General features: G+C 72.2%; 48 protein-coding genes (1 of these 48 only partly in view). 25 read left to right on the top strand and 23 right to left on the bottom strand.

Annotated features, from left to right (window positions below; genetic code table 11):
* Positions 1 to 788 carry the beginning of an ABC transporter ATP-binding protein gene (locus tag ACZ4XX_RS00380; RefSeq protein ID WP_468505764.1) on the bottom strand. 910 nt of this gene lie to the left of the window's left edge, so 788 of the gene's 1698 nt are visible here — the first part of the coding sequence; it begins with the start codon at positions 786 to 788; the stop codon falls past the left edge of the window.
* 228 nt (positions 789 to 1016) lie between these two features.
* Between ACZ4XX_RS00380 and ACZ4XX_RS00375 the strand changes: the two genes are divergently transcribed.
* The 4 genes from ACZ4XX_RS00375 to ACZ4XX_RS00360 are packed head-to-tail and all read left to right on the top strand — an operon-like array spanning position 1017 to position 5783.
* Positions 1017 to 2114, top strand: a complete 1098-nt coding sequence (locus ACZ4XX_RS00375) for a FecCD family ABC transporter permease (protein WP_468505763.1) — start codon at positions 1017 to 1019, stop codon at positions 2112 to 2114.
* The gene (locus ACZ4XX_RS00370) at positions 2111 to 3238 is read left to right on the top strand and encodes a FecCD family ABC transporter permease (RefSeq protein ID WP_468505762.1); all 1128 of its coding nucleotides are present in this window, start codon (positions 2111 to 2113) and stop codon (positions 3236 to 3238) included. Before ACZ4XX_RS00375 ends, ACZ4XX_RS00370 begins: the two co-directional genes overlap by 4 nt.
* On the top strand, positions 3235 to 4158 hold the full coding sequence (locus ACZ4XX_RS00365; protein ID WP_468505761.1) for an ABC transporter ATP-binding protein: 924 nt from the start codon (positions 3235 to 3237) through the stop codon (positions 4156 to 4158). Before ACZ4XX_RS00370 ends, ACZ4XX_RS00365 begins: the two co-directional genes overlap by 4 nt.
* A 50-nt stretch (positions 4159 to 4208) precedes the next feature.
* Complete coding sequence (locus ACZ4XX_RS00360; RefSeq protein WP_468505760.1) at positions 4209 to 5783, top strand: amidohydrolase; 1575 nt, start codon at positions 4209 to 4211, stop codon at positions 5781 to 5783.
* Between the two features lie 89 nt (positions 5784 to 5872).
* Here the strand turns inward: ACZ4XX_RS00360 and ACZ4XX_RS00355 are convergent, their stop codons facing one another.
* The 6 genes from ACZ4XX_RS00355 to ACZ4XX_RS00330 form a co-directional block, all read right to left on the bottom strand.
* A complete protein-coding gene (locus ACZ4XX_RS00355; protein ID WP_468505759.1) occupies positions 5873 to 7060 on the bottom strand; it encodes an acetylornithine transaminase in 1188 nt (395 codons plus the stop codon).
* Positions 7057 to 8082, bottom strand: a complete 1026-nt coding sequence (gene argB, locus ACZ4XX_RS00350) for an acetylglutamate kinase (RefSeq protein ID WP_468505758.1) — start codon at positions 8080 to 8082, stop codon at positions 7057 to 7059. The genes ACZ4XX_RS00355 and argB overlap by 4 nt, the downstream gene beginning before the upstream one ends.
* Positions 8083 to 8099: 17 nt before the next feature.
* A complete protein-coding gene (gene argJ, locus ACZ4XX_RS00345) occupies positions 8100 to 9251 on the bottom strand; it encodes a bifunctional glutamate N-acetyltransferase/amino-acid acetyltransferase ArgJ (protein ID WP_468505757.1) in 1152 nt (383 codons plus the stop codon).
* Positions 9248 to 10288 carry an N-acetyl-gamma-glutamyl-phosphate reductase gene (argC, locus tag ACZ4XX_RS00340; RefSeq protein ID WP_468505756.1) on the bottom strand — a complete coding sequence of 347 codons (1041 nt, stop codon included), beginning with the start codon at positions 10286 to 10288 and terminating at the stop codon, positions 9248 to 9250. Before argC ends, argJ begins: the two co-directional genes overlap by 4 nt.
* A 310-nt stretch (positions 10289 to 10598) precedes the next feature.
* Entirely contained in the window at positions 10599 to 11333 is a 735-nt protein-coding gene (locus tag ACZ4XX_RS00335; protein ID WP_468505755.1) for a hypothetical protein, read from the bottom strand.
* Positions 11334 to 11511: 178 nt separating this feature from the next.
* Positions 11512 to 12150 carry a beta-glucanase gene (locus ACZ4XX_RS00330; RefSeq protein WP_468505925.1) on the bottom strand — a complete coding sequence of 213 codons (639 nt, stop codon included), beginning with the start codon at positions 12148 to 12150 and terminating at the stop codon, positions 11512 to 11514.
* Between the two features lie 275 nt (positions 12151 to 12425).
* On the opposite strand from ACZ4XX_RS00330, the gene ACZ4XX_RS00325 reads away from it, so the two are divergent.
* The 6 genes from ACZ4XX_RS00325 (at position 12426) to ACZ4XX_RS00300 (ending at position 18736) form a co-directional block, all read left to right on the top strand.
* Positions 12426 to 13163: a TetR/AcrR family transcriptional regulator gene (locus ACZ4XX_RS00325; protein WP_468505754.1), complete on the top strand. Its 738-nt coding sequence runs from the start codon at positions 12426 to 12428 to the stop codon at positions 13161 to 13163.
* Between the two features lie 111 nt (positions 13164 to 13274).
* Positions 13275 to 14051: an SDR family NAD(P)-dependent oxidoreductase gene (locus ACZ4XX_RS00320; RefSeq protein ID WP_468505753.1), complete on the top strand. Its 777-nt coding sequence runs from the start codon at positions 13275 to 13277 to the stop codon at positions 14049 to 14051.
* Between the two features lie 60 nt (positions 14052 to 14111).
* Entirely contained in the window at positions 14112 to 15152 is a 1041-nt protein-coding gene (locus ACZ4XX_RS00315; RefSeq protein ID WP_468505752.1) for an NAD(P)-dependent alcohol dehydrogenase, read from the top strand.
* 259 nt (positions 15153 to 15411) lie between these two features.
* Positions 15412 to 17001 carry an FAD-dependent monooxygenase gene (locus ACZ4XX_RS00310; RefSeq protein ID WP_468505751.1) on the top strand — a complete coding sequence of 530 codons (1590 nt, stop codon included), beginning with the start codon at positions 15412 to 15414 and terminating at the stop codon, positions 16999 to 17001.
* A gap of 179 nt (positions 17002 to 17180) precedes the next feature.
* Positions 17181 to 17906, top strand: a complete 726-nt coding sequence (locus ACZ4XX_RS00305) for a TetR/AcrR family transcriptional regulator (RefSeq protein ID WP_468505750.1) — start codon at positions 17181 to 17183, stop codon at positions 17904 to 17906.
* Between the two features lie 425 nt (positions 17907 to 18331).
* Positions 18332 to 18736, top strand: coding sequence for a hypothetical protein (locus tag ACZ4XX_RS00300; protein WP_468505749.1), 405 nt, complete (start codon positions 18332 to 18334; stop codon positions 18734 to 18736).
* Positions 18737 to 18879: 143 nt separating this feature from the next.
* On the opposite strand, the gene ACZ4XX_RS00295 is transcribed toward ACZ4XX_RS00300, so the two are convergent.
* Positions 18880 to 20445: a pectate lyase family protein gene (locus tag ACZ4XX_RS00295; protein WP_468505748.1), complete on the bottom strand. Its 1566-nt coding sequence runs from the start codon at positions 20443 to 20445 to the stop codon at positions 18880 to 18882.
* A 443-nt stretch (positions 20446 to 20888) separates the two neighbouring features.
* Positions 20889 to 21365: a DUF6924 domain-containing protein gene (locus ACZ4XX_RS00290; RefSeq protein ID WP_468505747.1), complete on the bottom strand. Its 477-nt coding sequence runs from the start codon at positions 21363 to 21365 to the stop codon at positions 20889 to 20891.
* A 305-nt stretch (positions 21366 to 21670) separates the two neighbouring features.
* On the opposite strand from ACZ4XX_RS00290, the gene ACZ4XX_RS00285 reads away from it, so the two are divergent.
* Entirely contained in the window at positions 21671 to 22045 is a 375-nt protein-coding gene (locus ACZ4XX_RS00285) for a VOC family protein (protein WP_468505746.1), read from the top strand.
* Between the two features lie 92 nt (positions 22046 to 22137).
* On the opposite strand, the gene ACZ4XX_RS00280 is transcribed toward ACZ4XX_RS00285, so the two are convergent.
* From ACZ4XX_RS00280 to ACZ4XX_RS00270, 3 genes are all read right to left on the bottom strand, one after another.
* Entirely contained in the window at positions 22138 to 23511 is a 1374-nt protein-coding gene (locus tag ACZ4XX_RS00280; protein ID WP_468505745.1) for an amidohydrolase family protein, read from the bottom strand.
* Positions 23512 to 23734: 223 nt separating this feature from the next.
* Positions 23735 to 25027: an amidohydrolase family protein gene (locus tag ACZ4XX_RS00275; protein WP_468505744.1), complete on the bottom strand. Its 1293-nt coding sequence runs from the start codon at positions 25025 to 25027 to the stop codon at positions 23735 to 23737.
* A gap of 243 nt (positions 25028 to 25270) precedes the next feature.
* Positions 25271 to 25960: a GntR family transcriptional regulator gene (locus ACZ4XX_RS00270; protein WP_468505924.1), complete on the bottom strand. Its 690-nt coding sequence runs from the start codon at positions 25958 to 25960 to the stop codon at positions 25271 to 25273.
* Positions 25961 to 26269: 309 nt separating this feature from the next.
* Here ACZ4XX_RS00270 and ACZ4XX_RS00265 point away from each other — a divergent pair, with 309 nt between their 5' ends.
* Positions 26270 to 28003: a BCCT family transporter gene (locus ACZ4XX_RS00265; protein ID WP_468505743.1), complete on the top strand. Its 1734-nt coding sequence runs from the start codon at positions 26270 to 26272 to the stop codon at positions 28001 to 28003.
* A 58-nt stretch (positions 28004 to 28061) separates the two neighbouring features.
* On the opposite strand, the gene ACZ4XX_RS00260 is transcribed toward ACZ4XX_RS00265, so the two are convergent.
* The 3 genes from ACZ4XX_RS00260 to ACZ4XX_RS00250 form a co-directional block, all read right to left on the bottom strand.
* Positions 28062 to 29348, bottom strand: coding sequence for a sugar ABC transporter permease (locus ACZ4XX_RS00260; protein WP_468505742.1), 1287 nt, complete (start codon positions 29346 to 29348; stop codon positions 28062 to 28064).
* A complete protein-coding gene (locus ACZ4XX_RS00255; RefSeq protein WP_468505741.1) occupies positions 29345 to 30130 on the bottom strand; it encodes an ATP-binding cassette domain-containing protein in 786 nt (261 codons plus the stop codon). Before ACZ4XX_RS00255 ends, ACZ4XX_RS00260 begins: the two co-directional genes overlap by 4 nt.
* Positions 30131 to 30241: 111 nt before the next feature.
* On the bottom strand, positions 30242 to 31330 hold the full coding sequence (locus tag ACZ4XX_RS00250; protein ID WP_468505740.1) for a substrate-binding domain-containing protein: 1089 nt from the start codon (positions 31328 to 31330) through the stop codon (positions 30242 to 30244).
* Between the two features lie 276 nt (positions 31331 to 31606).
* Between ACZ4XX_RS00250 and ACZ4XX_RS00245 the strand changes: the two genes are divergently transcribed.
* A complete protein-coding gene (locus ACZ4XX_RS00245; RefSeq protein ID WP_468505739.1) occupies positions 31607 to 32371 on the top strand; it encodes an ankyrin repeat domain-containing protein in 765 nt (254 codons plus the stop codon).
* 158 nt (positions 32372 to 32529) lie between these two features.
* Here ACZ4XX_RS00245 and ACZ4XX_RS00240 read toward each other — a convergent pair whose 3' ends face one another.
* Positions 32530 to 36594 carry a molybdopterin-dependent oxidoreductase gene (locus ACZ4XX_RS00240; RefSeq protein WP_468505923.1) on the bottom strand — a complete coding sequence of 1355 codons (4065 nt, stop codon included), beginning with the start codon at positions 36592 to 36594 and terminating at the stop codon, positions 32530 to 32532.
* Between the two features lie 357 nt (positions 36595 to 36951).
* A complete protein-coding gene (locus ACZ4XX_RS00235; protein ID WP_468505738.1) occupies positions 36952 to 37716 on the bottom strand; it encodes a hypothetical protein in 765 nt (254 codons plus the stop codon).
* Between the two features lie 181 nt (positions 37717 to 37897).
* Here ACZ4XX_RS00235 and ACZ4XX_RS00230 point away from each other — a divergent pair, with 181 nt between their 5' ends.
* Positions 37898 to 38350, top strand: a complete 453-nt coding sequence (locus ACZ4XX_RS00230) for an SRPBCC family protein (RefSeq protein WP_468505737.1) — start codon at positions 37898 to 37900, stop codon at positions 38348 to 38350.
* A 94-nt stretch (positions 38351 to 38444) separates the two neighbouring features.
* Here ACZ4XX_RS00230 and ACZ4XX_RS00225 read toward each other — a convergent pair whose 3' ends face one another.
* The 3 genes from ACZ4XX_RS00225 to ACZ4XX_RS00215 all read right to left on the bottom strand — a co-directional run bounded on the left by ACZ4XX_RS00225 (position 38445) and on the right by ACZ4XX_RS00215 (position 42061).
* Positions 38445 to 39695, bottom strand: a complete 1251-nt coding sequence (locus ACZ4XX_RS00225; RefSeq protein ID WP_468505736.1) for a serine hydrolase domain-containing protein — start codon at positions 39693 to 39695, stop codon at positions 38445 to 38447.
* A gap of 220 nt (positions 39696 to 39915) precedes the next feature.
* Positions 39916 to 40797 carry a DUF4436 domain-containing protein gene (locus ACZ4XX_RS00220; RefSeq protein ID WP_468505735.1) on the bottom strand — a complete coding sequence of 294 codons (882 nt, stop codon included), beginning with the start codon at positions 40795 to 40797 and terminating at the stop codon, positions 39916 to 39918.
* Positions 40798 to 40876: 79 nt separating this feature from the next.
* On the bottom strand, positions 40877 to 42061 hold the full coding sequence (locus ACZ4XX_RS00215) for an agmatine deiminase family protein (RefSeq protein ID WP_468505734.1): 1185 nt from the start codon (positions 42059 to 42061) through the stop codon (positions 40877 to 40879).
* Between the two features lie 382 nt (positions 42062 to 42443).
* Between ACZ4XX_RS00215 and ACZ4XX_RS00210 the strand changes: the two genes are divergently transcribed.
* The 5 genes from ACZ4XX_RS00210 to ACZ4XX_RS00190 all read left to right on the top strand — a co-directional run bounded on the left by ACZ4XX_RS00210 (position 42444) and on the right by ACZ4XX_RS00190 (position 46098).
* On the top strand, positions 42444 to 43022 hold the full coding sequence (locus tag ACZ4XX_RS00210; protein ID WP_468505733.1) for a TetR/AcrR family transcriptional regulator: 579 nt from the start codon (positions 42444 to 42446) through the stop codon (positions 43020 to 43022).
* A gap of 171 nt (positions 43023 to 43193) precedes the next feature.
* Positions 43194 to 43682: a DUF1269 domain-containing protein gene (locus ACZ4XX_RS00205; protein WP_468505732.1), complete on the top strand. Its 489-nt coding sequence runs from the start codon at positions 43194 to 43196 to the stop codon at positions 43680 to 43682.
* Positions 43683 to 43734: 52 nt separating this feature from the next.
* On the top strand, positions 43735 to 44829 hold the full coding sequence (locus tag ACZ4XX_RS00200) for a baeRF3 domain-containing protein (RefSeq protein WP_468505731.1): 1095 nt from the start codon (positions 43735 to 43737) through the stop codon (positions 44827 to 44829).
* A gap of 91 nt (positions 44830 to 44920) precedes the next feature.
* Positions 44921 to 45565, top strand: a complete 645-nt coding sequence (locus tag ACZ4XX_RS00195) for an FxLYD domain-containing protein (protein ID WP_468505730.1) — start codon at positions 44921 to 44923, stop codon at positions 45563 to 45565.
* Positions 45566 to 45594: 29 nt separating this feature from the next.
* On the top strand, positions 45595 to 46098 hold the full coding sequence (locus ACZ4XX_RS00190; RefSeq protein ID WP_468505729.1) for a DUF1269 domain-containing protein: 504 nt from the start codon (positions 45595 to 45597) through the stop codon (positions 46096 to 46098).
* Positions 46099 to 46184: 86 nt separating this feature from the next.
* Here ACZ4XX_RS00190 and ACZ4XX_RS00185 read toward each other — a convergent pair whose 3' ends face one another.
* Together ACZ4XX_RS00185 and ACZ4XX_RS00180 are read right to left on the bottom strand one after the other, a co-directional pair.
* Positions 46185 to 47447 (bottom strand): arginine deiminase, encoded by a 1263-nt coding sequence (locus ACZ4XX_RS00185; protein ID WP_468505728.1) that lies wholly within the window; start codon positions 47445 to 47447, stop codon positions 46185 to 46187.
* Positions 47448 to 47506: 59 nt separating this feature from the next.
* Positions 47507 to 48967 (bottom strand): basic amino acid/polyamine antiporter, encoded by a 1461-nt coding sequence (locus ACZ4XX_RS00180; RefSeq protein WP_468505727.1) that lies wholly within the window; start codon positions 48965 to 48967, stop codon positions 47507 to 47509.
* On the opposite strand from ACZ4XX_RS00180, the gene ACZ4XX_RS00175 reads away from it, so the two are divergent.
* The 4 genes from ACZ4XX_RS00175 to ACZ4XX_RS00160 all read left to right on the top strand — a co-directional run bounded on the left by ACZ4XX_RS00175 (position 48966) and on the right by ACZ4XX_RS00160 (position 53554).
* Positions 48966 to 49094 carry a hypothetical protein gene (locus ACZ4XX_RS00175; RefSeq protein ID WP_468505726.1) on the top strand — a complete coding sequence of 43 codons (129 nt, stop codon included), beginning with the start codon at positions 48966 to 48968 and terminating at the stop codon, positions 49092 to 49094. The two genes, ACZ4XX_RS00180 and ACZ4XX_RS00175, sit on opposite strands and share 2 nt — an antisense overlap.
* A gap of 637 nt (positions 49095 to 49731) precedes the next feature.
* Positions 49732 to 51141: a family 2B encapsulin nanocompartment shell protein gene (locus ACZ4XX_RS00170; protein WP_468505725.1), complete on the top strand. Its 1410-nt coding sequence runs from the start codon at positions 49732 to 49734 to the stop codon at positions 51139 to 51141.
* Positions 51142 to 51308: 167 nt separating this feature from the next.
* A complete protein-coding gene (locus ACZ4XX_RS00165; protein ID WP_468505724.1) occupies positions 51309 to 52655 on the top strand; it encodes a family 2 encapsulin nanocompartment cargo protein terpene cyclase in 1347 nt (448 codons plus the stop codon).
* Between the two features lie 14 nt (positions 52656 to 52669).
* Positions 52670 to 53554: a geranyl diphosphate 2-C-methyltransferase gene (locus ACZ4XX_RS00160; RefSeq protein WP_468505723.1), complete on the top strand. Its 885-nt coding sequence runs from the start codon at positions 52670 to 52672 to the stop codon at positions 53552 to 53554.
* 73 nt (positions 53555 to 53627) lie between these two features.
* Here ACZ4XX_RS00160 and ACZ4XX_RS00155 read toward each other — a convergent pair whose 3' ends face one another.
* Positions 53628 to 54536 (bottom strand): adenosine kinase, encoded by a 909-nt coding sequence (locus ACZ4XX_RS00155; RefSeq protein ID WP_468505722.1) that lies wholly within the window; start codon positions 54534 to 54536, stop codon positions 53628 to 53630.
* Positions 54537 to 54804: 268 nt separating this feature from the next.
* Here ACZ4XX_RS00155 and ACZ4XX_RS00150 point away from each other — a divergent pair, with 268 nt between their 5' ends.
* On the top strand, positions 54805 to 55947 hold the full coding sequence (locus tag ACZ4XX_RS00150) for a S1 family peptidase (protein ID WP_468505721.1): 1143 nt from the start codon (positions 54805 to 54807) through the stop codon (positions 55945 to 55947).
* A gap of 128 nt (positions 55948 to 56075) precedes the next feature.
* Positions 56076 to 57143: a chitinase gene (locus tag ACZ4XX_RS00145; RefSeq protein WP_468505720.1), complete on the top strand. Its 1068-nt coding sequence runs from the start codon at positions 56076 to 56078 to the stop codon at positions 57141 to 57143.
* The last annotated feature ends 181 nt before the right edge of the window (positions 57144 to 57324 follow it).

Below are 57324 nucleotides of genomic sequence, written 5' to 3'. Positions count from 1 at the left end.
ACGCCGATGACGGCGATGAAGACGCCGGTCAGGGCGAGGACGGCGCCCTCGTGTCCGGCCCGGCTGCGCGCGGCGCGCAGGGCGGCGGACAACGAGTCCTGGCTCGTGGTGCGGTAGCGGGCCACGGCCGCCGACTCGGCGCCCATGCCCTTGAGGACGCGGAGTCCGGAGACGAGGTCGGCGGCGACGCCCGAGGCGTGGGCGGCCCGCTCCTGCTCGGCCTCGCTGCGCTGTTCGAGCGGCCGGCTGATGCGGTGCCCGAGCCACAGCAGGGGCGGGATGCCGAGGAGGACGAGCAGGCCGAGGGGGACGGAGATCCTGAGGAGTGCGACGGCGCTGATCACGAGGGCGGCGACCGCCGACACCCCGTACGCGATGACGGTCGCCACCGAGCCCACACGGCGGGCGTCGTTGGTGGCGATGCTGGTCAGCGCGCCGGGGAGGCGGTTCGCGTCGGCGCCGCCCCGGGGGTCGAGCACCCGGGCGGCCAGGTCGAGCCGGAGCCGGTGCGCGGCGAGTTCGCCGCTGCCCTCGGTGATCCGGGCGCTGGTGCGGTAGCAGGTCGACAGGACCAGGAAGAGCACGGCGAGGACGATGAGCAGGCGCAGCAGCGCCGAGGAGGAGCCGGTGGCGACTGCCGTGTCGATGGTGGCGCCGATGACCACCGGCACCAGGGCCTCGCAGCCCTGGTGGGTCATACCGAGCAGAGACGCCGTGATCACTCGGCGGCGTTGTCCTCTGATCGCCTGGCGGAGGACAAGTCCCCCCGTCGGTCCGCCCGTTGGCATGAGACTCCTTCACGGAGGTAGATGGTTGGTTAGGTAAGCCTACTCTGAGTTCGGTAGGGGTCGGGGCGGGTCGTGGGGAGGCCGGGGGGCCCTCGGGCGGGGTGTCGGACGGGTCCTGTCCGGCGCGTTGACCTCAAGTCGCGGTTCGGTTAGCCTCACCTAAGTCGTGATCCTTCGGTCTCGCGCCGCCAGGTTCCCGCCGTACATCTGTACCGCCGCCAGGGGGAGTTGTCGTTGTCCGTCGAATCCCGGGTGGTGCAGGGACAGCAGCCCCAGGAGCGACCCGCGGAGAGGCCCCCGGGCCCCGGCGCCCGCGGTTCGGGCCGTACCGGGGCCGCGTTCCGGGGACTGGGACTGGTCGTCGGCCTCGCCGCCCTCGTCCTGGTCGGACTGCTCAGCGTATGGGTGGGCACCCGGGGCATCCCCTTCACCGCCACGTGGGACGCGCTGTGGAACCCCGACGGGTCGGAGACGTCGGTCATCATCCATGACTACCGCATCCCCCGTACCCTCCTCGGCATCCTCGTCGGCCTCGCCCTCGGTCTGGCCGGCGCCCTGATGCAGGCCCTGACCCGCAATCCGCTCGCCGACCCCGGCATGCTCGGCGTCAACCTCGGCGCTTCCGCCGGCGTCGTCGTGGCCATCGCCTTCTTCGGCGTCGTGGCCCCGCTCGGCTACGTGTGGTTCGCCCTCGCCGGCGCCGCCGCCGCGTCCGTCGGCGTCTACCTGCTCGGCTCCTCCGGCCGGAAGCTCGCCTCGCCCGAGCGGCTCGTCGTCGCCGGCGCCGCCGTCACCGCCGTGCTGTACGCCTTCAACTGGGCGATCCTGCTGCTCAACCCACGGGCCTTCGACCAGTTCCGCTTCTGGACCGTCGGCTCCCTCGCCGGCCGCTACTACGACATCGTCGTGATGGCCCTGCCCTTCATCGGCATCGGCCTCGTCGTCGCCCTCGTCCTCGCCCCCTCGCTCAACGCCCTGGCCATGGGCGACCAGATGGGCCGGGCCCTCGGCGTCAACGTCGGCCGGACCCGTGCCCTGGGAGCCGTCGCCGTGATGCTCCTGTGCGGGGCCGCCACCGCCGCCGCCGGACCGATCGGCTTCGTGGGCCTCGCCGTACCGCACATCGCCCGGTTCGTCGTCGGACCCGACCAGCGGTGGGTGTTCGCGTACTCGATGCTGATCGCCCCCGTCCTGCTCCTGGGCTCGGACGTCCTCGGCCGGGTGCTCGGCGCCCCCGGCGAGCTCCAGGTCGGCATCGTCACCGCGTTCGTCGGCGCCCCCCTGTTCATCGCCCTGTGCCGCCGCCGAAAGCTGGTCATGCTGTGACTGCCGTACCGGAGGCGAAGGCCTCCGCGCCCGACCCGACGCCCCGCGAGGGGCCCGGCGTGGCGACCGTGCCGGACCTGCCCCGAGTCATCACCGGCCGGGTCGTCCGCACCCGCTCCGGGCGCGTCTCCCTGCGCGTCCAGGGCCGCACCGCCGCCACCGCGGCCCTCCTCGTCGCCCTCCTCCTCGTCGCCGGCATCACCCTGACCACCGGCGACTTCGACCTCTCCGTCAGCGAGGTCGTCCAGGCGCTGACCGGGAACGGGACCGGGATCGCCGACTTCGTCGTCAACACCCTCCGCATGCCACGCCTGGTGACCGCGCTGTGCGTCGGCGCGGCCCTCGCCGTCAGCGGCGCCATCCTGCAGAGCATCACGGGCAACCCCCTGGGCAGCCCCGACATCATCGGCTTCACCAACGGCTCCGCCGTCGGCGCCCTCGTCGTCATCGTCATGCTGCACGGCAGCATGACCGAGATCGCGCTCGGCGCCCTCGTCGGCGGCCTCGGCACCGCCCTCGCCGTCCACCTCCTGATGATCGGCCGGGGCATCCAGGGCTTCCGCCTCGTCGTCGTCGGCATCGGCGTCAGCGCCCTGCTCCTCGCCGTCAACTCGTACCTGATCACCCGCGCCACCTTCCAGGAGGCCCTGGAGGCGCAGTCCTGGCTGATCGGCAGCCTGGGCAACCGGCTCTGGACGCACGCCCAGGCCATCGGCATCGCCGTCGCCGTCCTGCTGCCCCTCGCCTTCTTCCTCTCCCGCCGCCTCTCCATGGTCGAGATGGGCGACACCACCGCCATGGCCCTCGGCGTCGATGTCACCCGCACCCGCACCCTGCTGCTCGTGATCAGCGTCGCCCTGGCCGCGTTCGCCACCGCCGTGACCGGACCCATCTGGTTCGTCGCCCTGGCCGCCCCCCAGGTGGCCCGCAAGATCACCGGCTCGTCCGGGCCCGCCCTGCTGCCGTCCGCCCTCATGGGCGCCGTCATGCTCGCCCTGAGCGACCTCGCCGTGCAGCGCGTCTTCGCCCCCGCGCTCCTCCCGGTGGGCACGGCGACCGGCTGCGTCGGCGGCCTCTACCTCATCTGGCTACTGGTCACCGAGTCGCGAAAGAGCCGCGCATGATAGCAACGAACCGTCCGGCCTCCCGCCTCCGCGCCGAGAACCTGACCCTCTCCTACGACCAGCGGACGGTGGCGACCGACCTCGACGTCGAGATCCCCGACCGCTCCTTCACGGTCATCATCGGGCCCAACGCCTGCGGCAAGTCCACCCTGCTCACCGCCCTCGCCCGGATGCTGAAGCCGCGCGCCGGGCAGGTCTACCTGGACGGCGCCGCCATCGCCTCGTACCGCTCCCGCGAGGTCGCCCGCCGGCTCGGCCTGCTCCCGCAGTCCTCCACCGCGCCCGGCGGCATCACGGTGGGCGACCTCGTGGCCCGAGGCCGCTACCCCCACCAGGGCCTCCTGAGGCAGTGGTCCGCCGACGACGAGACGGCCGTGGTCGAGGCGATGCGGCAGACCGGCGTGCTCGAACTCGCCGACCGCCCCGTCGACGACCTGTCCGGCGGCCAGCGCCAGCGCGTCTGGCTCTCCATGGTCCTGGCCCAGCAGACCGAGATCCTGCTGCTCGACGAGCCGACCACCTTCCTCGACATCGCCCACCAGGTCGAGGTCCTCGACCTGTGCGCCGAACTCCACGCCCGCCGCGGCCACACGATCGTGGCCGTCCTGCACGACCTCAACCAGGCCTGCCGGTACGCCACCCACCTCATCGTGATGCGCCCCGGCGGCATCGTCGCGGCCGAGGGCGACCCGTCGACCGTCATGACCGCCGAGCTGGTCGAGGACGTCTTCGGCCTGCCCTGCCGGATCATCCCCGACCCCGAGACCGGCACACCGCTCATGGTGCCCGCCGCGCCGAAGGGGTACGCCCCGGCCGGGGGGACGGGCACGACCGACGCCGACGCCGACACGGACGCCGAGGGGAAGGCGAACGGGAACGGGCCGGCCACGGCCGGCACCGTGATGGCCAAGACCTCCTGACGACAGCGACAGCGACAGCCACAGCGACCGGAAACGGGAACGGACTGCCCATGCTCTGTACGAGGCTGACGAACGCGCGCATTCTCACCATGGACCCGGACCACCCCGTCGCCCACGACCTCGGCATCTGGCGGGGACGCATCGTGGGCCTGGACGAGGCCGTGACCTCCCTCCCCGCCCGCGAGGTCGTCGACCTCCAGGGCGCCACCGTGCTGCCCGGCTTCATCGACAGCCACGTCCACCTGGCATGGGCGGGGCTGAGGGCGGACACCCCGAGCATCGCTCCCTGCGAGCGGATCGAGGACGTCCTCGCCGTCATCGGGGAGGCCGCCTCCCGGAAGGCCGAGCCGGGCGCCTGGGTCGACGTCGCCGGCTACGACCAGCGGGCTCTGGGACGCCACCTCACCGCCGCCGAGATCGACCGGGTCAGCCAGGGCCGCAAGATCTTCCTCATGCACGACTCCGGTCACGCCTGCGTCGTCAACAGCGTCGTCCTCGACCTCCTTCCGGCCGACGTGCCGCACCAGGACGGCTTCCTCGCCGAGAGCGCCATGACCGCCGTACGGCGACTCCGGCTGCCGTACTCCCAGGAGGAACTCGCCGACGCGATCGAGCGCGCCGGCCGCACCTGCCTCGCCGAGGGAGTCACCGCCTGCGCCGAAGCCGGCATCGGCGGCGGCCTCCTCGGACACAGCCCCGTCGAACTCGGCGCGTACCAACTCCTCAGGGACCAGGGGCGACTGCCCCTCCGCGTCCAGCTCATGGCCGCGGGCGACACCCTCCGCCCGCGCGCCGCGCACCGGGACGACGGCATCCCGCGCGCCCTCGACCTCGGCCTGCGCACCGGCTTCGGCGACGACTGGCTCTCCCTCGGAGCCCTCAAGATCTACACCGACGGCGGCATGATGGCCCGTACGGCGGCCCTCACCGACCCGTACGAGGGCATGTCCCACACGGGACAGTTCCAGGACGAGCCCGAACGCATCGCGGACCTCATCGTGGACGGCCACCTCGCCGGATGGCAGCTCGCCGTCCACGCCATCGGCGATCGCGCCGCCGACCTCGCCCTGGACGCCCTGGAACGCGCGCAGCGGCTCCGGCCCCGCCCGGCCGCCCGGCACCGCGTGGAGCACGCCGGTCTGATCCGCCCGGACCAGCTGCCACGCTTCGCCCGGCTCGGCGTCAGCGCCGTGGTCCAGCCCAACTTCCTCCGCTACTTCGGCGACGACTACGCGGACGTCATGGGGGAGCAGCGGGCGCCCTGGATGTACCGCGGCCGCGGCTTCCTCGACCACGGCGTCACCCTCGTCGGCAGCTCCGACCGGCCGGTCACCGACGGCTCGCCGCTCCGCGCGATCCAGTTCATGGTCGAACGCGCCTCCACCACCGGCCGTGCGATCGGCCCGGACGAGGGCATCACCGTCGACGAGGCCCTGCACGCCTACACGGTGGCCGGCGCGTACGCCTGCCACTGGGACGACAGCGCGGGCAGCCTCACGCCCGGCAAGCGCGCCGACCTGGTGGTCCTCGGAGACGACCCCCGGGCCGTCGGGACCTCGCGGATCGGGGACATCGAGGTCGTGGCGACGTACGTGGACGGGCGGACCGAGCCGGGGAAGGGCTGACTCCCGCACCGACGGCGGTCGGGTGACCTCGTCGGCCGGTCGGGCAGGGGCGGGAAGCCCCCCGGCCGACCGGCCGGGGGGGCAGGGAATCAGCGGACCTGGTGCGCGTCCAGGATCTCCGGCAACGCCGCCACCAGCGACTCGACCTGACGCGCCGACACGGTCAGCGCCGGAGCCAGGCGTACGGTCCCGGGGCCGGCGGCGTTGACGAGGAACCCGGCCTCCTGCGCCGCCTCCTGGACCCGGACGGCGACCGGCTCGGTCAGGACGACGCCGAGCAGCAGCCCCGCGCCCCGGACCCCGGCCACCAGGGGATGCTTCAGCGCCTCCACCCCCGTCCGCAGCAGCTCACCCATCCGTACGGTGTGTTCCAGGAGGCCCTCCGCCGCGATGGTCTCGAGCACCGCCGAACCCGCCGCGCAGGCCACCGGATTGCCGCCGAAGGTCGACCCGTGCTGGCCGGGTCCCAGCAGCTCACCGGCCGCCCCGAACGCCACCGTGGCACCGATCGGAAGACCGCCACCCAGCCCCTTGGCCAGCGTCACCACGTCCGGGTCCACGCCACGCTCGGCCTGGTGCGCGAACCAGTGACCCGTCCTGCCGATCCCGGTCTGCACCTCGTCCAGGACGAGCAGACTGCCCGCGGCGCGGGTGATCGCCCGCGCGGCCCGCAGATACCCGTCGGGCGCGGGGATCACGCCCGCCTCGCCCTGCACGGGTTCGACGAAGACCGCCGCCGTGTCCTCCGAGACCGCCGCACGCAGGGCCTCGACGTCGCCGAACGGCACGTGCGTCACGTCCCCCGGCAGCGGCAGGAACGGCTCGCGCTTCGCCTGCTGGCCCGTGACCGCCAGGGCGCCCATGGTGCGGCCGTGGAAGCCGCGCTCCATCGCGACGAACCGCGGCCGCCCGGTCCGCCGGGCGGCCTTGAAGGCCGCTTCGACGGCCTCCGCGCCGGAGTTGGAGAAGAAGACCCGGCCGCCCGGCCTCCCGAACAGCCCGAGGAGTCGTTCCGCGAGCGCCACCGGGGGCTCGGCGACGAACAGGTTCGAGACATGACCGAGCCGTGCGACCTGATCGGTGACGGCCGCGACCACGGCGGGGTGGCCGTGCCCGAGGGTGTTGACCGCGATCCCGCCGGTGAAGTCCGTGTACGCATGGCCGGCCTCGTCCCAGACGGTGCAGCCCTCGCCGCGGACCAGGGCCAGCGGGGGAGTGCCGTAGTTGTTCATCATCACGGCACGCCAGCGGTTCCTGAGGGGAACGGTGACGGTCATGCGCGGGTCTCCCCCTCGTGCGGAGCGACGGCCGGGGCGGCGCCCGGCGTGGTGTCCCGCGTGAGGTCCCGTGCCTCGTCGGGCAGGACCGTGGTGCCGGGGTTCTCCTCCGTGAGGACACCCCGGAGGACGGCGTGCGGGGTGCGCCCGTCGAGGACGTGCACCCGCCCCACTCCGGACCGCACCGCCCGCAGGCAGCCCTCCATCTTCGGCAGCATCCCGCCCGCGAGCCCGGGGAGCAGCGTCGCCAGCTCTTCGGCCGTCAGCCGGGGTATCACCTCCGTGCTCCGCGGCCAGTCCGCGTACAGGCCGGGGACGTCGGTGAGCATCACGAGCCGGTCGGCGCCGAGGGCGACGGCCAGGGCCGAGGCCGCGAGATCGGCGTTCACGTTGTAGACCTGTCCGTCCGCACCGCGTGCGACGGGGGACACGACCGGGATACGGCCGCCGGCGAGGAGGTTCCGCACGGTGTCGGGGGCGACGTGCACGATGTCGCCGACGAGACCGATGTCGACGGGCCGGCCGTCCACCCAGGCCGGGCGGCGTACGGCGGTCAGGGTGTGGGCGTCCTCGCCCGACATGCCGACGGCGAAGGGCCCGTGGGCGTTGATGGCGCCGACCAGGTCCCGCTGGACCTGCCCGGTCAGCACCATGCGGACGATGTCCATGGCCTCCGGGGTGGTCACCCGCATGCCCGCCTCGAACCGGACCTCCAGGGCGAGGCGGTCGAGCATCGAGCTGATCTGGGGACCGCCGCCGTGCACCACGACCGGGTGCAGGCCGGCCTGCCACAGCTCGACGACGTCCTGGGCGAACGACTTCCGGAGCGCCGGGTCCTCCAGGGTGCTGCCACCGCACTTGACGACGACGGTCCGGCCCTGGAGCTCCTCGGACCACGGCACGTCGGTGGCCGGGAGGCCGACGGCGCCCGTACGTGCTCCGACGCCCACCCTCTCCGCGGCGTCCGCGCGCTGTACGACGTCCGCGCCTCCCCCGGCGGGCTGCTCGCCGAGCGTCCTCATCCTCGTACTCCCTCGGCTCATGAGCTGTAGGCGCTGTTCTCGTGCACGTACTCGGCGGTCAGATCGTTGGTCCAGATCCGAGCGGACGCCTCTCCGGCGCGCAGGTCGACCGTGACGGTGATCCGTCGGCCGGACATGACGACCTTCTCGCGGGGCTCCCCGGCAGCGCCGTCCCGGCAGACCCACACACCGTTGATGGCCACGTCCAGGCGGTCGGGGTCGAACTCCGCGTCGGTGGTGCCGATCGCCGAGAGCACCCGGCCCCAGTTCGGGTCCTCGCCGTGCAGGGCGCACTTGAGGAGGTTGTTCCGGGCGATCGAGCGGCCCACGGTCACGGCGTCGTCCTCGGACGCGGCGCCGACGACCGCCACCTCGATCTCCTTCGACGCGCCTTCGGCGTCCGCGACGAGCTGGCGGGCGAGGTCCAGGCAGACGGCGTGCACCGCCTCGGCGAGGTCCGTGTCCGCCGGGGTCACGCCGGACGCGCCCGAGGCGAGCAGCAGCACGGTGTCGTTGGTGGACATGCACCCGTCGGAGTCGACCCGGTCGAAGGTGGTGCGTACGGCCGCGCGCAGCGCGGAGTCGAGCGACGTGTCGGCCGCGACGGCGTCGGTGGTGAGGACCACGAGCATGGTCGCGAGACCGGGCGCGAGCATTCCCGCACCCTTCGCCATACCGCCGACGGTCCAGCCGTCCCGGGTCAGGACGGCGGTCTTGTGCACGGAGTCGGTGGTCTTGATCGCCACGGCCGCGTCCTCGCCCCCGTCGGAGGTGAGCTGTTCCGCCGCGCGGGCGATGCCGGCGGCGACCCGCTCCATGGGCAGGGGCACGCCGATGAGTCCGGTGGAGCAGACGGCTATGTCCTCCGGGGCCGCCCCGATCGCCGTGGCGGTCCGCTCGGCCATCGTCCGGGCGTCGTGGGCGCCGGAGGGGCCCGTACACGCGTTGGCGCCGCCGGAGTTCAGGACGACGGCGGTCACCCGGCCGTCGGCGAGGGCCCGGCGCGTCCAGTGGACGGGGGCGGCCTGGACCCGGTTGGAGGTGAAGACTCCCGCGGCGGCCGACGCGGGGCCCTGGTTCACCACCAGGGCGAGATCGGGATCGCCGGACGCCTTGATGCCGGCGGCGACCCCGCAGGCGAGGAATCCTCGGGCGGCGGTCACGGTCACGGAGCCACTCCATTCATGGGCAGGCCGAGCCCTTCGGGCAGGCCGAGGGCGACGTTCATGCTCTGCACCGCGCCACCGGCGGTGCCCTTCGTCAGGTTGTCGATCGCGCTCACGCAGATGAGGCGGCGGGCGGCGGGGTCGAGCGCCACCTGCACGTGCACGGTGTTGGATCCGAGCACCGAGGCCGTGGACGGCCACTGGCCCTGCGGTAGCAGCCGGACGAACGGTTCGGTCGCGTACGCGGCCTCGAAGACCTCACGGACCTCGTCGAGCCCCCCGTCGGCGTCCACGTCGGGGCGCAGCCGCGCGGAGCAGGTGGCGAGGATGCCGCGGGGCATCGGGGCGAGGGTGGGGGTGAAGGACACGGTCACCGGCTCGCCCGCCACGAGGGACAGGTTCTGAGTGAGCTCGGGGGTGTGCCGGTGGCCGCCGCCGACGCCGTACGGGGTCATGGACCCCATCACCTCCGAGCCGAGCAGATGCGGCGTGGCCGCACGGCCGGCCCCCGAGGTCCCGCTGGCCGCCACGACGACGACCTCGGGTTCCACCAGGCGGGCGGCGTGCGCCGGGTAGAGCGCGAGGGTGACGGCGGTCGGGTAGCAGCCCGGGACGGCGATCCGCGTGGCCCCCTTCAGGTCGTCCCGGGCGCCGGGCATCTCGGGGAGCCCGTAGGGCCAGGTGCCCGCGTGCTCGGAGCCGTAGAAACGTCGCCACTCGACCGGGTCGCGCAGGCGGAAGTCCGCCCCGCAGTCGACGATCAGGGTGTCGCCGTCCAACCTCCCGGCGAGCGCGCCCGACTGTCCGTGCGGCAGTGCCAGGAACACGACGTCGTGTCCGGCGAGCGCCTCCGCCGACGTCTCCGCCAGCACCCGGTCGGCGAGCGAGGTCAGCTGGGGCTGCACCTGGCCGAGACTCCGTCCGGCACTGCTGTGCGCGGTCAGGATGCCGACTTCGACTTCGGGATGGGAGGCGAGCAGGCGGAGGATCTCCCCGCCGGCATAGCCACTGGCGCCGGCCACCGCGACCCGTGTGGTCATGTTCTTCCGTCTCTCCTGACGCGTGGGGGACGTCGGCGCACCGGCGGGGTGACACCCCGGATCGACACACCGAAACTTAACTTAGCCTAACCTAAGTAGTTCTGTCGGTGGAATCGCGGATCCATGGCGTCGCATCAGGTGAGGGGTTTTCAACGACTCTGCGGCGGAGTCGAGTTGGAGGGGTCGAGGGAGGGGGTGCCCCGCCGTCAGGCCGGCGACCCCCGTGCCGCCGTCAGGCCGACGACCCCCATGCCGCTGTCAGGCCGGCGATCCCCGTGCCGCCGTCAGGTCGGTGCACCCCGTGCCGCCGTCAGGCCGGCGACCCCCACGCCGTCGTCAGGCCGTCCAGCCAGGCCGGCGGGAGTTCGGCCGCGTCCCATTCCTCGTGCAGGGCCGACGGCGTCTCGGCCAGGCGCTCGAGCACGGCCACGCTGGTGGGGGAGTGGACGAGGGAGTAACGGCCGTGGATCGCGATCGGGCTGCCCGGGCCGTACTCCGCGTACAGCCGCTCCAGGTGTGCGTGGTGGGCGGACGCGAACTGCGTCAGCCGCCCCGGATACCCGGCCCGTTGCCGCGGGCTCATGGTGCGCAGCACGGCGCCGAGCACCTGCTCGGTGACCTCCGGGTCGAGCTCGGAGACATCGGCGAACGAGAGGTAGAGCGGTGTGACGGCCACCTTGGCACGCTCCATCTCCGCCCGCCTGACCGGGGAACGCTCGTCGGGGGCGTCGGCCGACGGGCCGGCGGTGACGGCGCGGATCAGGGCCCGCTCGGCGATGGCGCCGAGTTCGCCGGTGACGGCGAGGGCGCCGTCGGACCAGCCCGACGCGTAGGCCTCCCCCTTCTCCTGCGGTGCGCTGCGCAGGGCTTCGGTGATCTCCGCGTGCGCGACGGCGAGCGCGCCGGCCTCGACGAGCCCGATGAGTTCCTCCGCGTCGCCGGTGTAGACCCCCGCCCGCGCGAGGAGCTGGAGGAGGGTGGTCTTCGCGTTGAGCACGCTGGCCACGTCCAGCTGCTGCTGCCGTCCCTCGTCGGCGGTGTTCATGGGAGGGTCCTCCTCGTCGTACGGGCGGCGCGGTGCGGGTGCGCGGAACGCTCTGTTCGAGCCTACGCAACGCCCGTTCCTCCGGGGCCCGCATCCCCCCTCCTCCCGTGCGCGTCGCCGACGACCCCCGTACGTACGGTCCGTCACGGGACCCCTCCCACCCGCCCCGTCGGCGGGGTCAGTCCCGGTACACGCGCAACTGGGCCACCTCGTACGACATCTCCGACACCCCGGGGACCGGTGCCGGGTGGTAGCGGCCCGCGCAGACCGACAGGTTCACGATGAGGTGCGCCCGCCAGGAACGCCCCACCCCGCGGCGGTCGTCGAAGACCCGCGCGCCGTTCACCCACCACACCACGTTGCGGGCGCCGAACTCGACCCGCAGGTCGACCCAGGCCCCCGGACGGATCGCCGGGTTCCGGTAGTACAGATGCCGGCCCTTGATCCGGTTCGACAGTTCCAGGAGGTCGGGATTGTCGGGGTGGTACTCGAAGACGTCGATCTCCTGACCGCCGTCGAGCCAGGTCCAGACGGCCGGCCACGCACCCGTCTCCACCGGCAGGCGCACCCGCGCCTCCAGGACGTCGTCGGCCCGCACCAGGAAGGCCTCCGCGCTGCCCTCCGTCGTGAGCAGTCCCGCGTCCCACTTGCCGTCGGGCCTACGGGTCGCCCGGAAGACCCCGGTCCTGCTGTACGAGGGGTCCTCCACGAGGTGGTCGAGCTTGTTGTCGCCCGGATTGGTCGGCCCGCCGCCGGGATAGGCCCAGGAGCGGCCGGCGACCCACTGCTCGGCGGAGGAGAAGTCCGCGTCGAGCACGACCCGCCCCGGTGATCGTGCGGGTCCTCGGGGGCCCGTCCCCGGGCGGCCTTCCCGGCCGCCGCGCCTGAACAGCCGGTCGAAGAGGTCGGACAGCACGGCACACTCCTCTCGCGCGGGCCCGGTCGGCCCGCGAACGATCTGCCCGGCCCGGCCCGTTTCATGCGGGGAACGGCGCCTATTGGCGACAAGTCGTCACAACGGCCGCTGTGCGGTGTGACGCCGCAATCCCTCCGAATGTCCCGCTGGGACATTAATAGGTGTATGGTGCAGGTATGAGTACGGAGCGAGGAACCCGCACCCCGCGGCGTGGCCCGAAGGGGACGCGGACCCGTGAGGCGCTCGGCGAGGCCGCACTGCGGCTCGTCCTGGAGCGAGGACCGGCCGGAGTCTCCGTCGAGGACGTCACCGACGAGGTCGGCGTCTCCCGGCGCACCTTCAGCCGCTACTTCACCTCCAAGGAGGAGGCCGCCCTCGACGGCATCCGCGCCGACTGCGCACGCATCAACGAGGCCCTCGCCGCCCGCCCGGCGGGTGAGACCCCGCTCACCGCCTACCGGGCCGCGCTCCGGACCTGGCTCGCCGACCCGGTCACCCCGGCCTGGCACCGACGCGACGGGGTGCGCGAGGTCTTCCGCCTCGCCGAGAACGAAGCCTCCCTGCGCGCCGTGCTGCGGCGGGTCCTCCTGGAGGGCGAGGCGGCCTCCGTACGACTGGTCGCGGCCCGGATCGACACCGACCCGGAACACGACCTGCGGCCGGCCGTCGCCGTCGGCTCCGGAGCCGCCACACTCCTCGCGGCCACCAGGGCCTGGGTGCTCGGCGGCCCGAGGCAGGCACTGCCCGCCCTGGTGGAGGAGGCCTTCGCCCTGCTCGCGACGGAGCCACCGCCGATGGATCCGCCGTCGCAGGAGCCACGGCCCCTGAGGCAGTCGTCGACCGATCCGCATTCCGACGAACCGCGGTCGACCGATCCGTCGTCGACCGATCCGCATTCCGACGATCCGTCGTAGGCCGAGCCGCCGCTGTCCGAGCCGCCGCAGGCCGAGCGGCCCCCGCCGGTCCCGGTACGCCGGTCTCCGGCCTCATCCCCTCCCCGCACAGCCCCCTCGCAAGGAACCACCATGACGCTCTCCCCGACCATCGACCAGCCCCAGGAGTTCGCGGGCAGGAGCGCGCTCGTCACCGGCGGCGCCTCCGGCATCGGGCTCGCCGTCGCCCGCCGCCTCGCGTACGCCGGTGCGGCCGTGGCCGTCGCCGACCACGACGTGGACCGCGCGGCCGCCGCCGTCATCGAGCTGACCGAGCGCGGTGCCGAGGCCGTCGCCGTACCGATGGACGTCACCGACGACGCCTCCGTCCGTGAAGGCGTCGAGGCCGCGGTCGCCGCCTTCGGCGGCCTCCACCTGGCGGTCAACAACGCGGGCGTCGCCGGTGCACGCGTCCCGATCGCCGAGACCCCGGCCGAGGAGTGGCGGCGCGTCGTCTCCACCAACCTGGACGGCGTCTTCCACTCGCTCCGCCACGAACTCCCCGCGATCCTCGCCTCCGGCGGCGGCGCCGTCGTCAACACGGCCTCCATCCTCGGGACCAACGGCTCCGCCGGCAGCGCCGCCTACGTCGCGGCCAAGCACGGCGTCGTCGGTCTCACCAAGACGGCCGCACTCGAATACGCCTCCCAGGGGGTACGTATCAACGCCGTCGGCCCCGGCTACATCGACACCCCGCTCCTCGCCGGCATCGGGCAGGAGGCGTACGACGCCCTGGTCGCCCTCCATCCGGCAGGCCGGCTCGGCCGTGCCGAGGAGGTCGCCGAGCTCGTCGCGTTCCTGCTCTCGGAGCGTGCGTCCTTCGTCCACGGCAGCTACCACCTCGTCGACGGCGCCTACGCCGCCCGCTGAGTCCCGCGGCCGTGAACGGCGGCCGCGGACGAACGTGAAGGAACCCGGAAGGAAAGCGTCATGAAGGCACTGCAGTACCGCACGGTGGGCGCCCCGCCCGAGGTCGTCACCGTCCCCGACCCGGAACCCGGCCCCGGCCAGGTGCTCCTGAAGGTCACCGCCGCCGGAGTCTGTCACTCCGACATCGCGGTCATGAGCTGGTCCGCCGACCAGCTGCCCTTCCCGCTGCCGTTGACCCTCGGCCACGAAGGCGTGGGCACGGTGGCGGCCCTCGGGGCCGGCGCCGAGGGCTTCGCCGTCGGCGACGCCGTCGCCGTCTACGGCCCGTGGGGCTGCGGCAGCTGCTCCATGTGCGCCCAGGGCAAGGAGAACTACTGCCTGCGGGCCTCCGAACTCGGCATCAGGCCGCCGGGGCTCGGCGCCCCCGGCGCCATCGCCGAGTACATGATCGTCGACAGCCCCCGTCACCTCGTCCCGCTCGGCGGCCTCGACCCCGTCCAGGCCGTACCGCTCACGGACGCGGGCCTCACCCCGTACCACGCGGTCAAGCGCTCCCTCCCCAAGCTGGTTCCCGGGAGCACCGCCGTCGTCATCGGCACGGGCGGGCTCGGTCACGTCGCCATCCAGCTGCTGCGCGCCATGACCGCGGCCCGGGTCGTCGCCCTGGACGTCACGGAGGACAAGCTGGCCCTGGCTCGCGCCGTGGGTGCGCACGAGGCGGTGCTCTCGGACGCCGCGGCGGCTTCCGCGGTCCGCGAGCTGACGGGCGGGCGCGGCGCGGAGGTGGTCCTCGACTTCGTGGGCGTCCAGCCGACCGTGACGGCCGCCGGTGCGATGGTCGCCGTCGAGGGTGACGTCACCATCGTCGGTCTCGGCGGCGGCACCCTGCCGGTCGGATTCGGCGCCCTGCCGTACGAGGTCTCGGTCACGTCCCCGTACTGGGGAACCCGGGCCGAGCTGATCGAGGTGCTCGACCTGGCCCGCTCCGGCGCGATCGACGTCCACACGGAGACGTACAGCCTCGATGACGCCCCGAAGGCCTACGAGCGGCTGCACGAGGGGCGCGTCGACGGGCGGGCGGTCATCCTCCCGAACGGCTGATCGAGGCGACCGGCTCCCGAGCGGCTGATCCGGACGACCGACTCCCGTACGGCTGATCCGGACGACCGGCTCCCGAGCAGCTGGGCGGGCGACCGGCTCTCGAGAAGCCGGGCGGGAGACCGGTCGAGCCGCACCGAAGGGCGCGCGGGTCTGCTCGCGCACCCCAGGGGATCCTTGTTTCGGATACGCTGTATCCGAAACAGTCGATCGAGGTGCGCGTCCCCCTTCGCGCACCCGGAGGCGGCGAGGAGTATCGGACATGCCGGAATCGAACGAGACGGCCAAGGCGGCGGGCGCGCTCGACACCGCCGTCACCGTCATCGGAGCGGGGCCCGTGGGCCTCGCGCTCGCACTCGACCTGGCCCGCCGAGGGGTTCCGGTACGCGTGGTCGAGCGCGACGAGAAGCGCTTCCAGGGCTCACGCGCCAAGGGCATCCAGCCCCGCACCCTGGAGGTCCTCGACGACCTGGGCCTGGCCGACGCCGCCCGCGCGGCAGGCGGCGCCTACCCGCCGATGGGTCTCCACGTGGGTCCGTTCACCAAGGCCTGGCAGATGCACGCCACCGCCCCGGACAGCATCGGCACCCCCTACCCCGACGTGCTCCTGCTCCCTCAGTACGCCACCACCGACCTCCTCCACGACGCCGTCGAACGCCTCGGAGTGCGCGTCGACTTCGGCGCCCGCGCCGTGGAGATCACCCAGGACGAGAAGGCGTGCACGGTACGCCTGGAGGACGGCCGCGTCCTCGCGAGCCGGTACGTGGTCGGAGCCGACGGCGGCTCCAGCACCGTCCGCAAGGCCGCGGGCATCGCCTTCGAGGGCACCACGGACGAGACCGACCGGATGATCCTCGTCGACGCCACCGTCGACGGACTGTCCCACGACCACTGGCACGTCTGGCCCCGGCTGCGCGGACGCAGCATCGCGGCATGCCCCCTGCCGGGCGGCGAAGGCCGCTTCCAGATCATGATCAAGATCCGTCCCGACGACCCCGTCGACCTCACCGGGACGGCCCTCGCCACCCTCGTGCGCCGCCGTGCGGGCGCCTCCCTCACCCTGCGCGACATCACCTGGTCCTCGGTGTTCCGGCCCAACATCCGCCTCGCCGAGCGGTACCGCGACGGCCGCCTCCTGCTCTGCGGCGACGCCGCCCACGTCCACACACCCGCCGGTGCGCAGGGTCTCAACACCGGTGTCCAGGACGCCCACAACCTCGGCTGGAAACTCCAGCAGGTCCTGGCCGGCGCCGACGACGCACTCCTGGACAGTTACGAGCTGGAGCGGCGCCCCGTCGCCGCACAGGTCCTGGGCCGCACCACCGAGCTGTACGAGGGGCTGCGCCGTACCCGTCCCGGCGGGCTCACCCGGGGCCCCGACGAACACCAGCTCGGCATCTCGTACTTCGGAGGCCCCCTGGCCCCGGCCGACGGGACCCGCACGGCGAACCTGCGCTGCGGCGACCGCGCGCCGGACGCGGCGCTGCCGGAGGAGACGGAGACGAACGGGGCGGCGGGCCGTCTCTTCGACCTCTACCGAGGCCCGCACTTCACCGCCCTCGCGTTCGGTGCCGGCGCAGCCACCGCGCTGGCCCGCCTGCCCTGGCCCCCCGGCGGTGCCCCGCTGCGCCGCCACACCGTACTGACGCACACCGCACCGCGTACGCCGGACGAAGCGGCCCTGCTCACGGCGTACGGCATCACCGAAGACACGGTCGTGCTCATCCGCCCGGACGGCTACATCGGCGACATCGGTCACACGACCGCAGCGGCCGGCACCGGCGACGGGCCGGGCGGCAGAGCCACCGCACCCGTGGCCCCGGCGATCGCCCGTCTGACGCCCGCCCGGTGACTGCCTGACTCCCGCCCGAAGGCCGGCTGAGGCCGGTGTTCGGGCCGGCCGGGCGCCCGGTGGCCCCGCCCGGCCCACACCCCCACGACCGGTAGCGTGTCACCGCACCACCGACGGCCGCCGGGAGCCGTGACGCGCACGGCGACGGCGACCTGGCACAGCGAGAGAGGGCCCAGCGCATGGCCGCCACCCCGCCACCCCCCGGCAGCCCGGCCTGGTGGGCCGGACGCCCGCACCCCGCGCCCCCGTCGGCCGCTGCCACCGAGCCGAGGCGCGGCCGGCCGTCGCTCGACACCGCGCACATCGTCGGCACGGCGCTGCGGCTGGTCGACGAGCACGGCACCCAGGCGTTCTCCCTGCGCATGCTCGCCGACGCCCTGAACTCCGGCACGGCCACGCTCTACCGTCACTTCGACGGCAAGGACGAGATCATGGCGTACGTCGTCGACCGCGTCCTGGGCGAGACGGACCTGGACGCCCTGACCATGTCCTCCGACTGGCCCGAAGTCCTCACGGTGACGGCCCACGGGTTCCACGACGCCCTGCGCCGCCACCCGAACACCCTGCCGCTGCTCATGGCGTACGTCCCCGTCGGCCCCCAGGGACTCGCCCGACGCGAACGCGTCCTGGGAGCACTCCTGGAGCACGGCCTGCCGGCCGACCTGGCCGCCCGTGCCTTCACGGCCGTCACGCACTACGTCATCGGCTTCGCCGTGCAGCAGTACGGCCCTGCGGCCGCCCCCGACCAGAGCGCCGAACTCACCGCCTTCTACGACGGACTCGACCCGGCGTCCTACCCCGCCCTCCTCCGAGCCGCCCGGTCCCTGACGTCCGTGGCGGTGGACGAGGAGTTCGAGTTCGGCCTCACCCTCCTCGTCCGAGGCCTCGCGCACCTGGCTCCGTGAGGCCTCCGGCGCGGCTCACGAGACCATGGTCGCTCGACGCCAGGCGTGCAGTCCGAGCCCGGCCGTCACCGCCGCCGCGCCGCCGAGCCCGATCGATCGTGCGGCGCGCAACGATCACCTGCCGGACTCGTCGGGCACGCGGTGCATCACGTCACCCACCGCACAAGGCGCCGACTCCGCGTCCCGGTCACCGGCCTCGCCGCGCTCGCCCTCCTCCTCGGGATCACCGGCGCGCGGAGCACCCACGCGAGCCCGCCGGCCAGGACTGTCCGGCGGCAGAGATCTACGCGACCGACAACACCGAGGTCATCACCGACCCGGACGACCCCCGCCTCCGGACCCGCCTGACCCGCTTCGACCACGAGGTACGGGCGATCATCCGCGCCCACGGCGCCCGCCCGGCGGCCTCGACGCTCCTCGACGGCATGTTCTGGTCCGAGGCCGGGCAGCAGGCCCCGTACGAGCGGTCCCGCGAGTTCGACGTGAACCGGGTCGGCCTCGACGGGCTCCGCCACCTCGCGGGCGTGAACGCCGAGGAGTACGACCAGGAGGCCGTGCTCACCTTCCGGTGCCTGCCCAGGACCTCGCCGGAGACCGACGCGGTCGAGGTCGAGGTGCCGGGTGTCGGCGTGAGCCGGGTGAGCGAGGCGCTCGTCGCGGACCCCGCGGCCCGGGAGAAGCTCGGCGGCGGCTCGGTCACCCTCGACGGGAAGCTCGTCCTGGTCGTCGAGACCGCCGATCTGGACCTTGCGCGAACGTTCACGGTCTCGCTCGGCGCCGACTGGAACGAGTCTCGACTGAACTACGGGGACCGGGAGTTCGTGAGCTGATCGCGCGGCACGCGCAGCTCGCGCGGCCGGTCCGGACCCGGGGCCGCTCGCACCCCGGACCCGGACCGGTACCGGTACCGGTACCGGTCCGGTGGCGACGGCAACCGGGTCGGCGTACCGGTGCCGTCGCCTCCCTCCGCCGCCTATCCGGCGTAGGTCTCGAACTCGGCGACGCGGGGAGTGCCGGTGGAGCCGACGATCTCGAAGGTGATCTTCTTGAGTGCGGTGCGGGGGACGGCGATGACCCCGGCCCCGCTGCCGGAGGTGAGGACGGCCCCGGTGTCACCGTTGAGGACGCGCCAGGACCCGATGGCACCGGCGGAGCCGGCCGCTTCGCGGATGGTGATCGCGGACACGGTGGTGGCGGAGCCCCACTTGACGGACACCGAACCGGTCGAGCCGGCGGGCGACCAGAAGGTGCTGAGGTCACCGTCCCGCACGTTGCCGTAGCTCGTGCCGTCGGCCTTGCTGGAACCGTCGGAGCCGGCCCCGATGCTGAGGTTGGTCCCGCCGGGGGCGGTCGGGCCGGGCGTGGGAGTGGTGGGAGCCGGGGTGGGCGACGTGGACGTCGGAGTCGGGGTGGGCGTGGGGCTGGGAGTCTGCGGGGAGCAGCTGCCGTTCGACACGAGAAGTCCCTTGCCCGCACCGGCCGTTCGGCTGACGACGTCCGGTACGCAGGCGGCGGAGTCCAGGCTGTGGGCGTACGGGATGGCGATGGTGGTGTTGGACTGCGGGTCCGGTCCTGCCGGGTTGTTCTCGGCGCTGCGCGAGGACCAGGTCACGTTGTCGAAGATGTTGCCGCCGACCTGCCAGTACCCGGCCGCATCGGTGTAGAAGGTGCCCAGGACGTCCTTGGAGTCCTCGAAGTAGTTGTTGTCGACCTTGGCGTGGGCGCCGGCGCGGGAGTTGATGCCGGACTCGTTGATCCGCAGGTAGTGGTTGTTGTACATGTGGGCGGTGCCGCCGCGCAGCAGGGGAGCGCGCGAGTCGATGTTCTCGTAGAGGTTGTGGTGGTACGTGATGAAGCTGTTCGAGAGCTCGGTCTCGCTGGAGCCGACGAGGCCGCCGCGGCCGGAGTTGCGCAGGATGCTGTAGGACAGGGTCACGTACTGGGTGTTGTCCTTCATGTCGAAGAGCCCGTCGTAGCCCTCCGACTCGCCGCCCGAGGCCTCCAGGGTGGTGTGGTCGACCCAGACGTTGCGGACGTCGCTCTCCATGCCGATCGCATCGCCGCCGTTGGAGAGGGGGGAGCCCGACTTCTTGACGTTCCGGACGGTCACGTTCTGGATGATGATGTTGCTGGACTCGCGTATGTGGATGCCGAGTTGGTCGAAGACGGCGCCGGAGCCGACCCCGACGAGGGTGACGTTGCTGATCTGCTTGAGCTCGATCACGCCGGCGGCGGTGTTGCAGCTGCTGCCGGACACCTTGGTGGTGTTGGCGTGGTTGATCGTCCCCTCGACCTCGATGGTGATCGGGGTGCTGCTGCTGGCCCGTGCGCACAGGGCCGCGTGGATCGCGGTCCCCGTGGTGGCCCGCACGGTCTGGCCGCCGGCGCCGCCGGTGGTCCCGCCGTTCTGGGTCGCGTAGCCGGTGGCGCCACCGGTCGCCGCCGATGCCTGAGGCATCGACAACACCACGCCGGTCGCGGCCGCGAGGGCCAGGGTGGCCAGTGCCGCGTGGAGCCGTAGTGCGACTGGTCGTCTCATGCTCGCCGTCCTTCTCGTCTTCGAACGCTGGGGATGGTTCCTGGATGCGGTGCTGTGCAGGGCTGTGCCGTGCTGTGCTGAGCCGTGCGGAACGTCGTTCGGTGCAGGGGGAGTTCACCCATGGGGAGACCGGCGGAAGCCGCCCGTCCATAGAAAGAAAGCGCTTTCTTCCTGCGGGACAATAGGGCGCCCCCCGAAGCGTGGCAAGGCTCCGGACAAGACCTCCGGGCAAGACCTCCGGACACGGCCGGACGCGCCGCCACGGAGCTCGGCGTGACCGGTGACGAGGGCGACAACACCGACCGGGAGGGAAACGGGAGGTCCGCGGCTTCCTCGGGCCCCGGTCGCGCCGAGGTCGGAAGGCTCCGGTCCGATCACCGACGCCGGAAAGCGCAACGAGTGAAGGGCGCCGGACGGCACCGTCGTCGGGGTGACGGCGGTGTTCAAGAAGCATGGCAGGGCCCCCCGCGTGCCCGTCGCCGGGCACCTGGTGCCGAGCGGTAGACCGGCTGCACGGCTTCGGTCGCCTCCGAGCCCGCTGCGCAGCACGCAAGGAGACGCCCCGACGGGGGCACCCCGTCGGCCAGGGCGACCGCCGCCGCTGCGGCGGTCGGAAAGGTCGCAGGACGTGATCGGCTTCTGCGGAAGCCGCCGCGGGCGAACTCGGCGAAGTCCATGTTGGCGAGCGTCAGGTTGACATGGACCGTGCGCACCGTGGCAGGCGAGGCTCGGAACTCCCTGGGCTCGTCAGCACGTGCTGAAGGCTCTCCGGCATCGTCGTGTGCGGGGCTCCGCCATGCCGCACCGCCATCTAGCCCTCGGCGCCGGCGGAACGATCCCGAGACGGGCGCGCTCGGGAGGAGGCCCGGGCGCAGGCCCGGTCGACGGCGCCCCGGAGGCCGGCGAACTCCGGCCGCCACGGGGGCCGGTGAACTCCGGTGCGGCCGGCGCCAAGCCTGCTCCGGGGACCCGCGCGGCGGATCGCTCGGCTCGGGTGAGCGGACTTCTTGTCACCTTGCCAGTGTGGGAATGATCAAGTAACGTCCTTCGACGTGAACACCGGACCGGCGATTCGACGCCATACACAGACGGGCCATCCGGTGGACGACTGATCGCTCCGCGGGTGCGTCGAAAGCACCCCCACGGTTCGGCACGCGGACCCCCCCCAGTGCTCAGGCACTGCGACGAGTCCCTTTCGTGTCGAATCAACAGCGAGGTCATCCACATGGCAGTCACGTTCAACCACACCATCATCGCCGCCAAGGACCGCCACGAGTCGGCGCGCTTCTTCCGGGAGTTGCTGGAACTCCCCGAAGCGCCGTCCTGGGGCCCCTTCATCAACGTCCAGCTCGCCGACGGCGTGCTCATCCAGTTCGCCGAGCCGCCGTTCGACATCCAGATGCAGCACTACGCCTTCCTCGTCGACGACGAGCTCTTCGAGCGGGCGTACGCGCGACTCTGCGAGCAGGGCGTCGAGCACTGGGCCGACCCCCAGATGAAGCGGTCCGGCGAGACGAACACCGAACACGGTGGCCGCGGGGTCTACTTCAAGGACCCGGGCGGCCACGCGTTCGAGCTGATCACGCGGCCCTACCTGTAACAAGGGCCTGTCGATCGGTCGAGTCGTGTCGAGTCGACTCGATTCCGGCCGGCCGGGCACCTGTGGGGTGCCCGGCCGGCCCGCGGCCGCCGTCAGGCCAGGAACTCGCCGTCCCGAGCCACCACGACTCCGCCGTGCACCACCATGTCGCGGCGAGGCATGTCCACGACCACCTGCGGCAGGCACTCTCCCCGGACCAGCACGAAGTCGGCCGGGGCGCCGGGCGTGAAGTCCGCGTGCGCCAGGCCCATCACGTCCGCGCCTCCGTGCGCCGCGACGTCGTAGCAGTCCCTCAGCTCGTCGTCCAGGCGTACATCCGTCACCCAACCGAGGATGTGTGCCCGGTGCATCATGTCCGCGTTCCCGAACGGGCTCCACGAGTCACGCACACCGTCCGACCCAAGCCCGACCCGCACCCCGTGCTCCCGCAGGCGCGCGATCGGCAGGACCAGCGAGTCGGACGGCGCGACCGTGGTCAGAGCGATGTCCTGGTCGCCCAAGTCGGCTGCCATGGAGCCCAGCTCACGGTCCGTCAGGCCCGGCAGGCAGAACACATGGCTCACCGTGACCTTCCCCGCGAGGGAGAGCGCCCGTGTGCGGTCCACGATGCCGCGCATCGCCTTCATGCCCTTCTCGCCGCGATCGTGCAGGTGGATGTCCACGCCCACACCGTGGCGGTCCGCGATGCCGAACACGACATCCAGCTGATCGTCGAGGGCGTTGTCGAACCCGATCGGATCGATGCCGCCGATCATGTCGATGAGACCCTCGCGCGCCGCCTTTTCCAGGAGCGCGGCCGTCCCCGGCGTCCGGATCACCCCGTGCTGCGGGAACGCCACGATCTGGACGTCGAGGGCGTGACGCAGCCGCTCGCGCGCCTCCGCCACACCCTCCACCCCCGCCAGGCCGTACGCCGGCGCCACGTCGGCGTGGGCGCGCATGCCGCGCGTACCCCGGGACACGGCGTGCGACATCAGCCCGTACGCCCGCTCGGCCACCGGGCGGCGCTGGCTGCGGAACAGTTCGACGTCCTGCGCCACGTAGTCGGCGATCGCGCTCGCCGGACGCCGCGACACCCACGAGCCGCCCCAGGTCGTCTTGTCGGGGTGGATGTGCGCGTCGACGAGCGACGGCAGCGCGATCCGGCCGCCTCCGTCGACGACCTTCGCGCCGTGCGGCGCCGGACGGTCCGAGATGCGGCCGTCGACGACCACGAGGTCCCTGGCCTTCGCCGCGCCGAACGGGCGGACGTCGCGGAAGACGACCGTCCTGGCCCCGCGCCCCGAGGCGCCGGAGGCCGCCGCTTCGGCGGCGACCGGGGCCGCCGCCGAAGCGGGCCCGGCCGTGGCGGCGGCGGTGGCGGTGGCCGTGGCGCCTGCCAACGCAGCGGCTCCCGCCAGCACCGTGCGACGGGAGAGCGTGGAGGGGGAGGGGGAGGGTGCGGGGGAGGACGAGGGCGACTGCACGGGGGCTCCTTCTTGGGGGCGGGGCGGGGGACGTCGTCGCGGCGAGCGCGGGCAGCGCGGATCGAGCCGCTTGCCGGACGGGCGGCGATGCCGGTGGAGAGGGGAGAGGGGAGAGGGGAGAGGGGGACAGGGGGAGCGAAGGCGGAGAGGCGCAGGGCCGCCCTTGTGCGGGGGGTCGGGCGCCGGCAGGGCGGGCTCGGGGGTGTCGTGCGCGCGGGCCCTCTCAGGCCACGACCCCCGCCCGGACCACCCCCACCGGACGCTTCAGCACCGTCAGGTCCGTCAGCGGGTCGCCCGACAGCAGGAGGGCGTCGCCCGCGAAGCCGCGGGTGAGGCGGCCCGCCGTGCGGCTGAGGCCGAGGAGACGGGCCGCGCCCGTCGTCGCCGTGCGGATCGCGTCGAGGGGCGACAGGCCCGCGGAGTGCATCAGCTCGACCTCACCGCCGATCGGGTCCACCACCCCGCCCGACGAGTCGGTGCCCGCGGCCAGCGGCACTCCGCGTTCGTGCGCGGCGAGGACCGCGCGCTTCAGGGCCGGGAGGTACGTGCGTCCGCGCTCGGCGAGGATCGGGTCGGAGGACTCGGCCAGGCCGGCGATCGCGGTGAGGGTGGGGGTGAAGTACGTTCCCCGGCGACGCATCTCGCCCAGCGTGCGCTCGCCGACGAAAGCGCCGTGTTCCAGGGAGCGGATGCCCGCCATGACGGCGTCGTGGCAGCCCTGTTCGCTGTAGCTGTGGCAGAGGACGCCCTTGCCGCGCCGCCGGGCCGCCGCCACGATCTCGGCGAGCTGGTCGCGCGAGTAGACCTGGGCCAGCGGGTCCTGCTCCGGGAGCCCGGCGCGTTCGTTGACCCGGGTCTTGATCACGTCCGCGCCACGGGCGAGGTTCACCTCCACCACACGCCGCAGCGCCTCCGCCGAGCGCACTCCGTCCTTGAGACGGGCGAGCGGGGTCAGGTCGGGGTCGGCGAGCACGGTGTCGCCGAGGTTCGGGGTGACGAACACACCGGCGGCCGTCAGCCGCGGTGCGAGCGCGGGGCTGTGGCGGGCGAGCTCGCGGACGGCGATGTCCTGGTAGAAGGAGGTCGATCCGCTGCGCGCGCTCGTCGCGCCCTTGCGGACGGCGTCGCGCGCCTCGGCGGCGGTGCTGAGGTGGATGTGCGCGTCGATCAGGCCCGGCAGGATCCAGCGGCCGTGTGCGTCGAGCACCTCGACGCCCTGCGGCACGGCGACGCCGCCCCGGCGACCGGCCGCCCGGACGATGCCGTCCTCGATGACGACGACGGCGTTCTCGGTGACCTCGCCGGTGGCCGGGTCGAGGAGGGTGCCGCCCTCGATCACGAGGTGTCCTACCCGCGCGGTGGTGCCGGGGGCACGGCCACCGGTGGCGGCTCCGCGGTCACCCGCGGCGTGGGCCTCTCCCGCCACGGCCATGGTGCCGGCGAGGGCGGCCGCTCCGGCGAGGACGCCGCGGCGGGTCAGCTTGCCGAAGGGCGGCGGGGTGGCTTCGACGCACATGGGTGCTCCTTGGGGAGTGGTCGACGGCTTCCCCGTTTTGTATACCAAGCTCAAGGCATCGGACAAGGGTGATGATCCAGAGAATCGGAAACGCCCATTCCGGGGGGGTTGAAGCCCGCCTCGGCGTCTGAGAGGGATGCGTGATCGGCCATCTTGGTATACGAATAGTTCAGACGTCGGGACGGGCACAGCTCCGGCCGTCACCGCGGCCCTCGGGCCGGCCGGCCCGCGCGTGCCCGACGCTCAGGCCTCGCCGAAGAGGGACCGCAGCGCCACCGCCCTGCTGTCCCGCACGTGCAGCAGCGTGCTCGCCGCGGCCGCCTCCGCGTCCCCCGCGGCGATGTGCCGGTACATCTCGGCGTGCTGGGCCCGCATGTGCGCGGGCTCCTCGCGCAGGCCGAACACGAGCCGCAGTTGCCAGCTCAGCTGCTCCATCGTGCGGGCCAGCAGCGGGTTGCCCGACATGGCCACCATGCTCTCGTGGAACGCCGTGTGGGCGGCCACCTCGCGGGTCGCCTCGTCCGCGGCGGCTGCCGACTCGGCCTGGTGCAGGGCCGCTTCGAGCATCGAGAGCCCCTCGGTGTCGCCCGCCGCGCCCGCCCGTGCCGCGAGCCGGGACGCCTGGATCGTGAGCGGCTCCCATACCTCGTACAAGTGCTCCACGTCGGCGCGTTCCAGGCGTCGGACGCGAACGCCGCTGTGCGGGAGCAGCTCCAGGAGGCCCTCGGTGACCAGGGCGCGCAGCGCCTCGCGCACCGGCACGCGCGACATGCCGAGCTCTTCCGCGACCTCGCGTTCGACGAGGCGGGCGCCCTGGGCGTACCGCCGGTCCACGATCCGCTGAAGGACCGCCTCACGCGCGCGCGTGCTGAGCGGGGCCGGGGCGGGGGGCGAGGCGGGGGCCGCAGGGGCCGAAGCGGTGCCCGAGGCGATGGGCGAGACGGGTCCGGGGGCCGAACCCGCTCGCGGTTCGGGACTCGCGCTCGCGGTCCCGTCGCCCGTGGCCGTCGAGTCGGTCCGTCGTCCGTCCGTCACTCGCCCCGACCTCTTCCCTGCTCCGCCGTGCCGTCCGTCCCCCGTTCGGGGCGCCCGGGGCGAGGATACGTCGGCGCGCGAACAGTCACCGGTCAAGCCGTCGGGGTCTGTTGGTCCGCACTGTTCGGCCCCGGTTGTGGTACTGCCTTACAGAGACTTCGTCAGGTTTGTGATGAAATACCGCTTTGCCCGTGAAAGGTGGCATCTGTGTCGCAGGAAGATCAGGGGCCGGACGGTCCCCGAACAGGCGCCGAACGGGGCGGGCGGGAAGGGCTGCCGGTGACGGCGGACCTTCCGGGCCGCCCCGACCACCACCATCGAGCCCGTACCGACCGGATCGTCTTCGGTGTCACCGCCGTCCTCACCGTGGCGTTCGTCGTCTGGGGCGCCACGGCCACGGACAGTCTGGAGAGCGCGTCGAGCGACCTCCTCGACGGGCTCATCCGCAACGGCGGCTGGGCGTTCATGCTGGCCGCGTCGGGGTTCGTCGTCTTCGCGCTCTGGCTGGCCATCAGCCGTTACGGCCGGATCAAGCTCGGTCAGGAGAGCGAGGGCCCGGAGTTCCGGACGGTGTCATGGATCGCCATGATGTTCAGCGCCGGTATGGGGATCGGCCTGATGTTCTACGGAGTGAGCGAGCCGCTCGCCCACTACGGCACCCCGCCGCCCGGTACCCACCCCGTGGACTCGGCCGAACGCATGCAGACCGCCATGGCCACCACGCTCTTCCACTGGACGCTCCACCCGTGGGCGATCTACGCGGTCGTCGGCCTCGCCATCGCGTACTCCACGTTCCGGCGGCGGCGCCGGCAGACCATCAGTGCCGTGTTCGTCCCGCTGATCGGTGAGAAGGCGGCGTACGGCGGGCCCGGGCGCGTCATCGACATCCTGGCCATCTTCGCCACGCTGTTCGGCTCCGCCGCCTCGCTCGGCCTGGGCGCACTCCAGATCGGCAGCGGCTTCGAGGAGCTGGGCTGGATGGAGAAGACCGGCACCGGGCTGCTCGTCGCCATCATCGCCGTACTGACCGTGGCCTTCGTCTTCTCCGCCGTGTCCGGTGTGGAGAAGGGCATCCAGTGGCTCTCCAACATCAACATGGTGCTCGCCGGGGTGCTGGCCCTCTTCGTGTTCATCGCGGGCCCCACCATCATCGTGCTCGATCTGCTGCCCACCTCGATCGCCGCCTACATCGACGACCTGCCGCAGCTCGCAGGCCGCACGGAGGCCACGAGCGGTGCGGAGATCCACGACTGGCTGGGCAGTTGGACCGTCTTCTACTGGGCCTGGTGGATCTCATGGACGCCCTTCGTCGGCATGTTCATCGCCCGGATCAGCCGGGGCCGCACCATCCGCCAGTTCGTCGGCGGCGTCATCCTGGTGCCCAGCACCGTCAGCCTGGTGTGGTTCGCCATCTTCGGCGGCTCCGCGATGAAGCTCAGCGAACAGGGCGACCTGGCGGGTGAGTCGACCCCGGAGGGGCAGCTCTTCGGTGTGCTGCAGGAGTTCCCGCTCACCGGCACCATGAGCCTGCTCGTGATGATCCTCGTCGGGATCTTCTTCGTGTCGGGTGCGGACGCCGCCTCGATCGTCATGGGCACGCTCTCCCAGCGCGGCGCCTTCGAGCCCACCCGCCCCGTCGTGGTGTTCTGGGGCGTCGTGACCGGCGCGGTCGCCGCCATCATGCTGCTCATCGGCGACGGTCAGGGCGATGCCCTCGCGGGCCTGCAGAACCTCACGATCCTGGTGGCGGCACCGTTCGTCCTGGTGATGATCGGCATGTGCGTGGCCCTGATGCGGGACCTCCGCAAGGACCCGCTGATCGTCCGCGGCGAGGTCGGCGTGGAGGTCGTCGAACTCGCCGTGATCGCCGGCCACGAGCAGTACGACGGCGACTTCGAGCTGAGGATCGGCCCCGGCACCCAGGACGCCGACGGGCCCTGAACCGCGCGCGGACCGGTCGCACTCCGACCGGTCCGGCCCCGAACCGCGCGCGGACCGGTCATGCCCTGCCCGCCGCCTTCTGAGTGCGGCGGGACAGGGAGTCCACGACCACGGCGGCCAGCAGGACCGCACCCGTGATCATGAACTGGACGGCGTTGCTCACGCCCATGATGTTCATGCCCGACTGGATGGAGCCGATCACCAGCGCACCGAGCAGCGCCGACCAGACGGTGCCGCGGCCGCCGAAGAGGCTCGTACCGCCGATGACGGCCGCGGCGATCACGTTCATCAGGAGGTTGCCGCCGCCGGAGGTCTGGCTCGCGGACTGGATCTGCCCGGCGAGGAAGAGGCCGCCGATCGCCGCCATGGCGCCGGCGATCGAGAAGACCGTCATCCGGACGAACGGCACGCTGATGCCCGCCCTGCGCGCGCCCTCGATGTTGCCGCCGACCGCGAAGATCCGGCGGCCGTACGTGGTGCGCCGGAGCACGAAGTCCAGGAGCACCAGCAGGATCAGGAAGATCAGGAGCGCCAGCGGCAGCCCCTGGTACTGGTTGAGGATGTACGCGGTGGCGAAGGCGAGCGCGGCGATCACGACCGTACGCAGGACGATCTCCGCGATCGGCCGGAACGGCACCCGGGCCGCCCTGCGGCGCTGGGCGTCCAGGAGCGAGGCCGCCAGGAAGAGACCGACCCCGACCGCCGCCGCGACATAGGCGGCCGCAGGGCTGTGATAGATCGTCGAGTACAGCCGGGAGACGATGCTCTCGCTGGGGATGTTGACCGTTCCGCTGGTGCCGAGCACCTGGAGCATGAGTCCGTTCCAGGCGAGGTTGCCCGCCAGGGTCACCACGAACGCCGGTACGCCGACCTTCGCGAAGAAGAACCCCTGGATGAGCCCGACGGCGGCTCCGCCCGCGATGGCGACGAGCATCGCGAGCCACTCGTTCATGCCGTTCAGGACGTTGAGGACGGCGAAGATCGCGGCGCACAGGCCGCTCACCGAGCCGACGGAGAGGTCGATCTCGCCGAGCAGCAGGACGAAGACGATCCCCACCGCGATCATGCCCGTGCCGACGATCTGCTGGCTGAGGTCGGACAGGTTCTGCGCGGACAGGAACGTGCTGTTCAGGCTGCCGAACACCGTCCAGATGATGATCACGGCGAGGACGACCGGCAGCGACCCCAGCTCGCCGCTGCGCAACTTGCGCCGGAACTCGTCGACGTACCCCTTGACGCCCTCCTCGCGGACGAGGAGACGGGTGTCGACGGCGGGTACGGCACCGGATGCCGGCTCCTGGCCGTCGTCGGTGCCGGAGGGGTCGCGGCCTCGGTCGCGTCTCATCGCTCCTCCTCCTGCTCCCGCTTGCGCGCCTGGCGGCGGGTGACGGCGCTGTCGGTGGCTCCCGTGATCGCGGAGATGATCTCCTCGGTGGTCGTCGAGCGCTTGTCGAAGAAGCCGTTGTTCCGGCCGAGGCGCATCACCGCGATCCGGTCGGCGACCGCCATCACGTCCACCATGTTGTGGCTGATCAGGATGGTCCCGAGGCCCTGCTCGCGGAGCCGCTCGACCAGGTCGAGGACCTCCGCGGTCTGCTCCACGCCGAGCGCGGCGGTCGGTTCGTCGAGGATGACGACCTTCGGCGAGCCGATGAGCGAGCGGGCGATCGCCACGGTCTGGCGCTGCCCGCCGGAGAGCGAGGCCACGGGGATGCGGACGCTCGGGATGCGGATGGAGAGGGTCTCCAGTAGTTCGCGCGCCCGCTGGTCCATGCGGACCTCGTCGAGCACGCCGAAGCGGCGCAACTCGCGTCCCAGGAACAGGTTGGCGACCACGTCGAGGTTGTCGCACAGCGCCAGGTCCTGGTAGACGGTGGCGATGCCGAGGTTCTGGGCGTCGTGCGGCCGGCTGATCGTGACCGGCCTGCCCTCCCAGGTGATGACGCCCTCGTCGGGCGGGTTCACCCCGGCGATCGACTTCACGGCGGTGGACTTGCCGGCGCCGTTGTCGCCGACCAGCGCGACCACCTCACCGGGGTGGACGTCCAGGTCGAAGTCCTTCAGCGCCTGGACCGCGCCGAACCGTTTGGAGATGCCCCGGAGTGAGAGCACGGGTGACTCCGGCAAAGGAACCGCCTCCTCCGCTCGCCCGCTCGCGCGGGTCCGAGCCCCGCCGGGAGTCGGTCGCCCGGGCGGGACGTCCCGGGCCGGGGAGCCCGGGACGGAAACGCCGTGCCGCTACTGGAGGCCGGCCTCCTTGCAGGCCGCGGCGTACGTCGGGGTGCAGATCTCCTGGACCGTGTACAGGCCGTCCTTCACGACCGTGTCCTTGATGTTGGTCTTGTCGACCACGACCGGCGTGAGCAGGTTGGCCGGGACCTTCTGACCGCTGCCGCTGGTGACGGTGGTGGGTACCAGGTCGGCCGGCAGCTGCTTGCCCTCGGCGAAGTCGACCGCCATCGTGGCCGCGATGTCCGCCTCCGGCTTGTACGGCTTCATGATGGTGATCGTCTGGGTGCCGAGCAGGATGCGCTGGATCGCGTCGAGCTGGGCGTCCTGGCCGGTCAGCGGCACGTTGATGCCCGCGGCCTTCAGGGCGGTGGCGATACCGGCCGCCAGTCCGTCGTTGGCCGAGTACACGCCGACGATGTTGTCCTTGCCCAGGGCGCTGATCGCGCCGGACATCTGCTGGTTGGCGTTGTTCGGGTCCCAGTTCGGGGTGTCGTACTCCTTGCCGATCTTCACCTTGCCGTCCAGGACCGAGTGCGCGCCGGCCTTGAACTCCGCCGCGTTGGGGTCGGTCGGCGACCCGTTGTGCATCACGATCTGGCCACTCCCGGCCTTGTCGCCGAGCGCGTCGAGGAGTGCCTGGCCCTGCAGCTCGCCCACCTTGCGGTTGTCGTACGAGACGTACGAGTCGACCGGGCCCTGCGCGAGACGGTCGTACGCGACGACCTTCACACCCGCGTCATGGGCCTTCTGCACGGAGGACTGGATCGACTTGGCGTCCACGGCGTCCAGGATCAGGACCTTGTCGCCCTTGGCGAGCGCCGTGTTCACCTGCTGTTGCTGGGTGGTGGCGCTCTCGGCCGCGTTGTAGTAGTCGATCTGGGCGTCGGGCGCCAGCTCCTTGATCTTGGCCTCGATGTACGGCCGGTCGAACTTCTCGTACCGAGTGGTCTTGCTCTCCGGCAGCAGCAGGCCGATCTTCACGTCCTGCCGTGCCGACTCCGCACCCGGCTGGACGGCCCCGCTGGTCGCCACGGCGCCCAGACAGAGGGCGGTGGCTCCGGCCAGGGCTATCGCGCCCCGCAATGTACGGGTCATGGGAGGCTCCTTCCGTACTCCGTCGTCCCGCCGCCTGATGAGTGCGGGGCGCAGGATGCACATGTGGCCTATATATCGACATTAGCGTCAAGCTGGGGACCGGCAAGCGGGTGATCCGGCTCCGCCCGTGCAGCCCGGGACAGCCCCGGACGCGGGATCGCAGGTCGGGCCGGTGCTCGCCGCACCGGATACGGCCGTGCGGGTCGGGAGCCGGCCCCGCGCTGCCGTGCCGGACTCGGTCCTGAGTCGCCCTCCCCGGTGCGACACCATGGCGGCATGCCGACTCCACGTACGCTCAGCTCCCGGGATCCGGTGGCCGTCGCCGTCACCGAGGCCATCGTCACCGGCGACCTCGACGCCCTGCGCGGACTGCTCGCCGAGCATCCCGGTCTGGCCGGCGCCCGGGTCGACGAGGACCGGGAGGGCTGCGGCCCCGGTGGCCGGAGCCTGCTGCACCTCGCCACCGACTGGCCCGGCCACCGGCCGCGCGGCCCGGAGACCGTCGCCGTCCTGGTCGAGGCCGGCGCCGACCCGGACGCCCGCTTCGCCGGAGCCCACCGGGAGACCCCCCTGCACTGTGCGGCGAGCAACGACGACGTCCCGATGATCGACGCGCTCGTCGCCGCCGGAGCCGACATCGAGGCCGACGGAGCGGTCATCGCCGGCGGTACGCCGCTGGCCGACGCCCGCGCCTTCGGACAGTGGCGCGCCGCCCGCAGACTGCTCGAACTCGGCGCACGCCCGACCTTCCAGGACGCCGCGACCCTCGGCCTCCTCGACCGCGTCGAGGCCCGCCTCACCGCCGACCCCGCCCCCTCGCCGGAGGAGATCACCCAGGCGTTCTGGGGCGCCTGTCAGGGCGGCCGGCTCCCCGTCGCCGTACGGCTCCTGGACGCCGGCGCGGACACCGACGGGATCGGCTGGAACGACCTCACACCGCTCGACATCGCCCGCGCCGAGAAGGCGGACGAGGTCGTCGGCTGGCTGACGGACCGGGGGGCGCGGACGGCCGCGGAGCGCCGGGCGGCCGACGGCGGGTGAGATCGCGCGCGGCCGACGGCGGGTGGGACCGTGCGCGGCCGACGGCGGGTGGGACCGTGCGCGGCCGACGGCGGGTGAGATCGCGCGCGGCCGACGGCGGGTGGGACCGTGCGCGGCCGACGGCGGGTGGGACCGTTCGTCCTCCGAGTCCGGCGGCGTCAGTACACGTCCCGCACGTACCGCTTGTCGGCGGCCAGCTGCTTGACGTACACCCCCGCCGACTCCTCGTCGAGCCCGCCGTGGGCCACGGCGATGTCGCGCAGCGCGCGGTCGACGTCCTTCGCCATCCGGGCCGCGTCGCCGCAGACGTAGAAGTGCGCGCCGGACTGCAGCCACGACCACAGCTGCGGCCCGTGCTCGCGCATCCGGTCCTGGACGTAGACCTTGGCGCGCTGGTCGCGGGAGAAGGCGGTGTCGAGGCGGTCGAGCGTCCCGTCGGCGCGGAGGGCGGTCAGCTCCTCCTCGTAGTAGAAGTCCGTGGCGCGGTGCTGCTCGCCGAAGAAGAGCCAGTTCGGGGCCCGGTGGCCGAGCGCCCGGCGCTCGTCGAGGAAGCCGAGGAACGGCGCCACACCCGTCCCCGGCCCCACCATCACCATCGGGGTCGAGGGGTCGGCGGGAGGCCGGAAGTGCGGGGCGCGCTGGACGTACACGGGCACGGGGGCGCCGGGCTCGGCGTCGGCGAGGAACGGCGAGCAGACGCCCTTGCGGGGGCGCGCGTGACGGTTCTCGTAACGGACCACGGAGACGGTCAGGGACACCTGATGGGGGTCGGTGAGGGGACTCGACGAGATCGAGTACAGGCGCGGTCTGAGGCGGCCCAGGACCTCGGCCCACTCCTGGGCCGAGGCGCGCACGGGGTGCTCGGCGAGGACGTCGACGGCCTGCCGGCCCCAGGTCCACTGGGCCAGCCCGTCCTTGTTGTCGGGCCGCAGGAGCCGCTTGAGGTCGCGGTCACCGGTCCGCTCGGTGACGAATCCGAGCAGCGCCGGCGTGGCCCGGGTGATGTCGAGATGGCGGTGCAGGGCCTCGCCGAAGGCCACCGGGTCCTGGCCGGGCAGGTCGACGGGGGAGTCCGCGTCGAGACCGGTGACGGCCAGCCATTCGGCCACGAGCTCGGGGCAGTTGACGGGCTGCACACCGAGCGCGTCGCCGCTCTCGTAGCCGAGCGGAGTCCCGCTCTCGCTGGTGTCGAAGGTGAACCGCCGGACCTCCTTGCCCGCCCCCGGCAGGCTGAGCAGCCGGTTGCCGACGAGCCGGGCGGGGGTGGTGGCCGGCCCGGACCGACGGGCCGGGGCGGGAGCGGCCGCGGGGACGGCCGTGGTGCCGTGAGCTGCTGCCGCGGACCGCGCGGTCGGCTCGTCGGCCAGCCCTGCCAGGACCTGGTCGAGCCAGGCGAGGGCGGAGGTCTCGTAGTCCGGTTCGCAGTCGCTACGGGGAGCCAGGCGGACGCCCCCGAGCTCGTCCAGACGATGGTCCAGGCGCCGCCCGTGCCCGCAGAAGTCGCCGTAGGAGGAGTCCCCGAGGGCGAGGACGGCATAGCGGCGGCCGTCCAGGCGCGGGGTGTCGGGCGCGGCCAGCGCGTCCCAGAAACCGGACCCGTTGTCCGGCGCGTCCCCGTCGCCGAACGTGCTGGTGATCAGCAGCAGGTCGGCGGCGGGCGGCAGCGCCGTGAGGTCGGTCTGGTCCATGCCCGCGAGCGCGGCCCGGTGGCCCGCGGACAGGAGCCGCTCCGCGGTGGCGGCCGCGAAGTCCTCGGCGTTGCCGGTCTGCGAGGCCCACAGCACCACGACCTCACGGCCCGCCGCGCCCGCGCCGCCGTCGGGGGCGCTCCGGGGCGCGCGGGAGTACAGGCCGGCCAGCACCCCGTTCACCCACCGCGCGTGATCCTCCCGGAAGGGCGCGCCGGGCGGCAGGACGGGCACTCCGGCGGCGCCCGACTCCAGACCAGCCAGGAAGCCGACGAGATACTGCCGCTCCTCGGCCGAGAGGACGGGCGGCGGGGTGGGTTCGAGGCCGAAGGCGGCCGCGGGACCGGGCGGCGGACCGCCGCTGGGGAGGATCACCTTCGGGACCACGGGGACGAGCGGGGCCTGCGCGGGCGGCGAGGGGACCGCCGCGCCCGTCCGTGCCGGGACCGCCGACTTCGTCAGCGCCACCGCGCAGACCTTCAGCTCGGGCTGGAAGGAGAGCGGGTCGACGGCGTCGTTGGTGACGGCGTTGACACACAGGTCGTCGCCGAAGAGGTCGTTCCAGTGGAACGGGGCGAAGCAACTCCCCGGTGCCACACGGTCGGTGACCACGGCGGGCAGTACGGCCTTCCCGCGCCGCGAGGCGATCTCCACGGGGTCTCCCACCGCGATGCCGAGCCGCACGGCGTCCTCGGGGTGCAGTTCGACGAACGGCGCCGGGTTGAGCCTGTTGAGCTTGGGGACCTTTCCGGTCTTGGTGAGGGTGTGCCACTGGTGCTGCAGTCGCCCGGTGTTGAGCACGAACGGAAAGGAGTCGTCGGGCATCTCGGCGGGGTCGATGTGCGGCCGGGCGTGGAAGACGGCCCGGCCGCTCGCCGTCGGGAAGACCGGCCCCCTCCCGCGCCCGTCACCGTCCCCCGTCACGTACCGGATCGGGTTCCGTGCCGGGCCTCCGCTCGCGGCCGGCCACTGGACGGGGGTGGTGCGCAGCCGCTCGTACGACACTCCGTTCAGGTCGTAGCCGGTCCTGGGGTTCCCGGCGCGCCTGATCTCCTCGAAGACCTCCTCGGCGCTGTCGTACGAGAACGCCTTCTCGTACCCCATCGCGCACGCGATACGGGCGATGATCCGCCAGTCGGCGAGCGCCTCTCCGGGCGGGTCGACGGCCGGCCGGGTGAGGGTGAGGCTGCGCTCGCTGTTGATCAGTACGCCCTCGGTCTCGGTCCACAGGGCGGCGGGCAGGACGACGTCCGCGTACGCGTTGGTCTCGGTGTCGGCGAACGCGTCCTGGGTGATGACGAGTTCGGCGGCCCGCAGGCCCTCGACGACGGTGCCGCGGTTGCCGACGGAGGCGACCGGGTTGGTGCAGATGATCCAGCAGGCCTTGATCTCGCCGTCCGCCATGCGCCGGAAGAGATCGACGGTGCCCTGCCCGGAGCCGTCCTCTCGGATCGTTCCGGGCGGGAGGTCCCAGAGCTCCTCGGTGAAGGCCCGGTCCTCGGCGACCAGGACCGAGCGCTGCCCGGGGAGGCCGGGGCCCATGTAACCCATCTCGCGGCCGCCCATCGCGTTGGGCTGGCCGGTCAGGGAGAAGGGGCCCGAGCCGGGGCGGCAGATCGCTCCGGTCGCCAGGTGCAGGTTGACCAGGGCGTTGGTGTTCCACGTGCCGTGGGTGGACTGGTTGAGGCCCATGGTCCAGCAGCTGGTCCATTCGCCCGCCGTGCCGATCCACTCGGCGGCGGTGCGGATGTCGGCCTCGGGTATCCCGGTGACACGGGCGACGGCGTCGGGCGGATAGTCGGCGAGGAACGACGGCATCGCCTCCCAGCCCTCGGTGTGCGCGGCGACGAAACCGGGGTCGGTGTGGCCGTTCTCGTGCAGCAGGTGCAGCAGCCCGTTGAGCAGCGCGAGGTCCGTACCGGGCTTGATCCGCAGGAAGAGGTCGGCCTTGTCGGCGGTGGCGGTGCGGCGGGGGTCGACGACGATCAGCTTCGCCCCTGCTTTGACCCGCTCCATCATGCGGAGGAACAGGATGGGGTGGCAGTCGGCCATGTTGGAGCCGATGACGAGGAGGACATCGGCCCGGTCGAGGTCGTCGTACGAGCCCGGCGGGCCGTCGGCGCCCAGGGACAGCTTGTAGCCGGTGCCGGCGCTCGCCATGCAGAGCCGGGAGTTGGACTCGATCTGGTTGGTGCCGATGAAGCCCTTGGCGAGCTTGTTGGCGAGGTACTGGGCCTCCAGGCTCATCTGGCCGGAGACGTAGAGCGCGAAGGCGTCGGGCCCGTGCTCGTCGACGATCAGGCGCAGCCGGCGGGCGGTCTCGGTGAGCGTCCGGTCGGTGTCGGCCGGTACGGCATCGCCCCCGCGCTCCTCCCGTACGAGCGCGGTGGCCAGGCGTCCGGGGGCCGCGAGCAGATCGGCGGTGGTGGCGCCCTTGGTGCACAGGCGCCCCCCGTTCGCGGGGTGGTCCTTGTCGCCCGTCGCCCTGAGGACGGTACGGCGCCCGTCCGGTCCGATGCCGATGTCGAGGAGCATGCCGCAGCCCACACCGCAGTACGAGCACACGGTCCGCACCTGGTCGGGCGTACCGGCCGTACCGGCCCGGGGGGTCGGCGTGTCCTGTCGGGTCACCGGGGCGCCTCTCTGTAAAACCGTTCGAGCCCCGACCGTACGAAATGCCCGTTACACCTGTGTCAACCCGGCGGATCTTGGTCCGTAACACCGGTCACACAGCGGCGCCGGGCGCGCTGTGAGAACCGGGGGTACGCACGCGTGGTGCCGGTGCCGAGCCGGGCCTGGACCATGCCCGAGATCGGAACCGCGCCCGAGGGCGCACCCATGCGCAGGCCGGACCACGCCCGAGGGCGTACCCCACGCCCGAGGCCCCCGGCGTCACGTGGTGGCGGAGCCTCCGACGCCGTCCGTGGCGCGCAACAGGCGAAGGAAGGCCTTCAGACCGGTGATGATCTCCTCGTTGTCGGTGAGCCGGTTCACCGTCGACTCGAACTCCCGCGCCAGCGCGGCGATCCTCCGGTCGGTCTCGTCGGCCCGCTGGTGCGAGGAGAGCGCCACGGCGTCCACCGTGCGGCGCAGCTCGGCGAGGGCCCGGTACTGCTCCTCCGCCTTGGCGTCGAGCACCGAGGCGCCGTTCTCCAGGGCGGCGACCCGCCCGGTCAGCGCCACCACGTCGTCACGCGGGAACGTGACGTCCCTGAGCAGGACACCGAGCCTCCCGCGCAGTCGGCCGAAGTACGCCCCGGCCGGCCGGAAGAACGTGCTGACGAGGAAGAATCCGGCGAACCAGTAGCCCGCCTCCCGGCCGGTCGCCGCGGCCACGGCGAGCGCCCCGACGGCCGTCACCGCATGCCCGGCGACGGCGGCCCGCAGCATCACGCGCGCGATGCGCCGCGCCTCGGTGTCCCGCTCCGCGGAGACGGCGATCCCCTTCTCCCGGCTGAGCGCGATCTCCGCGAGGACCGCGTGCGCGCGGAAGTACAGGTTCCACGGAGCGGTGAGGAGCAGCAGGAGCCAGAGCAGTCCGAGGGCGCCCGCTCCCACGGCGAGCAGCGTGCCGGGCGGCACCCCCACCGCGTACGCCAGAACCAGCGCGCCGACCGCGAGCCCCGCGGCCACGAACACACCCACGACCTTGTTCATGCCGCCCCCTCCGAGCCCGTTCACACCCTGGCGCCATGCTCCCGCCGCGCCCCGCTCCGGGCCATGAGTACCGGTACTCAGATCGGTGCGGCGGACCGTTCTGCGACGGTGGCGGCGGTTCGGCGCCCATGGGACCATTCGTATGAAGCACCAAGTCCATGTGGGGGACGAAGAGGGCACCATGCCTGCCATCAAGGAATCCATCGACATCTCCCGCACGCCCGAGGACGTCTTCTCCTACGTGACCGACCCGACGCATCTGCCCCAGTGGCAGGAGAGCGCGGTCTCGGTCCGCAAGCTCGGGAGCGAGCCCATCGCGGTCGGCTCGAAGGTCGCCGTCACGCGGCGGCTCGGGCGTCGGCAGTTCACCTCGACCATGCAGGTGGTCGAACTCGACCCGCCGCGCCACTGGCACGTGCACGGCATCGACGGGCCCGTACGCGGCGACATCCAGGGCACGATCGAGCCGCTGGACGACGGCGAGCGCTCCCGTGTGACGCTCTCCCTCGACTTCGAGGGGCACGGCATCGGCAAGGCACTCGTCCCGCTCGTCGTCCGTCCGCACGTGCGGAAGGAGATGCCCAAGGACGAGCGGACCCTCAAGGGCATCCTGGAGAGCGGCGCGGTCGGCTGAACCGCGGGGAGCCGTCGCCGTGCTCGAAGGCCCGCGGCCGTGAGGCTCCGCCGGGATGCGGCGGAGCCTCGATCCGCATCGCGTGCCCCGGGGATCAGCCGATCGCGAGCGGGTCCCCCGGCGCGAGCGCGGCCGCGATCCGCTCGGCGACCACCTCGGCCTGGTTGCCGTCGGGCGTGGTCGCCGTCTTGGTCGCCGAGACCGCGATGGCGAGACGCTCGGACGGAAGGTACGCCTGGATGGCCGCGTACCCCGAGAACGACGGGTTCTGCAGGATCCAGCCGTTGACCACGATGACACCGAGACCGAAGTGCGTCGCCTCGGTCTGCTTGAGGCAGATCGTCGCGGGACACGTCGCGGTCCCGCCGCCGAGTCCGACCGTGCCCGGGTCGAGCAGGGTGCGGTACGAGCGGGGCGAGAGGAGTTCGCCGCTGCCGATGGCCTGCGCCGAGCGCGCCAGGTCACAGATGTCGGTGGTGATGACGGCGCCGGGTGCGGTGGTCCACGACGGGTTCCAGAACGTGGACTCCTCGTAGAAGCCGCGGTCCGAGGTGAAGGCGTGCAGGACGGGGCGCGGGATGTCGGGCGTGAAGTTGTTCTGCGTGTTCCGCAGCTCCAGCGGCCCCGTGACCTTCTCCCTCACCAGACGGTCGATCCGTACCCCGGTGATCTTCTCCAGCGCCTCGACCAGGTAGACGTAGTTGGCGTGGGAGTAGCTCCAGCTCGTGCCCGGCTCGTACCAGAAGGAGTGGCGGAGCGGGTACGCGACCAGCTGCTCGGGGGTCCACGCCCGGAACGGGTGGGCCTCCAGCTCCTCCAGGAACTCCGGGTCGGTGACGTAGTCGTGGAGTCCCGTGGTGTTGGACGCCAGCATGCGCAGGGTGATCCGGTTCGCCCTGGGCAGGTCGGGCAGCCAGCGCTCCACGGTGTCGTCCAGCCGGACCCGCCGCTCCTCGACCAGTTTGAGGAGGGCCGTCGAGATGTGCGCGAAGGCCACGGAGCCGGCTCGGAAGTGCATGCCCGGCTCGGCCGGGACGCCGGTCATGGACTCGCCGAGCGCGTCCGTGAGGACCTCGCGCCCGTCGACCGTGACCCGCACCTGCACGGCGTTCAGCCGGAGGTCCTTCTTGGCCTTGCGGGTGATGTTCAGGACCTTGCGGGCCTTCCCGTCGAGGCGGCCCTCGGTCCGTACGCAGTCGGAGCCGCCGCGGCCGCCGGGACCCTCGGCGAGCGCGGGTGCGACGGCCGTCGTCTGGACGGTGAGGGCGAGGAGGGCCGCGCAGAGCAGAGCTCTGCGGGACCGCGCACGCGTGCGCGTGCGCGGGGAGAGGGGGGTGTGCGTCATGCCCCGCACTATGTCCGGGCGGGCGGGCGACCCGGGGCGAACACTCCGCGGACCGCGCGAGTCCCGCCCGTGTGGGGCAGGCGGCAGCGCCGTCCGGACGCGTCACGGGACGGCGGGGCCGACCCGCCCATGTCGCTCCCGGACCGGACGGCGGGCGCGAGCCGCCCATGTCGCTCCCGGACCGGACGGCGGGCGCCAGCCGTACGCACATGGCTCCGCGTCAGGGGACGGGCGTGTCGCGTGGCGGCGGTGGGCCCTCCGCCCGTACGGCCTGGACGACCACCACGATCACGCAGAACGCGATGAGCATCTCGGCCCAGAAGAACGCCAGGTAGTCGAGGAGGCTGCCGATGGGCGGCGCCCCCGGGGCGGTGTTCCGGAAGGCGGCCAGGGCGAACAGCGTGGCAGCCATCCAGCCGAGCGCCGGCCAGGTCAGCCCCATGCGCCGCCGCACGAGGTGCCGGCCGCCCATGAGGACGGCGACGGCGAGCGCCCACATCGCCAGCATCATGAACACGGAGAAGACGAGCACGCTGCGGGAGCGGGCAGCCTCCGCGGAGAAGACGGCCGCGCCCTTGATCTCCGAGGTGTCGACGGCGAGCGAGAACAGGGCGTCCCGGTTGGTGAGGGTCATGCGTACGGGCACGCTCTCGCCGCCCTGTACGGCGCCGAACTCCATGTCCGTCTCGTACGCGTCGAAGGGATAGTCCGTGATCGGGCCGCCGGTCAGCGTCACGGGCACGTCGACGGTCGCGATCCTGCTGTGCGCCGGGAACGTGAGGTCCCCGCGCACGGACGACGAGGTCTGGAGCGTCAGGTTCTCGGCGGGGGAGATGCCGCCCGCCTCCGCGAGGGCGCCGCGGGGGGTGACGAGGAGCCGCAGGACGAGCTCCCGCCCGGCGGCGTCGACGCGCTGCACGGAGGCGTCGATGTCGATCCGGTCGGGAGCCCGGCCTCCGGCGGTGTAGCGGGTGTCCAGGTCCTGGCGCTCGCCGAACTGGAGCCAGAGCCCGCAGAGAGCGGCCGCCGCGACGGCCAGGAGCACGAGTCCCACGCTCAGCGGCCCGCCGGGGGACCGTGGTTGACGTCGCTTGACGGACACGGACGTGCTCCAGGGGAAGAGGGAAGGGAAGGGAGAAAGGAAGAAGGAAGAAGCGGGAGGTGGTGGAGGGGCGCGCGGGTCAGGCGGCGGGCTTGCCCGGCTGGTCGTGGGTCGCGCAGTGGATGCCGCCGCCACCGGACGCGATGGTGTCGATCTGTACCTGCACGACGTCCCGCTTCGGGAACTGCTCCTGGAGGATGCCCCGAGCGCGGTCGTCGGCCGCCTCGTCGCCGAACCTGGGCATGAAGACCGAGTCGTTGGCGACGTAGAAGTTGGCGTACGTCGACACGAAGTCGTCGCCCTCGCCGGTGATCAGGTCGAGGTCGGGCTGCGGCAGGTCGATGATCTCGAAGCGCCGGCCCCGCGCGTCGGTCGCCTTCTCCAGGACCGAGCGGGCCTGGTCGGCCGAGCGGGACCAGGAGTCCGGGGGAGAGCCGGGGAACGCCTGGTCCAGGAGGACCACGCCGGGTGCGGTGAACCGGACGAGGCTGTCCACGTGCGCGTCGGTGATGTCCTCGCCGCGGACGCCCGCCAGCCAGACCACCTTCTCGACGCCGAGGGTCTCGATGAGTTCGTCCTCGATCTGGTCCCGGGTCTTCCCGCGGTTGCGGTTGTCGTTGACGATCGAGCTCTCGGTGACGAGGAGGGTGCCCTCGCCGTCGGTCTCGAAGGAGCCGCCCTCGGCGACGAGGGGTGCCACCTCGCGGGGGATGCCGTACTTGCGCAGCAGCAGCCGGCCCACCTGGGAGTCGTTGGTGTGCTCCTGCTTGTCGCCCCAGCCGTTGAAGTTGAAGTCCACCCCGAGGAGTTCGTCGCCGTCCTCGACGAAGACGGGCACGGTGTCCCGGGCCCACAGGTCGTCGACCGGCATCGCGATGACCTCGACCCGCGAGCCGCACGCGCGCTGGGCCGCGGCGACCTGGGCCGGCCGGGCCATCATGACGACGGCCTCGTACTCGGCGACGGCACGGGCGATCCGGGCGATGTCCTCACGGACGTAGGGCAGGTCGTCCCCCCAGACGGAGGTGAGCGCGGGCCACGACATGAACGTACGGGTGTGGCTGTCCCACTCGGCGCCGAAGCGGCGCTCGCCGCCCGCGGAGGAGGGGCGGGCCGAGCCGGTGGCGGGGCGGGTGGAGGCCCCGGTGGCACCGGCCGGCGCGGAGTCACCGGGGCCGCAGCCCGCGGCGCCGAAGGCGAGGACGCCACCGATGCCGGCGAAGGCGCGCAGGGTCGTGCGGCGGGTGGGAGAGGGGTGGGACACGCTGTGCTCCGATCATGGGCTGGCGAGACTATCCAGCGGCGGCGGGCGGATCGTGACGAGACGCGCGCGGCGTGGCGGATTCGCGGGCCTGGGCTTCACGCGGGTGACCTGCGTGCGGAGACGGTCGGGGTACCCGGACGTGAGTGGGGGCGGGCCGTGGCGCCACTCTGACACTGACTGGATTTTCAGTCAAGGCGGGAAGGGTGTGGCGCGCCCGCGGTCGCGCCGTCGAGACCTCTTTCGGGGTCCTCGGATGGCGGCTCTGGGCTCAGGAGGACTGAAGAATCGGTCAAGTGATGCGAGCGGGCGGCTGCAGTGGTGTCCCCGGGTCGGCGGACCTCGGCCGGACGGCCGGAGGAGGGGAGCGGATAGGGTGCGGGGCATGTCGTCTCGCAGTACTCAGATCCTGGAAGCGGCCGCCCGGGTGATCGCCCGGCGCGGGGTGCGCGGCCTGCGCGTGGAGGAACTCGCCGCGGAGGCCGGGGTCTCCACCGGACTGATCTACTACCACTTCAAGGACCGGACCGGGATCCTGCGGCACACGCTGGAGTTCATCAACGACCGCGCCGAGCGGTACACCACGGAGCGCGACCCCGACGCGGAGCCCCTCAGTGCCCGCGAGGAGCTCGACGAGGTCCTCCTCCTGGAGCTCCAGGACACGCCGGAGGTGCGGGAGAACAGCTCGGCCTGGGGCGAGCTGCGGGCGAGCGCCGTCTTCGACCCGGTCCTGCGCGAGGACCTCGCGCGGGCGACCCTGATCTGGGTGCAGGAAGTGGCCGCGCTCCTGGGCCAGGTGCAGCCGATGGCGCCGGCGGCCACGCTCGCCGCCGCCGCGGAACGGCTCACCGCCCTCCTGGAGGGCCTGAGCATGCGCTGGCTGAGCGGCGGCATCGCGATCGACCACGCGCGCACCCTGCTGCGCGAGGCCGTCGACGCGGAGCTGGCCTCGCTGAAGAAGTAGGAGCCCGACGGGACGGCCCGGTCCCGGCGGGCGGGCGGATGCCGGCCACTCGGTCGCGCGGGTGCGCGCCCGTGCGATGCCCGTACGCCCGTTGAGGGGAACACCGAGTCGCGAGGCCGGACATATCGGTACACGATGACACTTCATGGCCCCTTCTCCCAGGAGGCGGGAATGGCTGAGCTCATCGTCATCGGATACGACGACCCCCGGGTGGCCGAGAAGGCGTACGACACGGTGCAGGAGCTGCAACGCGACTACGTCGTGCATCTCAACGGTCTCGCGATCGTCTCCGTCGACGCCGACGGCAGCACCCACGTCGACACCGACAGCCGCGTCGTCGGCGCCTCCGCCACCTCCGGTGCCGTGTGGGGAGCCATCTTCGGCCTTCTCTTCCTGCTCCCCGGTGTGGGACTCCTGACCGGAGCCGCCCTCGGCGGCCTCGTCGGGAAGATCAGCAAGTCCGGCGTCGACGACCGGTTCCGCCGGCAGGTGGAGGACCTCCTCAAGCCCGGTACGGCCGCCGTCGTGATCATGGCCTCGAAGGTCACCGACGACAAGTTCACCGTGGCCATGCGGCCGCACGGCGGAACCGTCCTCAAGACCTCGCTCAGCGACGAGGACGAGAAGGAACTGGCCGAGCAGCTCACCGGCCCCCAGTAGCCGGCCGGCCCCACCCCGCCGAACCTCCGGCATGCGTCAGGAAGGCTTCCTCATGGACCCCGCGCTCAGCAGCGACGTGCTCGCGAAGCTGCGACAGCCCCGCCCGTACCCCGCCGTGTCCCTCGTGATGCCCACCCACCGCCGTGAGCCGGACAACACCCAGGACCCCGTACGCCTCCGCAACCTCGTGGCCGCGGCGGAGAAGGCGATCCAGGACGACCCCGGGGTGACCCGCGAACGGCGCGCCGACGTCATGGACCAGCTGAGCCGCGCGGTGGCCGAGACCGACCTCGCGCACGCCGAGGACGGCCTGGTCGTCTTCGTGGCCCCGGGGGAGCACTACGTCTGGACGGTGGCCCGGTCGGTCCCCGAGCGCGTCGTCCTCGCCGACACCTTCCTCACCCGGAACCTCGTGGCCGCCCAGGCCGCCGAGCAGCCCTCCTGGGCGCTCGCCGTCTCGGCCGACCGCGTCTCGCTGTGGAGCGGCAGCCCCGAGCGGGTCACCGAGCACACCGGGGACGGCTTCCCGCTGACCCGCAGCCTCGACGACCCGGACGCGGAGCGCAAGGAACGCATCGGCGACCTGCCCAGCACCTTCCAGGACGAGGCCACCCGCCAGTTCCTGCGCGAGGCGCACACGGCCCTGCGCACCGTCCTCGCCTCCGCTCCGCGCCCGCTGTACGTGATCGGCGAACCCGCAGCCCTCGCGCTCCTCGAGGACACCGGACCGCTCCAGCCGGGCGCGACGCCCGTGCACCACGGAGGGCTGGCGAAGGGGCCGGCCGCCGCCGTCCAGGAGGCCGTCGAGCCCGCCCGCGTCGCCCGCGAGAACGCCGCCGCGACCACCGTCCTGGCCGAACTCGACGCCGCCCGGGGACGCCGCGAGTTCGCCGGCGGCATCGACGAGGTGTGGCAGGCGGTCAAGGAGGGCCGGATCCGGCTGCTCGCCGTCGAGGACCACTACCGGACCGTGGTGCGCGACGAGGGCGGCCATCTGGAACCCGCCGAGCCCTCCGAGCCCGGGTCACGGGACGACATGGTCGACGAGATCGTCGAGCGGGCCCTCGACACCGGCGCCGAGGTCCAGTTCGTCCGCGACGACGCCCTGCTCGACATGGGCCGCATCGCCGGCGTCCTGCGCTACTGACGACGACCGCGCCGAGGCCGCACACCGACCGCGCACCGACATCACTCGCACCGACCGTACGACGAACGCTCACGAGAAGAGGACGCATCCTGTGAACCCCACATCGACGCGCGCGAGGCGGGCGGTCCGCGCACGGGCGGTGAGCGCGGCCGCGGCCGTCGTCGTCACGGCCCTCGGCGCGGCCGGCCTCGTGTCCTGCGACACCGGGAACGACGACACCGGCAGCAGCCCCACCTTCAGCGAACGCCCCACGGCCCCCGACACGGCCGGCTTCTCGGGCGAACTTCCCTCCTCCGTCGCCTCGTCGGGGGCGGCCGCGGTCGAGTCCGCCCGCGCGTCCGCCTCCTCCGCGGCGGCCTCGGCCTCCGCGCGCGAGGCCGAGCGCAAGGCGTCCATCGGCGCGGAGGTCGAACGCACGCGCCGGGAGGCCGAGGAGGAACTGAAGGACGTGAAGGCCCCCGGCAACGCGCTGAACGAGGTCGCGATGACCGGCAAGCCCCGCGCGGACACCGGCGGCGTCCTGACCGTCGTCCTGAACATCACCAACAACACGAACGAGGAAGCCTCCTACGCCGTGCAGGTCGACTTCCTCGACCCTTCGGGCAAGGTCGTCGAGACGCAGTTCGTCGGCGTCGAGGACCTCGAACCGGGCGAACGCCAGCAGCCGTTGGTCATCAGCCGGCAGCCCCCCGAGCCGGTGCTGACCCCGAGGCTCACCAAGGCACAGCGGTACTGACGCCAGGACCGACACAGGAGGAGAGCCGTATGTCCGAACTCATCGTCCTCGGCTACGACGATCGCGCCGTCGCGAACAGGGTCTTCGCCGAGGTGCAGAAGCTGGGGGACAGCCATGCGATCGAACTGACCGGGCTCGCCGTCGTCTCGGTGGACGCCGACGGCAAGACCCATGTGGACACCCCCGCGAGGAGGAAGGGGGAGGCCGCCCTCTCGGCCACCGCGGGCGCCCTCTGGGGCATGGTCTTCGGCATGATCATCCTCACGCCGGGAATCGGAGTGGTCGGCGCCGCCGTCGGCGGACTCATCGGCAAGCTGAACCAGATGGGCGTGGACAACAAGTTCCGCGACAAGGTCCAGTCGCTGCTGACCCCCGGCTCGTCCGCCGTCGTGGTCATGGCGACGAAGGTCTCCGAGGACAAGTTCGCCGCCGCCGTCGAGCAGTTCGGCGGCACCGTGCTCAAGACCTCGCTGTCGGAGGAGAGCGAGCGGGAGCTCGCCGAGCAGCTGGCGGGCCCCGACCCGACCGGCTGACCGACCGCCCGTGGCACGTCGAACCGCCCGTGGCACGTCGAACCGGCCACCCCTCCACGGGGGTGGCCGGTTCGTTCGCCCCGTCGTCAGAACTCGACCGCGTCCCGGATCAGGGGGCACGTCATGCAGTGGCCGCCGCCGCGCCCACGGCCGAGCTCGGCGCCCACGATGGTGATGACCTCGACGCCCGCCTTGCGCAGCAGCGTGTTGGTCTGGGTGTTGCGGTCGTACGTGAAGACGACGCCGGGTTCGAGGGCGACGGCGTTGTTGCCGCTGTCCCACTGTTGCCGCTCGGAGGCGTACACGTCGCCGCCGGTCTCGATGACACGGAGGTTCGGCAGACCGAGGCCCTTGGCGACCACGTCCACGAACGGCGTGCCGCCCTCGTCGGTGATGTCCACGCCGGGGGCCTTGTCGCCGGGCCGCAGCGTGAAGGTGTGGACCGCGTCCATGATCTTCGGATAGAGCGTGACGATGTCCCGGTCCGCAAAGGTGAAGACGGTGTCCAGGTGCATCGCGGAGCGCAGCTTCGGCATGCCCGCGACGATGACCCGGTCGGCCGCACCGTTCTCGAACAGCGAGGCGGCGACCTGGGTGATGGCCTGCCGTGAGGTGCGCTCGCTCATGCCCATGAGGACCACGCCGTTGCCGACGGGCATGATGTCGCCGCCCTCGAAGGTGGCCTGGCCCCAGTCCCGCTCGGGGTCGCCCCACCAGACGGCGGCGTCCCTGTAGTCGGGGTGGAAGGTGTAGACGGCCTTCATGAGCAGGGTCTCGCCGTGCCGCGCCGGCCAGTACAGCGGGTTGAGGGTCACGCCGCCGTACAGCCAGCAGCTGGTGTCGCGGGTGTAGAGCGTGTTCGGCAGCGGCGGCATCAGGTACTCGCGCACCCCGGTGGCCTCGCGCGCCAGGGAGACGTATCCGGAACGGAACGCGTCGGGCAGGTCGGACGTCGACAGGCCGCCGATCAGGTACTCGGCCAGATCGCGGGCCGCGACGGAGTCCAGGAAGGCGCGGGTGTCGTCGATCAGGCCCAGGCCGACCTCATTGGCGATGATCTTCCGGTCGAGGAGCCAGGCGCGCGCCTCGGGGATCGCCATCGTCTCGGTGAGCAGTCGGTGCAGCTCCACGACCTCGACGCCCCGCTGGGTCAGCTTGTTGACGAAGTCGGCGTGGTCGCGCTGCGCGTTCTCCACCCACATCACGTCGTCGAACAGCAGGTCGTCCGAGTTGGTCGGGGTCAGCCGGCGGTGGGCGAGCCCCGGGGAGCAGACAAGGACCTTGCGGAGCCGTCCGACCTCGGAGTACACGCCGAGCGCGGGCTTGGCGGAAGCGTCGTTGCTGGTCATGCGGGGCCTTTCGGGTACGGGGGTGACGAAGGGGCGGGTCGGAGGACGACGAGGCGGAATCAGAGGCTGATCCAGCCGGTCGCGAGGGCCACGACGCCCATGACGGCGCCGGCGATCGAGACGACGAGGATCACCAGCTCGCGCGGGGAGAAGAGCTGTCTGCCCTGCTCGCGCCGGGCCTTGACGAACAGGAAGGTCGCGGGCGCGTAGATGAGGAAGGAGACGAGGACGAACTTGAGCCCGGCCGCGAACAGCAGGAACGCCGTGTACACCGTGGCCAGGGCGGCCACGACCAGCTCACCGCGGGTGCTCCGGCCCGCCACCTTCTCCTGCTCGGGTCTCACCGCGATCTTCACCGCGAAAGCGGCGGCGAGCAGGAACGGGATCAGGCTGAGCGCGCTGGTCAGGTCGAGGGCGAAGTTGAAGGCGTCGTCGGAGAACGCCGTGACGACGAGGACGACCTGGCTGAGGGCCGTGGTCATCAGCAGCGCCGGCACGGGCACGTCGTCGCCGCTGGAGCGCCCCAGGAAGCGCGGCATGTCCTCGTCCTTGGCCGCCACGAAGAGCACCTCGGCGGCCATCAGCGTCCAGGCGAGATAGGCGCCGAGGACGGAGATGATGAGGCCGACGCTGACGAAGACCTTGCCCCAGGTGCCGACGGCCGCCTCCAGGACCCCCGCCATGGAGGGCTGCCGCAGCTCGGCGATCTCGCTCATCGGCATGATGCCGTACGACACGATGGTCACCGAGGCGAAGACGGCGAAGACGCTGAGGAAGCCCAGGATCGTCGCCCGCCCCACGTCCTCGCGGCGCTTGGCGTGCCGGGAGTACACGCTGGCGCCCTCGACCCCGAGGAAGACGAAGACGGTGGCGAGCATGGTGCCGCGGACCTGGTTGAACAGCGAGCCGGCGTAGTCGGCGCCGCCCCAGTTGTCCGCGAAGACGGACGCGTCGAAGTAGAACAGGGCCAGGATGACGAAGACGATGATGGGCACGACCTTGGCCACGGTCACGATCCGGTTGATCGCCGCGGCCTCCTTCACCCCGCGCCTGATCAGCAGGAAGAACGCCCACAGTCCGGCGGAGGACAGGACGATCGAGAGCGCGGTGTCGCCGTCGCCGAGCGCCGGGGCGATCGCGCCGATCGTGGACATGATGAGCACCCAGTACGTCACGTTGCCGACGCAGGCGCTCGCCCAGTAGCCGAACGCCGAGAAGAAGCCCAGGTACTCGCCGAAACCGGCCTTGGCGTACGCGTAGACGCCCGCGTCCAGGTCCGGGCGGCGCACCGCGAGCGCCTGGAAGACGAAGGCGAGCATCAGCATGCCGAAGCCGGCGATCGCCCAGGCGATCAGCGCGCCCGCGACCCCCGTCTCCTGCGCGAACCGTCGGGGCAGCGAGAAGACCCCGGCGCCGACCATGGAGCCGACGACCATCGCGGTCAGGGTGACGAGAGTCAGTTTGGCCGTCGGCGGGGACCCGGCGGTGGTGGCGTCTGTTCCGGTATCGGCGTTCGACATGACCTACCTCGAGGGCGACTCGGTGGGGTCCCCGGGCGACTCGGTCCTCTGGATCTTCTCGATCGTGAAGCCGGTGATGCCGCGGAGGACGCTGAGCGGGGGACTGGCGTGGTGGAAGACCGCGTAGGGGGCATGCGGCAGAGGGGCGTTCGGGAGGGTGGGGGACAGCGCTCCCCGGGCGGCCCGCCGGACGTCGGACCGCCGGTGCCCCTTACTGCGCCCGACCGGCGCGGCGGTCAGGGCGTCCGCGAGCGACGGTTCCCGTGGGGTTCGTTCGTCTTCGGCGGGTTCGCCGACCTGCATGCCCACCCCTTGGAGCGACGAGAGATGACTGGAAGCCGAATCTAGCCGGAGAGGACCGTTTTGTCTCAATAGGGCACTATGTGTGCCCGTAGGGAATGGGTGCGCAGAGACCACGGCGTCGGAGACGGGTCGAACGTCGACGCGGTGCTCGAACGGGAAGTGGGCGGGACGCCGGCACGACCTATGGGCTCTCGGCCACATGGCCCGAATGCCGCAGATCACCGGGTTAAACCTCGAACGGAGCAAGATCGCCGTTTCGAGGTAATGCCCTCGAATCGATGGGGTGTACCGGGGTCACCGGCCGTTACTGTTCCCCGGGATCTGGACGGATTCCCAGATCTTCATCCCTCTTCCTCCCCTTTCACGAGCTTTTCCCTGCCTTCTGTCTTTCTCCTCTTTCACTGACCGGCGCCCCCGCGCGCGCCGGTCACCACCCCCCTGCGAAGGAGAGCCCGCCCCCCATGACCGTCGACACGAGCCCGGAAGCACAGCAGGACACGCCGAAGCAGTCCAGCCTCAGTACCGCCGCCGCCCGGAACCTCGCCACCACGACCAAGTCCGCCCCGCAGATGCAGGAGATCAGCTCCCGCTGGCTGCTGCGCATGCTCCCCTGGGTCGAGACCAAGGGCGGTGCCTACCGGGTCAACCGCCGGCTGAGTTACACCGTCGGGGACGGGCGCATCGAGTTCGTCCAGGACGGAGCACACGTCCGGGTGATCCCCCGCGAGCTCGGCGAACTCGCCCTGCTGCGCGGCTTCGAGGACGACGAGGTGCTCAACGCGCTGGCCGGCCGGTGCGTCCAGCGCGACTTCGGTGCCGGCGAGGTGCTCGTCACGCGCGGCGCCCCCGCCGAGGAGATCCACCTCGTCGCCCACGGACGCATCAACCAGACCTCCCTCGGCAAGTACGACGACGAGGTGGCCGTCGCGGTACTCGCCGACGGCGACCGCTTCGGCGAGAACGCCCTTCTCGACGCCGACGCCCGTTGGGACTACACCGCCACCGCCGAGACCGCCGGCACGCTGCTCACCCTCTCCCGCGCCGAGTTCGCCGCCGTACTCGCCTCGTCACCGGCCCTCCAGGCCCACATCGAGGCGTTCAGTTCGCTCCCGCTGCAGCGCCAGAACAAGCACGGTGAAGCCGAGATCGCGATGTCGGCAGGTCACACCGGCGAGGTCGCGCTGCCGGGCGCCTTCGTCGACTACGAGCTCAAGCCGCGCGAGTACGAACTCTCCGTCGCCCAGACCGTCCTGCGGGTCCACACCAGGGTCGCCGACCTCTACAACGGGCCGATGAACCAGACCGAGGAGCAGCTCAGGCTCACCATCGAGGCGCTGCGTGAGCGCCAGGAGCACGAGCTGATCAACAACCGGGAGTTCGGCCTGCTCCACAACGCCGACTTCAAGCAGCGGATCCAGACCCACTCGGGCCCGCCCACCCCGGACGACCTCGACGAGCTCCTCTGTCGTCGCCGCGGCACCCGGCTCTTCCTCGCCCACCCCCGGACGATCGCCGCGATCGGCCGCGAGTGGAACGCCCGTGGCCTCAACCCGGGCACCGTCGACCTCGACGGTCAGCAGGTCCTCAGCTGGCGGGGAGTCCCGCTGCTGCCCTGCAACAAGATCCCGATCACCAAGGAGAACACCAGCTCGATCCTCGCCATGCGCCTCGGCGAGGACAACCAGGGCGTCATCGGCCTCCGCCAGACCGGTCTTCCGGAGGAGTACGAGCCCGGCCTCTCGGTGCGCTTCATGGGCATCAGCGAGCAGGCGATCATGTCGTACCTCGTCACCACGTACTACTCCGCCGCCATCCTCGTGCCGAACGCGCTGGGCGTGCTGGAGAACGTGGAGATCGCCCGCAGGCACTAGGACCCGTCGTCCGACTCCCGCCTGCCCCGCGATTCGGTCGACGGCGGGAGTCCGGCGACAGGACCTGGAGAAGCCGCCGCGGCGGCCGCGGCGGTCCGGAGTGTTCCGGGCCGGCCGACCGTGCCCGGGATCCCGGACCGCCCACCACCCTCACCAAGGAGTCACGGATGCCCGAACCCGGGTCTTCCCCTCTGCAGTCGAGCCTGCCCACCGCCGCCGCCCACTTCGGGATCCATGTCCTCGGACGGGCGGCCGCTCCCACCGAGACGGCCGGGGCAGCCGCTCTCACGGCCGCGGCCGCCGCGGCCACCGGTGCCGGCACCGTACCCGTGATCGCCACCGCACCCGCGGTCGCTCCCGGCGTCGTGGCCGCTCCCGTGTCGCCGGCCGGCGCCGTCGTCACCGCGCCGCCGGTTCCCGAGCCGGGGTTCGTCCTGCCCGGGCCCACCGGCCTCGGCACGGCGGCACTGTCCCTGGCCCGGCGCGCGGCGGCCCCCGAGCTGCCGGAGCCTCCGGCGCCCGCGGCACCGGTCGAGGGCCGGCCGATCCCGGGCCTCTACTTCCACCCCGTACCCGAACCCGACCCCGTACGCGTGGACGAGGTCAGCCGCAGGATCAAGGCCTGGGCGCTCGACGAGGTGCAGCTCTACCCCGAGGACTGGGAGGGCGAGTTCGACGGATTCTCCGTCGGGCGCTACATGGTCGCCTGCCACCCCGACGCCCCGACCGTCGAGCACCTGATGCTCGCCACCCGCCTGATGGTCGCCGAGAACGCCGTCGACGACTGCTACTGCGAGGACCACGGCGGCTCGCCCATCGGCCTCGGCGGACGGCTCCTCCTCGCGCACACCGCCCTGGACCCGCTCCACACGACGACGGAGTACCAGCCGGACTGGGCCGAGTCGCTCCATGCGGACGCCCCGCGGCGCGCCTACCGCTCCGCCATGGAGTACTTCGTCGACCGGTCGACCCCCTCGCAGGCCGATCGGTTCCGGCACGACATGGCCCGGCTGCACATGGGCTACCTCGCCGAGGCCGCCTGGGCCGAGACGGACCACATGCCGGAGGTGTGGGAGTACCTGGCGATGCGTCAGTTCAACAACTTCCGCCCCTGCCCCACCATCACCGACACCGTCGGCGGCTACGAGCTCCCCGCGGACCTGCACGCCCAGCCGGCCATGCAGCGCGTCCTCGCGCTCGCCGGGAACGCGACCACCATCGTGAACGACCTGTACTCGTACATGAAGGAACTCGACAGCCCCGGCAAACACCTGAACCTGCCCGTGGTGATCGCCGACCGCGAAGGCGTCTCCGACCGCGACGGCTATCTGAAGGCCGTCGAGGTCCACAACGACCTCATGCGCGACTTCGAGGCCGAGTCCGCCGCCCTCGCCGCGGCCTGCCCCGTCCCGACCGTCCAGCGCTTCCTGCGGGGCGTGGCCGTGTGGGTCGACGGCAACCACTACTGGCACCAGACCAATACCTATCGCTACAGCCTGCCCGATTTCTGGTAAGAAATGGATTATCTGTGACCAGCACCGAGTACACCACTGTCACCGGCACCTCCGCGTTCGTCCCGTCCCCGGCGACGCCGTACCAGGGTGACATCGCCCGCTACTGGAACGACGAGGCCAGGCCCGTCAACCTGCGTCTGGGCGACGTCGACGGGCTCTACCACCACCACTACGGCATCGGCGCCGTCGACCACGCCGCCCTCGGGAGCAGCGAGGACAGCGAGTACGAGAAGAAGCTGATCACCGAACTGCACCGGCTGGAGTCCGCGCAGGCCGAGGTCCTCCTGGACAACCTCGGAGTCATCGGGCGGGACGACACGCTCGTGGACGCCGGCTGCGGCCGCGGCGGTTCGAGCGTGATGGCCCACCAGCGCTTCGGCTGCAAGGTCGAGGGCGTCACCCTTTCCTCCACGCAGGCCGACTTCGGCAACAGGCGTGCGAAGGAGCTCGGCATCGACGACCACGTCCATGCCCAGGTCTGCAACATGCTGGACACCCCGTTCGAGAAGGGAAGCATCGCCGGCTCGTGGAACAACGAGTCGAGCATGTACGTCGACCTCGACGACCTCTTCGCCGAGCACTCCCGCTTCCTCAAGGTCGGCGGCCGCTACGTCACCATCACCGGCTGCTGGAACCCGCGGTACGGCCAGCCCTCGAAGTGGGTCTCCCAGATCAACGCGCACTTCGAGTGCAACATCCACTCCCGCCGCGAGTACCTGCGTGCGATGGCCGACAACCGTCTCGTCCCGCAGGCCGTCATCGACCTGACGCCCGACACCCTGCCCTACTGGGAGCTGCGCGCCACGTCGTCCCTCGTCACCGGGATCGAGGAGGCGTTCATCAACTCCTACAAGGACGGCTCCTTCCAGTACGTCCTGATCGCGGCCGACCGGGTCTGATCCGGCCGATCCCGCGTGGGCCGAAGGGCCCGGTCCGTCGTGCCGCGGACCGGGCCCTTCCGGGCGTTCCCGCTCAGCCCCGCGCCGCGGCGACCTCGTCGAGCAGCCGCGCGCGGTCGATGGCGTCGCTCCCCGTGGCCGGCACGGTGCACGCGTAGGCGCCCGCCACCGCGCCGTAGAGCGCGCACCGGTCGAGGTCCTCGCCGTTCAGGCGGCCGAAGAGGAAGCCGGCGGCGAAGGCGTCACCCGCGCCGTTGGAATCGACCACCGGCTCGCGGGGCGTGACGGCGGGTACGTGGACCAGCCCGGCTGCGGACAGCATGGAGGCGCCCTCGGCCCCGGCGGTGGCGATCACGACCTCCGCCCGGCCCCGCTCCAGGATGCGGCGCATGGTCCGCTCCGTGTCCGCGAGGGCCGTGGCCGAGACGAACACGATGTCCGCGCCGTAGGCGAAGGGCTCGTGATAGGGGTTCTCGCCGTCCCAGTCGTGCAGATCCGTGGAGACGGTGAGGCCCGCCTCGCGCAGTGGCGGAAGGGCGAAGGCGCAGGGGTACGTGATCGAGACATGGGCGTGCCGGCTCGCCGCGGCCAGGGGGCGGAGCAGCTCCTCGGGCAGCCGGTCGGACTCCCGGGAGCGGCTGTCGTCGTAGAGCGAGAGCCGACGGCCGTCGGGGCCGACGAGGTTGACGGCCCGCTTCGTCCCGCCGGGCAGGGGCACGGCGGTGAAGTCGATGTCCCGGTCGCGGTGGAACGTCCGGACGAGGTCGCCCGAGGGATCGTCGCCGATCATGTCGATGTGGTGCGTCCGAAGGCCGAGTGAGCTCAGGCCGAGGGCCACGAAGTCGCCGGTCTGTCCGGCGCGGGTCTCGATGCCCGGCCGGATCATGTAGCTGTCGGCGTAGGGGAGGGGGAGTTCGGGCACGTACACGATCGTGTCGACGCCCGACCCGCCCAGGACGAGGACGTCGTACCCACTGCTCATCGAAGTTCCTCTCGTGCTGCGGCGCGGCCCAACTGCCCGCGACCGCTGGTGAGTCAAGCAGCCTGCGACGTCCGTCGGCAAGATCTTGCAGGTGCTTGCTGAAGGACTCTGCGGAGATCCGGCCTCCGTCGATCTCCGGTTCGAATGTCCGGTCCTGGTATGGACCTGACAAGTGAACTGTCGCTACGGTGGCTTCCGTGCTCGCTTGAGAGCGCTCTCAGTACCTGCTCCCCCACCTCAGTGCCTGCTCCCCCACCAGGAGGCTCCTGTGAAACGTACGTCCGCCCTGCGCGCCGCCGCCGCGGCCCTGCTGCTCACCGTCGGACTCGGCGCCGCCCAGGCGGTGCCCGCGAGCGCCGTCCCCACCTCCACCGCGCCCACCGCCTCGACCGGGCTCCTCGACGCCATGCGCCAAGACCTCGGGCTCACCGCACGGCAGGCCGAGGAGCGACTGGCTGCCGAACGCACCGCGGCCCGCGTCGAGTCGGAGGCCAGGAAGGCCGCCGGTGGCTCGTACGGCGGCTCCTGGTTCGACGCGGCCACCGGACGGCTCGTCGTCGCCCTCACCGACCGCGACGAGGAGGCCGAGGTCAAGGCGCTCGGCGCCGACACCCGGCTCGTCCGGCACAGCGCCGGCGCGCTCGACCGCGCCAAGGCGCGGCTCGACGCCCGCCCCGCCCCGAACGGGGTCGCCGGCTGGCACGTCGACCCCCGCTCCAACAGCGTCGTCGTCACCGTCGTCCGCGCCGACCGGAACGCCGCCGCCGTACGGGCCTTCGTCGAGCGGGCCCGTGAGACCGGGCCCGTCACGGTCGCCGAAACGGCGACCGCGCCCCGCACCTACGCCGCCGGAACCGTCGGCGGCGACCCGTACTACACCGGCAACGTCCGCTGTTCCATAGGCTTCTCCGTACACGGCGGCTTCGTCACCGCCGGGCACTGCGGCGGGGCCGGAGCTGCGGTACGGGGCTGGGACGGATCCGCGATGGGCACCTTCCAGGGCTCCTCGTTCCCCGGCAACGACTACGCGTACGTCAGCATTCACAGCGGCTGGTGGACGGTGCCCGTGGTGCTCGGCTGGGGCACGGTCTCCGACCGTCTCGTCCGGGGGTCCGCCGAGGCGCCGGTCGGGGCGTCGATCTGCCGTTCCGGATCCACGACCAAGTGGCACTGCGGCAGCGTCCTGGCCAAGAACGAGACCGTGAACTACAGCCAGGGCGCGGTGCAGCAGATGACGAAGACCAGCGTGTGCGCGGAGGGCGGTGACTCCGGCGGCGCGTTCATCAGCGGCGACCAGGCCCAGGGCGTCACGTCCGGCGGCTGGGGCAACTGCTCGACCGGCGGGGAGACCTGGTTCCAGCCCGTGAACGAGATCCTCGGCCGCTACGGCCTCACGCTGCACACGGCCTGACGGGCCGGGGGGACCCGTAACGCCCGTGCCCGCGAGGGTGGTTGACGAATGGTCTGGACCAACCTACGGTCTGCTGGAGCGCGCGCCACACCTAGGACCACCCCCCCCCCACGTCCCAAGGAGCACGCATGCCAGCGCCCCGGATCGCCCGTCTCGTCGGAGCAGGTCTCGCCACCCTGCTCGCAGCCGCCACCCTCGCGGCACCCGCTGCCGTGGCCGCCCCGTCCGCCACGGCGGCCGACACCTGCGCCCTCAGGCAGAAGCCCGCGGGCAAGGTGCTCCAGGGCTACTGGGAGAACTGGGACGGCGCGGCCAACGGCGTCCACCCGCCCTTCGGTTGGGCGCCCATCGACGACCCCCGCTTCGCCGCCCACGGCTACAACGTCGTCAACGCCGCCTTCCCCGTGATCCGTTCGGACGGAACCGTGCTGTGGGAGGACGGCATGGACAGCACCGTCCGTGTCTCCACCCCGGCGCAGATGTGCAACGCCAAGGCGGCGGGGGCGACGCTCCTCATGTCCATCGGCGGAGCCGCCGCGGGGATCGACCTCAACTCCCGTGCCGTCGCCGACCGGTTCATCGCGACCATCGTGCCCATCCTGAAGACGTACAACTTCGACGGGATCGACATCGACATCGAGACCGGTCTCGTCGGAAGCGGCAGCATCGGCACCCTGTCCGCGTCGCAGGCCAATCTGGTGCACATCATCGACGGCGTCCTCGCCCGCATGCCCGCCGGGTTCGGCCTGACGATGGCGCCGGAGACCGCGTACGTCACCGGTGGCAGCGTCGCCTACGGCTCGATCTGGGGCGCCTACCTCCCCATCGTCAAGAAGTACGCCGACAACGGGCGCCTCTGGTGGCTCAACATGCAGTACTACAACGGCAGCATGTACGGATGCTCGGGCGACTCCTACTCGGCGGGCACCGTCGCCGGGTTCGTTGCGCAGACCGACTGTCTGAACCGGGGCCTCGTGATCCAGGGCACCACCATCCGGGTGCCGTACGACAAGCAGGTCCCCGGCCTTCCCGCCCAGCCGGGCGCGGGCGGCGGCCACATGGCCCCGTCGCTCGTCGCGCAGGCCTGGAACCACTACGGCGGGGCGCTCAAGGGCCTCATGACCTGGTCGGCGAACTGGGACGGGGCGAAGGGCTGGACGTTCGGCGACAACGTGAAGGCCCTCCAGGGGCGCTAGGTCCTGTCTCGAACTGCCGTCGTCGCCCGAAGGGCCGGGCAGGCGGGAGTTCGACGCCAGGGCCTGGACCGGCGCCTGCCGTGCTCCCCGCCGTGGGGGGGGGGGGGGGGGGGGGGGGGAGGGGGGAGGGGGGGGGGGGGAGGGGGGGGGGGTGGGGGGGGGGGGGGGGGCGGTGCGTGTC

This window comes from Streptomyces sp. NPDC029956, from assembly GCF_055574655.1.
Note: the sequence above shows the minus strand (reverse complement) of the source record. Positions and strands in the feature narration are given on the sequence as shown.

Excerpts from the sequence above, each read along its gene's own strand:
- ACZ4XX_RS00165 (WP_468505724.1), top strand. The coding sequence starts at position 51,309 with ATGCCCGAACCCGGGTCTTCCCCTCTGCAGTCGAGCCTGCCCACCGCC.
- ACZ4XX_RS00200 (WP_468505731.1), top strand. The coding sequence starts at position 43,735 with ATGGACCCCGCGCTCAGCAGCGACGTGCTCGCGAAGCTGCGACAGCCC.
- ACZ4XX_RS00260 (WP_468505742.1), bottom strand. The coding sequence starts at position 29,348 with ATGAGACGCGACCGAGGCCGCGACCCCTCCGGCACCGACGACGGCCAG.
- ACZ4XX_RS00230 (WP_468505737.1), top strand. The coding sequence starts at position 37,898 with ATGCCTGCCATCAAGGAATCCATCGACATCTCCCGCACGCCCGAGGAC.
- ACZ4XX_RS00365 (WP_468505761.1), top strand. The coding sequence starts at position 3,235 with ATGATAGCAACGAACCGTCCGGCCTCCCGCCTCCGCGCCGAGAACCTG.
- ACZ4XX_RS00170 (WP_468505725.1), top strand. The coding sequence starts at position 49,732 with ATGACCGTCGACACGAGCCCGGAAGCACAGCAGGACACGCCGAAGCAG.
- argC (WP_468505756.1), bottom strand. The coding sequence starts at position 10,288 with ATGACCACACGGGTCGCGGTGGCCGGCGCCAGTGGCTATGCCGGCGGG.
- ACZ4XX_RS00355 (WP_468505759.1), bottom strand. The coding sequence starts at position 7,060 with ATGACCGTCACCGTTCCCCTCAGGAACCGCTGGCGTGCCGTGATGATG.
- ACZ4XX_RS00320 (WP_468505753.1), top strand. The coding sequence starts at position 13,275 with ATGACGCTCTCCCCGACCATCGACCAGCCCCAGGAGTTCGCGGGCAGG.
- ACZ4XX_RS00210 (WP_468505733.1), top strand. The coding sequence starts at position 42,444 with ATGTCGTCTCGCAGTACTCAGATCCTGGAAGCGGCCGCCCGGGTGATC.
- ACZ4XX_RS00175 (WP_468505726.1), top strand. The coding sequence starts at position 48,966 with ATGACCTACCTCGAGGGCGACTCGGTGGGGTCCCCGGGCGACTCGGTC.
- ACZ4XX_RS00300 (WP_468505749.1), top strand. The coding sequence starts at position 18,332 with ATGTTCTGGTCCGAGGCCGGGCAGCAGGCCCCGTACGAGCGGTCCCGC.
- ACZ4XX_RS00190 (WP_468505729.1), top strand. The coding sequence starts at position 45,595 with ATGTCCGAACTCATCGTCCTCGGCTACGACGATCGCGCCGTCGCGAAC.
- ACZ4XX_RS00250 (WP_468505740.1), bottom strand. The coding sequence starts at position 31,330 with ATGACCCGTACATTGCGGGGCGCGATAGCCCTGGCCGGAGCCACCGCC.
- ACZ4XX_RS00315 (WP_468505752.1), top strand. The coding sequence starts at position 14,112 with ATGAAGGCACTGCAGTACCGCACGGTGGGCGCCCCGCCCGAGGTCGTC.
- ACZ4XX_RS00285 (WP_468505746.1), top strand. The coding sequence starts at position 21,671 with ATGGCAGTCACGTTCAACCACACCATCATCGCCGCCAAGGACCGCCAC.
- argB (WP_468505758.1), bottom strand. The coding sequence starts at position 8,082 with ATGAGGACGCTCGGCGAGCAGCCCGCCGGGGGAGGCGCGGACGTCGTA.
- ACZ4XX_RS00295 (WP_468505748.1), bottom strand. The coding sequence starts at position 20,445 with ATGAGACGACCAGTCGCACTACGGCTCCACGCGGCACTGGCCACCCTG.
- ACZ4XX_RS00205 (WP_468505732.1), top strand. The coding sequence starts at position 43,194 with ATGGCTGAGCTCATCGTCATCGGATACGACGACCCCCGGGTGGCCGAG.
- ACZ4XX_RS00185 (WP_468505728.1), bottom strand. The coding sequence starts at position 47,447 with ATGACCAGCAACGACGCTTCCGCCAAGCCCGCGCTCGGCGTGTACTCC.
- ACZ4XX_RS00310 (WP_468505751.1), top strand. The coding sequence starts at position 15,412 with ATGCCGGAATCGAACGAGACGGCCAAGGCGGCGGGCGCGCTCGACACC.
- ACZ4XX_RS00275 (WP_468505744.1), bottom strand. The coding sequence starts at position 25,027 with ATGTGCGTCGAAGCCACCCCGCCGCCCTTCGGCAAGCTGACCCGCCGC.
- ACZ4XX_RS00305 (WP_468505750.1), top strand. The coding sequence starts at position 17,181 with ATGGCCGCCACCCCGCCACCCCCCGGCAGCCCGGCCTGGTGGGCCGGA.
- ACZ4XX_RS00325 (WP_468505754.1), top strand. The coding sequence starts at position 12,426 with ATGAGTACGGAGCGAGGAACCCGCACCCCGCGGCGTGGCCCGAAGGGG.
- ACZ4XX_RS00235 (WP_468505738.1), bottom strand. The coding sequence starts at position 37,716 with ATGAACAAGGTCGTGGGTGTGTTCGTGGCCGCGGGGCTCGCGGTCGGC.
- ACZ4XX_RS00245 (WP_468505739.1), top strand. The coding sequence starts at position 31,607 with ATGCCGACTCCACGTACGCTCAGCTCCCGGGATCCGGTGGCCGTCGCC.
- ACZ4XX_RS00360 (WP_468505760.1), top strand. The coding sequence starts at position 4,209 with ATGCTCTGTACGAGGCTGACGAACGCGCGCATTCTCACCATGGACCCG.
- ACZ4XX_RS00155 (WP_468505722.1), bottom strand. The coding sequence starts at position 54,536 with ATGAGCAGTGGGTACGACGTCCTCGTCCTGGGCGGGTCGGGCGTCGAC.
- ACZ4XX_RS00335 (WP_468505755.1), bottom strand. The coding sequence starts at position 11,333 with ATGAACACCGCCGACGAGGGACGGCAGCAGCAGCTGGACGTGGCCAGC.
- ACZ4XX_RS00225 (WP_468505736.1), bottom strand. The coding sequence starts at position 39,695 with ATGACGCACACCCCCCTCTCCCCGCGCACGCGCACGCGTGCGCGGTCC.
- ACZ4XX_RS00240 (WP_468505923.1), bottom strand. The coding sequence starts at position 36,594 with ATGCTCCTCGACATCGGCATCGGACCGGACGGGCGCCGTACCGTCCTC.
- ACZ4XX_RS00180 (WP_468505727.1), bottom strand. The coding sequence starts at position 48,967 with ATGTCGAACGCCGATACCGGAACAGACGCCACCACCGCCGGGTCCCCG.
- ACZ4XX_RS00145 (WP_468505720.1), top strand. The coding sequence starts at position 56,076 with ATGCCAGCGCCCCGGATCGCCCGTCTCGTCGGAGCAGGTCTCGCCACC.